The following is a 45879-nucleotide window of genomic DNA, read 5'->3' as shown; positions in this document are numbered from 1 at the left end:
TTCGATCTCCTCGGGCGTCTTATTATTCCCATGGAAGTGGATTCGCTGGGCCGGGAATCCAGCCTGCAAGGCTGTATACAATTCCCCTTCCGATACAACATCTAGCGACAGCCCCTCTTGGTCGACTAACCGGCACATTGCCGTTGTACAGAATGCTTTGCTTGCATATGCAACTTGAAAGGTTAACCCAGACTCGCGAAATGCTTCCATGTATTGTCCACAGCGTTCTCTGACTAATGCTTCGTCAAAAATATAAAGCGGAGTACCAAATTGCTGCTTCAATTCGGTTACATCGCAACCGCCAATTTCTAAATGTCCATCCCCATTAATCTTGCTCGTTCCGTGTAAGTACATCGTCATTTCTCCCCACTCCCACTCGATCTTCTATGTCTATCCCCTCATGTTGTTCCAATTGTTAGTGAAAATATTACATCGAGTATATCAGCTTATTCGATCTTGAAAGAATGGATTTTTCCGTCCATCATTTGCATTATAGAGGTTGTCAAGGGACAAACACATTGCCTTCCAAACGTTGAAGCTATCGCTTCGTTCTTGGCGGCATCTTTGTATTATCTCGTGTCTGATTCAAGCTAGGGCGCGTCTTTATCAGCAAGAATGGCTGTCGCACGATGATATTGTACATCGCTTTGGCATTGAACGGAATGAACGGCCATAAGTATGATGCATTGTACGAGCGATGCAGGGTCAGCCAGAGCAGCCAAACGGTTGTACCAATGACGAGTCCGGGAACTCTGAATAGCGCAACCGAAACAAGCAGCACGAGCCTCACGATTCGATTGGCCAGCGCCAGCTCATAGCTCGGTGTCGCAAACATCCCTACGGCAGCTACAGCCATGTACAAAATAACCTCATTGACGAACACTCCTGTTTTGACCGCTATGTCACCTACGAGTATCGCAGCTAGCAAGCCCAATGCTATCGCAAGCGGCGACGGAGTATGAACAGCCGCCATTCGCATGAGATCCACGCCGAGCTCTGCGATGAGGAACTGGAAAATGAGCGGTATCTTCCCTGTCTCCTGCGGTCCAATAATTTGTAGGGCGGCAGGCTTTAATCCCGGCTCGATAACGAGCAGCAGCCACAATGGGAGAATGAAGAGCGATGCAAAAATACCGATGAAGCGCACACTCCGCAAATAGGTTCCCATAAATGCAGTTTGTCGATTCTCTTCTGCATGCTGACATAAGTCGAAAAACGTCGTCGGCAAAATGATGACAGATGGAGAAGTGTCGACAAATATGACAATGCTGCCATCCATCAAATGGGAAGCGACAACATCTGGACGTTCCGAGTATCGTACTAGCGGATAAGGGTTCCACGCCTTATTGATAATCGCCTCCTCTAGTTGCTTGTCGGCCAGTGGCAGACCATCCACATTCACCGCTTTTATTTTATTACGAACCGACTCCACTTGACGCTTGTCAGCAATATCATCTATATAGGCAATACACACATCGGTACGGGTACGCCGTCCCACCTGCACCATTTCATACATAAGCCCCGGATCACGCAAGCGGCGTCGGACAAGGGTAACGTTCGTAAGCAGTGTCTCGCCGAATCCGTCACGTGCACCCCGAACCACCCGCTCGAGCGACGGTTCTTCAAGACCCCGCACAGGGAAAGTCTTGCAGTCCACAATAATCGCACTTGATTCATGATCAATAAAGAAAGCGCTGCTGCCAGCGAGCACTTTATTAATGACGCTGCTTAACTTATTCTCCCGCTCTACTTGAACATGAGGGATATAGCGTTCGAACAAGGATTTGAGTGCGTTCGGCGACATTTCTTCCTTATCCAAGTATGACATTCGGGACAAGATTAACGTCATCACTTCGTCCTTAGCAAAACCATTCACATAGAACAGACCTACCCGCCGCTCGCCGAAGACCATCTCGCGCAGCACGATATCGAACGACTCCCCAAGTCCAACTACCTGTTGCAGCGTTCGTTTCGTCTCGTCCAGCTTCTTGGAGATTTCGTCCTTGTCCTGCCAATAGATGATGGACTCTTCTATCGTATCGGACTTCTCACGCTGCTTTTTTCTGTCATGCAAGCTGCCTTGCTCAGATGCATGCTGATGATTGCCCCCATCCTCAGACTGCTCTTTCGGTGATTTCGAATGAGGAGGGGAAAGTACGTCCTTTTGCGACGATTCTTGTTCAGTTTGCTGCTCTGTCATTGGGCAATATCCTCCTTCTTATTGAATCTCCATATCTTGGCATATCCTTCATTGCGAGATTCTCATCATTCACACAGAAATTTCAATGCGGGTATTTAAAACAGTCGAACCAAGATCCAAGAACCTTGCCAATTACCATTGCGGTCAGTAGATGAGGGAGCGCATGTGTCATACCAAGCCGTTTCGCCAATATCGGAAAAACATTCAATACCTCCGTCAGCGCTGCAGCCAAGAGTCCCACGAATACCCCATCCAGCAGTCCGATGAATGGAGAGAACCATCCCGCATAGAAGAATCGGATACTCCATAAATCTGTTACGGTAAAGAACAGCGTGCCCGCAATAATGGCGTACTCAAACCAATACGAACAGTGGAAGGAGCGAGTAAGCTGTGCTAGCCGTGGAAGCATGTCAAGCACGACAAATAATGCCACCATCGCGCCCCCAACCGTAATCCCGCCAGCGATTCCCGCGAACGATGCCAGCAGCTGTGCAAGACCATACAGCCAAGTCTCAGTCACGCTTCAAATCCTCCTTGCGCAATCGCTTGTATTCCTCGGTTATCATGTACTGGTTCAAGTTTTCCTGATATAGGAACATCTCAACTTCAAGCGGTGTCGGCTCTTCATTGAACTTCTTGCGGAAAAAGTGATTAAAAAATACGACCATCCCAAGACCGATGCCAATGGAATAACAGGCTTGGAACCAAAATGGATTCGCATCCTTCCGACCCGTAAGCATTTCTACAATTCGTTTATGTACAGGGAGCATGCTTACATCGGCGTGAAAGTTCATGATCGCGAGGCCTGAACCGAAGAACAGCAGCAGCCAGACAAGAACAATTAGGGCGATATTTGGCTTCTTCACCTGCGTCACAACCTCAACTAATGTATGCGGCTGGCCGAAGCATTCTATGGTCATTCTCGGACACAGTTCCTTAATTGCCCTCGTAATGTGCATCATGTCAATCAATATCATGTTGCCGTCGCTTGTCTTTGGTTCCTTCAGCACAAGCTCTCTTAATTTCGTGTACCATGCATCGTCTGCAATGACCTCAGCTACATCCTTAAGTCGAATCGGATGATCTGGCTTGACCGAAGATTGCTTGCGCAGCCGGATATAGCAGGTACTGCCGGAATCAGGCAACTCATCCAAAGTCGCCATGTTCATCCCCCTCCTTCCTCCATAGTGTTAGTATGGTTGAATAGACAGCAAAAAAACCGCAAGGACATCTCCCTGCGGTTTGCTCCTCATACCCTCTCTGGCTCACTGAGCGATCTGGGCTTTGATGGATTGCAATATTTTCTTCTCCAGCCGTGACACTTGCACCTGCGATATTCCGAGGCGACTGGCAACCTCAGATTGCGTCTGATCCCGATAGTACCGCAAATAGACAATAAGCTGCTCCCGTTCACTCAAGCCTTCTATCGCTTCATTCAGCGCAAGCTTATCAAACCATTTGTCCTGCGTATCATCGGCAATTTGATCCATTAACGTAATTGGATCACCATCATTTTCGAATACCGTCTCATGAATGGATGTCGGTGGTTTATTCGCTTCTTGTGCGAACACAACATCCTCCGGTGATACCCCAAGCTCCGCTGCAACTTCCTTAATCGTTGGAAGCCGATTGAGCCGCTTGGACAACTCATCCTTCGTCTTGCGAACTTTGTTCGCCATCTCCTTCAGTGATCGACTCACCTTCAGCGTTCCATCATCACGCAGAAAACGCTGAATTTCACCGATGATCATCGGCACTGCGTAAGTCGAGAACTTCACGTCATATGATAAATCGAATTTATCAACAGATTTCAGCAATCCGATGCAACCAATCTGGAACAAATCATCTGGATCATATCCTCGATTCATAAAGCGCTGAACGACGGACCAGACAAGGCGTATGTTGCAATTGACAAGTGTTTCTCTCGCTAACGAGTCACCTGTCTGACTGAGTGCAATCAGACGCTTCACTTCCGCGTCATCCAAATAATTGGGCGACGACTGCTTCAAATCAGCTTCCATGGCTTCAACCCCTAATTATAGAGCGCTTTTTTCGATTCAATCCGCTTCTTCATGCGGATGCTCGTACCCACGCCCAGTTCGGTAGTTACTTCGCATTCATCCATGAAGTTCTCCATGATCGTGAAGCCCATGCCAGAGCGTTCCATGTCCGGCTTCGACGTATACAGCGGCTGTCTTGCAAGCTCAAGATCCTCAATGCCTCGTCCATTGTCTGATACGGTCAGCATAATCTCCTCACCGGAAATAACCGCTGAAATCGTAACCATCCCAGTAGGATCATTATCATATCCGTGGATGATACAATTCGTCACTGCCTCAGAGATTACGGTCTTCATATCTGTCAGCTCGTCCATTGTCGGATCCAGCTGCGATACAAAGGCTGCAACAGCCACACGGGCAAATGCTTCATTCTCGGAACGACTGGAAAATTGCAGCGTCATTACGTTCGTGTCTGATTGTACACTCATGATACGACCTCCAACCCATTAAGCGCTTTGCGCTCATTATCGTAAACATGCACAATTTTAAACAAGCCAGACAATTCGAACAGACGTCGTACCGCGGGATTCATATCGCATACCGCCATTTTTCCGCCTCGTCCCTTGATCTGCTTGTATCTTCCTAGAATGACCCCCAAACCCGAACTGTCCATAAACGTCAAATCACGAAGGCTTAGCACGACATGGTTCACTTGCTTGCGTTGAATCGCTTCGTCGAGCTGAATTCGTACGTACTCAGACGTATGATGATCCAGTTCCCCTCTCAGACGGGTAATCAATACGTTGCGCTGGTGTTCCAATTCCACCTGCAGATTCATGGCGCTTCACTCTCCTCCCCATGATGCCGATACAGTTCGTCAATGGGATAACCAATTCCTGCCTGACGACAAAACTAGAAGCTGCACGCCGTTAATTGACAAAAAACAACTTGCCGCACGTACGTTTAAAGAGTGTCCACCAGCCAGCTTTCGCAATTTCCTCGGTGGATTCGACAGGATATTCACGAACCTTTTTATCTCCCTGATAAACGACAAGTTTCCCAAGCGACTGACCCGCCGCTACTGGAGCCTTCACAGATTTCGGACCTTCCAGTTCGAAGCGAAGATTGTCAGTGCCCTCGCCTTTTTTGAGTAAAACATGATATGGACGCTGAGCCTTTAGCTCAATATTCTCGACCATCCCTTTCTCCACACGAATATCGCCAATCTTATCTCCGCTTTTCAGCAGCGGAACATTCGTATACTGAGCGAAGGCATAATCGAACATTTGCGTGACTTCTGCATTGCGTGTCTTCGTATTCGGCTCGCCAAGCACAACAGCTACCACACGCATATTATCCCGTTTCGCTGTCGCAGACAGGCAATAACGAGCTTCTGAAGTAAAGCCTGTTTTCAACCCATCTGCACCTTGGTAGAACCGTACAAGCTTATTCGTATTGACAAGCCAAAATTTCTTGCTGGTGTTCTGTCGCAAATAATCCTCATATGCACCTGTAAATTTCGTTACATACGGATATTTCAACAACGCTTGCGACATCAAGGCAATATCATGTGCTGACGTATAATGATTCTCAGCAGGGAGGCCATTGCAATTTACAAAATGTGTATCCTTCATGCCAAGCTCTGCAGCCTTATCGTTCATCATTTGTACGAACGCCTTCTCGGAGCCGCCGATCTTCTCAGCCATCGCAACCGATGCATCATTGCCTGAGGCCATTGCGATTCCCTTCATCATTTCCTCAACCGTCATCTCTTCGCCCGGTTCCAGAAAGATTTGCGATCCGCCCATAGACGCGGCATACTCGCTTGTTGCCACCTTGTCCGTCATCTTCAGCTTTCCTTTGTCAATGGCTTCCATGACAAGCAGCATCGTCATAATTTTCGTAATACTCGCTGGCGGAAGCCGATCGTGGCTATTTTTCTCGAAAATCACCGTTCCCGTGTCCGCATCCATAAGCACCGCTGAGCGCGCGTTATCCGCCAGTTGGGCATCCGGCGCAGCAGAGGATGTTGCTTGGCTTGGCGTTTCTGAATTTGTCCAAGGCGGCAAGTCTGCCCGTGCATAAGATGCGTTCGCCGAAGAAGGCAATATACAAGCGGCAGCAAATAAAAAGCTAAGGCTAGCACACAGCCATTTGTTCACAGATTGTCCCCTCCTATCTAAATAGCGTACATTCTGAGCGCATTACATGCGCAGGATGCACTTTCTATCCAGTGTTACCTTTCAGAAGCAAAATATTCCACTCTTATCGAAAGATAGAGCAGATCTTGGAAGGTTTATCATGTCATGATGTCGAAAAAATTTGGGAAATAAATTTATGCCTATGAAAATGAAATGCAGTACACAACGAGAGAGGATGACATCATGCTTCAGTCGCAATTTGAACACAAATTATGATCTCGCGGGGGTTGAATTTCCCGAATTTTGATTTTACTAAGGATAACCTTGATCGCATCTGTATCGGGCTGCATCTGGGCTATTCAGAGGAACAGCTAATGAAGGAGCTCTCTATTTCGCAAGCACAGTGGAAGAAGAGCATCGATCTGCTCTATGGTGAAGGTCTCGCCAAAAAAGTAGAGGGGCGATATGTTCCGACATTTCCGGTCATCTCACATGAGGCGGGGCAACAGTTCTACCAGCTTAGCATCGCAATCGGAAATGACATCGTATCTCTAATCAATCACAACGCGAATCGAATCCAGCAAGAGACTTTCAAGATCCCGGCATTGCACAATTTTGAATTTGCTGATCTCTCCCTATTTATAATGAGCGATGTATTATTAGATTTCGTGCAAATCGACTATGTGGAACAGTTATTCCTCAAGTCCGACAGACCGTCTCGCAATGGAAAGAACTATTACTATGGTTTGTTGGAAAAACATGCTGATCAGCAGCTAGAGCCGTTCGGAATTTACGGAAACCACTGTGTTCCTATCGGTTCGGCGTACTATTGCGCGTATGGGAATAACAGATACAATCAGCCTCTTCTTCCCCTGTTCAGCAAGGAACAGGTATGTACTTTATTTGGCCCTGCATTATCGGAAAATAAGGCTGCAATTCCAACGATAATCGATCACATTATTCAAAGCTCATCTGGCAACGGTTCGATTGACAGTGAGATACGAAAGGGTTTGAAGCAGTTACATTTGTGGAAGAACGGCAAGCTGATGATCCCTGTACTAAACAACGAGGAATATCAAGCACTGCATCGCATTGCCAATCTTATTACGGCGGATTTGATCAGACTGTTCGAGGATTATCGTTCTATGCTAGTTCAAGCGTATCACGCCTCTCCTTTCGCTGAAGAAACTTCCTTCGAGGAGTATTTTATTTGGTACTATCATTTTTTATATACTTATGTGACTAACCAGCTCATCGAATTGAACGTTATACAATTGCCTTCTTCGAATGGACTCGCTCATTTTATATTGCTGGAACCATAAGATAAGGCCGCTGCTGCTGCCCGATCAACGGACAGCCATGCAGCGGCCTTTTTTCACATGTGAATTTGTTTCTTACATCACAGGGATAATTCCAATAACAAGCTTGAGGAATTGGTCGCGAACGAGCTCTGCCGTCTCCATGACCTCATCGTGCGACAATGGCTGATCCAGAATGCCCGCCGCCATGTTGCTGATGCAGGAAATACCGAGCACTTCCATGCCTGCATGCTGCGCGACAATTACTTCGGATACCGTCGACATCCCTACAGCGTCGCCACCTAGCACACGAAGCATGCGGATTTCCGCAGGCGTCTCGTAGTTCGGGCCAAGAAAGCCGACATATACACCTTCCTGCAGTTCAACACCCTGCGAAGCTGCAACGTCCTTCGCCTTCTGGCGAAGCTGCGGGCTGTACGCCTGAGACATATCCGGGAAGCGTACCCCAAGACGGCTGTCGTTCGCACCAATCAGCGGATTGCGCCCAGTCATGTTCAAATGATCGGAAATGATCATCAGATCCCCAGGCTTATAGGAAGTGTTGATCCCGCCTGCCGCATTCGTTACGAGCAACTTGGATACGCCAATCGCCTTCATAACGCGAACCGGGAATGCGGTCAGCTCTGGTCCATATCCTTCGTACATATGGAAGCGGCCCTTCATCATCGCTACCGTACGGCCTGCGATCTTGCCGATCAGAAGCTCGCCCGCATGGCCTTCTACAGTCGATACAGGGAAATGCGGAATGTCCCCATATGCAATCGTTACAGGCTGTTCCACCAATTCTGCCAGCACACCTAGTCCAGATCCCAAAATCAATCCTACATCAGGCGTCTCACTAATCTTAGATTGAATATAAGCCGCTGCCTCTTGAATATGATCGTGTGTAATTGTGTTGCTCATCTTATTTCCCCCATTCATCATTGTCCGATCAGAATCGATCGGTTGTAACATCATCTTCATCAAACTTTTCAAAATGTGTTGTTCCATTGTTGTCCAAACTCTTTACAGTTCTTGCAAAAAGCTTGTGCCTACTTGAGGTTGCCCTGCTCGGAAATTATCTGCGATCGTAGCACCCAAATCCGCATATGTGGTACGAACCCCAAGTGATTGCCCCGCATGCAGGGAAGGGCTGTACAGCAGAAGTGGAACATACTCCCTCGTATGATCGGTACCCGTATGTGTCGGATCATTGCCATGATCTGCCGTAATGACTAATAAATCATCCGGCCCGATTCTATCCATCATCTTAGGTAGGGCGGCGTCGAACTCCTCCAATGCCTTCGCATACCCTGCCGGATCACGGCGATGTCCGTACAATGAATCGAAATCCACTAAGTTGACGAACAGCAGCCCTTCAAATGATTGATCTAGCAACTCGATCGTCGTGTCGATGCCATGTGCATTGCTCTTGGTCGGATAAGAAGCACTTATCCCTTCTCCTGAGAAAATGTCATTGATTTTCCCCACCGAAATAACATCCTTGCCTGCCTGCTGCAGCAGATTGAGCACGGTATTTGCCGGAGGCTTGATTGCGTAATCATGGCGATTCGGCGTTCTCGTGAATGCACCTGGCTTGCCAACATAAGGCCGTGCGATAACACGGCCGACAGTGTGCGGTTCACACAATGTCAGCTTCCGGGCGATCTCACAAGCACGATATAGCTCATCAAGTGGAATAATATCTTCATGCGCAGCAATTTGGAACACGCTGTCCGCAGATGTGTATACGATCCACGATCCAGTCGCCATCTGTTCCTCACCATACTCGTCAAGGATTTCGGTGCCTGATGCTGGCTTGTTGGCCAACACTTTGCGGCCCGTTTCTTGCTCGAATGCTTCAATCAGCTCTTGTGGGAATCCATTTGGATACGTATTGAAAGGTGAAGTAATGCGAAGACCCATTAGTTCCCAGTGACCAGTCATCGTGTCTTTGCCGACTGAAATCTCCGCCATCTTGCCATATACGCCTTCTGGGCACTCGGCAGCCTTCAAGCTGCCGAGATCAGCGATATTGCCTAAGCCAAGGCGCTGTAAATTCGAAATTTTAATACTCGGTTTATGCTCTATGATATGTCCCAAGGTATGTGTACCCGCATCGCCAAATTGCGAAGCATCCGGCAGTTCCCCAATGCCAACACTGTCCAGAACAATAACTGCAATGCGTCCAAATTGCTTGCTCTCTCTATCCACGGTTACCACTCCTTCTCTTTCTTCGTCTTAGATTATGTTAAGGAGATTTGAACCATACTCCCGCTATTTCTTCTTCGCTCTTGGATGGGCGGAGGTATATACGTCCTTCATACTTGACTTTCTCATATGCTCCACATATCGCTGTGTGGTCGCAAGCTCTGCATGCCCGAGCATTTCTTGCACTGCCCGCACATCCGCACCATTCGATAACATATGAACAGCGAACGAGTGCCGCAGCGTATGGGGCGTAATGGGAAAGGATAACTCCAACTCTTCTGCATATTTTTTGATCATTTTCCAGAAGCCTTGCCGTGACATCCTTTGTCCGCGCACATTGACAAAGAGCGCATTATGCTCAGTAGTCTCCAATCCATCAGCCTGTGATGAGGAGGATAATAATTGAGGGCGTGCATCGTTCAAGTATCGTTCCAACGCTTCAGCCGCAACCTGTCCGAGAGGCACAACACGCTCCTTGCCGCTCATGCAGCGCAGAAACCCCAGCTTAGGCTGAACATCCTCCATATTAAGCGACATAAGCTCCGACACTCGAACCCCTGTCGCATATAAAGTCTCCAGCATCGCCCGATCACGAATCCCTAACGGATTGCTCTCGTCAGGTAATGCCAGCAACCGCTCTGTATCTTGCAATGACAAGATCTCTGGCGCTTTGGAAGATGCCTTCGGGCGCTCTACTTCATAGGATGGATCCAGCTTCAAATTTCCTTCACGGATACAGAAATGGAAAAAGGATCGCAGTGAGGCCGCAATGCGCGCAATACTCGAGGCTGCACGTCCATCCCGCTTCAATTGATACATATAATGATTCACATGATACGCACGAATGTCGTCCACCATGCTCACATTGTCGGCGACTGATGCGATGAACATCTGTATATCACGCATATAGGCTTCTCGCGTATTCGAGGACACTCGCCGTTCATGTATTAAATAATCTCGGTATGCTTCCACCTGTTGTTCGATTAAGCCTGCCATCGTACTATACTCCTTACCTTGCGACTTTCACATCTGCAAATCTAAGCAACTGCTCTACAATAATTCAACAACACGAGAGTAAATCCCTTCCCTTGTCCGAACAGTTCGCTACTCGCCCAACCAATAGTACAACCGCAATCGTTCTGTGAACGTCATATGCTCTCTATCCAAGCCATCCTCCCAGCGAAAGACCTTAACTGCCTTGCCATGTGGCTCGCGGTACTTGTCCACTGGATAAATCCAGTCACTGACGGCCCCCATAATATAAGCAACCGCATAGGTCATCATGAGAAATAACGCCATAAACTTGATTCGTCTTAATAGAGCTCGCAAAGGCACTATCACACTGCTCATCCCCTTCCGCTGGGCAAGTTCGACTCTCCTGTAACATATGATGCCAAGCCTTCGGATATGCGGTTCGCTCCGTATTCCCTTTTGAAATTCGCTGCTAAAACATTTCACCGTTCTATATTTGTCTCATACGATACAACAAGGCATTCCATTCCACTTGTCTAAGAAGTTGCACAAATTCGTTTCGAACTGGAGGGCTAGCAAGCATGCGCACCTTATCACGCATGTTGAAGGCGGCTGTAAGCAGCCGTCCTCATCGTAAAGCTGTACGTAAAATGATCATTTTAAAAGACGAAAAAAGCTACAATGCATGCATACTCGAACTCAAAAAATTTGGCATTACCCCAGTAAAACAAGTAGGTTCAGCTAACATGCTGTGTTGTCATATGGACGGCAACCATCATGCCTTGCAGCGATTAAGGAAGCACCCCAGCGTCCGCAGAATTGAAACGGATGCGAGAGTAAGGGCACATATTTATCCCTTATCGTACTATCCTGCTAGTCAGATCCTGAATTCTGTTACAGCAGAACCTATTTCCAGCAAGCAAATTCCGTGGGGCGTCAAGCGCATACAAGCTCCAGAAGTATGGAAATCATCCCAGGGGAAGAGCATAAAGGTAGCCGTAGTCGACACAGGGATATCGGCTCATCCTGATCTCAATATTGCGGGTGGTGTGAACACGATTCGCAAGGGAGGTTCCTATAGAGACGATAATGGTCATGGAACACATGTAGCCGGGATTGTTGCTGCACTTGGAAAAAGTGGTATGCAGTATGGCGTTGCCCCAGAGGTCATTCTGTATGCTGTAAAGGTACTGGATCAGTCTGGTGACGGATATGTGTCAGATATTGTGGAAGGGTTGGAATGGTGCATACGCAATAACATGGATGTCATCAATATGAGCTTAGGACTGAATGGCGCCAGTGCATCGCTGCGCTCTATGGTCAAACGTGCTCATCGCAAGGGCATCGTGATCGTGTCCTCAGCTGGAAATGAAGGAAGAAACAGCGGTAAAATCGATCAGCCTGCCAGCTACCCGGAAGTCATCGCAGTAGCCGCCACTGACAAAAACAATCGCATTGCATCATTTAGCAGCCGCGGACGCGGAATTGATGTTGCTGCGCCCGGCAGCGATATTGTATCCACAAGCAATAAACAAGGATTCATCACAAATTCAGGAACATCTATGGCTGCCCCACATGTATCAGGTACAGCTGCATTGCTGCTTGCTCACAACCGCAAGGTAAAACCTTCCCTTATTCGCAAGCTCCTCATGGATACTGCGAGGCCTCTGAACGGCTACTCTCGCCATTCACAAGGATCTGGCCTTATTCAAGCAGACCGCGCCTTCTCTTCACTCTCTATTGCCGCTCAGCAAGAAGCAGAAGCCAGCGAGGGTCTCGAATCAGCGCATTCGACTCCAGCCATCCCTATTCAGGCTGCAGCCGCTTCCCGACACAAACACAGGTCAAAGGTGCTGGTAATTCGTCGCCGCAATCGTCAACGTGCCGTCCGTCATTCTCAAGCTGTTGTCCCGCGGCATTCCTCCATCGGCGCCAAAAGCACCTCTGCCGCTCATCGCAAACGGCAAGTGCAGCGAAGAAGAAGGGTATCTACGAATCCTTCAATTATGTAATTGCTCAAGCAATAAAGCCTCGGCAGTCCTGCCGAGGCTTCCTCATCATATCCATCTTCATTCGCTGCTATCGACCTGCTGTCATAGCGTAGCGCCATTTCAATTCCCTGTTGAATGCTTGCGGTTATTCCGCCTGCTCTTCTGCTTGCTTCTCCCGGCAATTCTTACAAATACCTTGGAAATCCAAACGATGATCTACGACAGAAAATTGAAATTCTCGCTCCAAGCGCTCTTCCAATGGCCCAAGCCAATCCTCACGGATTTCTTGCATAGTGCCGCATTGGACACATATCAAATGGTGATGATGGTGCTTATTCGTATCACCGCGCAAATCATATCGTGCAACGCCGTCGCCGAAGTTCATCTTCTCCACGACATGCAGCTCACTTAACAGTTCCAATGTACGATATACGGTGGCAAGACCGATTTCAGGCGCTTTCTCTTTCACGAGCATGAATACGTCCTCAGCACTAAGATGATCTTCTTCATTCTCGAGCAGGACGCGCACGGTTGCCTCGCGCTGTGGTGTCAGCTTGTACCCTTGGGATTGAAGTTGCTGCTTAATCTTCTCAATCCGCGCTTCCAATGGTCTCCCCCCTTGCCTGCCATCCACGTTTCATTTGTATCACTTCTATATATTATAGGGGGAGAACGCAAGCAGTGTCAAATGAATTGCACAAAGTCAATATTCTTGGTGTTGTCTATTCCTGATCACGTTGTCAATATTGGCACAACCCATCTCATTAGAAGAGGTGACACCCAAGTTGCAACAGCTGCAACTCCTGCCATTCCTACTAAGGATACAGATTGCAGTGTCATGAAGCGCTGCAGAGGCTCACGCAAGGATTGCATCCTAGGAACGAACAATCGATTTTTCAGAATATGCATGGCAAATACCATAGACGCAACGCTTGCAATCATCAGAAAAGGAATCGCAATAATATTATGCGGGGCGACTGATACTAATGCGAATAATACGCCTTTCCATGCATACTGACTGATGAGTGTCCCCACCGAGAATCCGATAAACACACCCTTCGCAAATACAAGTGCAAGCACAAGCGGAAATCCGATTATAGATATGCCAAGCAATGCAATTAATGCAATCCATTTGACGTAGAACATCGTCGAGTTCAAAAACGTCTCTCCACTATTCCCCACCTGATTAGAAGCAGCAGACTCTTGTCCCATTGTGGACACAAACTGACTCACATGGTTCCCGATATCCTGCTGTTGTTCCAATGTCAGTGCATTCACGAGCAAGGAACCAAACACAACGCCGACGAGGAAGAGAACGGACACGAAAATATATAAATGGAGCTGAGAGCGAAAAGAGTGAGCAATAGGCTTCATGGATGATGCCCCTTTCGAATAAGTTGAAGCGACGAATATCTCGTCCATCCAGCTTATGCTCATGCTCGTCCCTTTATGATTCGAACTATTCTCCTGTAATTACTTTGCCGTATGTGCCTCCGCCGCCGCTTTGTAGAGACAGCTGTCCGCTCCTAGCGAGCACAATAAGTTCTGCTGTAGCTTGTCCAACCACTTGCTTGAGTTCCTCCTCCGTTGCATGGTGCAGTACGTTCATCTCCGTTCCGAAATGCTCCAGCAGCTTGGCAAGCGTTCGCTTCCCTACTCCAGGGATGAATTCAAGCGGAATCTGCATGCAATATGGCGGGCGATGAGCTGGAATCTCCGATTGTTCGCGATCTGCGATAGAACGTATCCGCTCGGATACACCACGGATGAACTTCGTTGAACCACATTCTGGACATCTTGGCTGTACCTGATTCGCGAGGGTATCTGTGATTTCTACGGAAACAGTACTGTCTACAACGTGGCCACATTTCGCACAAGAAGTGCGATGATATTTACCAAGCCGCGGATTAAGACCATAATTGGCTGTAACCCCGCGTCCAGCTTCCCTACGCAAGGCCATTGCCCACTCCTTGAATGTTGGTGAAGCCATGACAAGTGCATTGTATTCCCTTGCAATTTTACTTAGTGAATGTGCATCTGAATTCGTCAGCAATGTAAATCGATCCAACTCAGAGATACATCCCGCCATTTCCGTATCAGCACTTAAGCCCAACTCCACAGCATCTATAATCTCCAGATCGAGCACATCTGCCATTCTGTCAGCACAGTTCCCATATATGCTCTTAAAAGGTGTGAACACATGCGCAGGCACGAACAATCCGCCATATGCCGCAGTTTCTTCCTGCAGTGCTCGCCCTGGCAAGTACACACGCTGGGACGATAAACTCATGTTGGTGACATGAGGGGATAGCCAATTCGAGAATCGTTCCATTGCATGGATATTCGGCAAATAACACAGCACATGTGCAATGCCATATCCTTCTTCACGAATTTCGAGCTCGGTTCCTAGAAATATCGTGGTGTTCTTATACCGGATACCGCCATCCTGAAGTTCCTCCATCTCGCCTTTATCAAGAAGCGTTGCGATATCCCGCAGTACACCCGGCGCATGCGCATCAATGATGCCAATCAGATGAACCCCTTTGTGTTCGGAAGCTTCATGTGCTATTGCCTCGAAGGTCAAGTTGCGGCTCGCGCTGATTTTCACAGGCTGTCCTTCCGAGGTACTGCCTATATGAATATGGAAGTCACCATACATGGTATGCAACTCTTCATGCTGTCCACTTCTTGCTGCATTCTCCATTCGGTTATACCGGCCACTTTCCTGTTAGTTTGTAAATTTGCCATGCATACATCGCATTGATAGTCTTCGCATCGCTAATTCGCCCTGCGCGCATCGCAGCAAATGCTTCCTCTAGCGTCATCGCATCTACTTCCAAAAATTCATCTTCGTCCGTATGTGCTTCGCCGGCTATCAATTGATCTGCAACGTAAAAATGAATGATTTCATCCGCAAAACCAGGCGATGTAAAGAAGGAGCCTAATGAAATGAGATGATCCGCACGATACCCAGTCTCCTCCGCAAGCTCACGCTTTGCAGCTACGATTGGATCTTCTCCCGGATCAAGCTTGCCTGCTGGAATCTCAACCTGATTGCGCCCAAGAGGCTTGCGATACTGTTCAACAACAAGCATTTTATCCTCTTTGATCGCTAATACCGCAACAGCCCCTGGATGACGGACAATCTCCCTTGTTGCAGTCGAACCGTTAGGGAGCGTAACCGTATCTACCTGAAGCTTAATGATCTTCCCATCAAAAATAGGCTTCGTCTCTATTGTAACTTCTTCTAAGGGATTGCTTGCCCGTTCAGAACCTCGTTGCTCATTCATATATTCGTGCTCCTTTATGTACATATTTCCGTTCCGCTGAACATACCCATTATATCATTACGGCTTGTCCGATTCGATCCGGGAGTGATGAATGGATGCAACGCATATATCAAGCACAGGAAATGCTGTTAGTAGGCAAGAAGCAAGAAGTAATCGTCGAACTACGTCGTCTCATGATGCGCCATGGTGGAAACACTCCACTGTCTCAGATATTGGACAACCAACCCGCCACCCGCAAATTATCGAGCAAATAGCTTACCTCTTGGCGGCTTCCGCTGTTCTGTCCTTACCATGCTTAATCCCCCTGCATCTTATGCACAATCGAACCGTTTCAAAACAATTAAGCCCTTGTTCATGAAAGGTATCGAACAAGGGCTTATCCTATGCAGCACAACTGCTGAGTATGATAATCATTTCATTCATTTCCTGCAATAATCATTCAGAAGCAAGCTACATGTTTATTGCGTGCATTATGCTTGTGCAGCTTGTTGAATAATCGCGACTACCAATTCACTCGTCTTCACCAGGTCGGATACGTGAATACGCTCCTTCGTCGTATGGATGTCCAAGTATCCTACTGCCAAGTTAACGGTAGGTACACCCATGCCGTTGAAGATATTTGCATCACTGCCGCCGCCTGAATGGAACAAGCGCGTCGTTGCGCCAATACTCTCAATAGCACGCTTAGCGAGCTGCACAACTTCATCTTTCTCTGTGAATTGGAATGCAGGGTACACGATGTCACTGTGGAACTCGGCTCTTGCTCCACATTCCTCTGCAGCACTCTCGAGCGCTTCCTTCATTGCCTTCACTTGATCTTCAACCTTATGCTGTACGATACTGCGCGCTTCCGCATGCAGCTTCACATAGTCGCATACAATGTTCGTCGCTCCACCGCCTTCGAATTTGCCGATGTTCGCAGTCGTTTCGTGGTCAACACGTCCAAGCGGCATACGGGAGATCGCTTTGCTGGCAACTTGAATTGCACTGATGCCATCTTCCGGATTCACGCCTGCATGCGCGGACTTACCAAACACTTCCATTGTAATTTTCGCTTGCGTAGGAGCCGCAACTGCAATTGCTCCAATCTCACCATTTGAGTCCAGCGCATAACCGAAGTCAGCCTGCAAGTGGCTGCTGTCCATTGCACGAGCACCTACAAGGCCGGATTCCTCACCTACTGTAATGATAAACTGGATCGAACCGTGTGGTGTATTCGATTCTTGAATGAGTCGGATCGCTTCGAACATAGCAGCAAGGCCTGCCTTGTCGTCTGATCCAAGAATCGTCGTACCGTCACTGCGGATATATCCATCTTCGCCAAGCTGCGGCTTAATGCCATTGCCCGGTGTAACAGTATCCATATGGGAGGTGAAGAACAAACGCTTTGCGTTCTCTTGACCTTCTGTTGCTGGCCAGTTCACAATCAGGTTTCCTGCTCCATGTCCCGTTGCAGACGTTGTATCATCTTCCGTTACTTGGAGGCCAAGTGCCTCGAACTGCTGTTTCAACGCATCACAGATCGCACGTTCGTTTTTCGTCTCACTATCGATTTGAACCAATTCCATAAAGTGCTTTACAAGTCTTTCCTGTTGAACCATATCTCTTTCCTCCAAACGTTTATTTAAGGTACAATAGAGAATAACTCATGATCTTATTGATGAAAGGAGTTCTCTGTTCTTATGCAATCCAAACGATGGTTTAAAATCATTATATATGTCATGCTCGCCGCGATGCTCGCATCCACCGTGCTTGTGATTGTCGAGCCATTTATATATGGCTAGTGCTTCAAGCTGATCCATGCTAGGGGTACCTAGCTGCATCTCATCTTGCAACCACATAAGCAGAGCAGCTACGGGACAAGCCATGCGAGCAATCGCATGGCTTGAACTTATTGCAGCCCCTACACCAACAACGAAGTGTCAAGCTTGGCCGCTTCGAATCCGAAAACATGAATAAGATGAGGCAGCAGCAATTGGCCTACTTGCTCCACTGTGAAGGTTTGACCTGTGCAATCCTCCAGTGATGTTACCCCATACTCGCTAATTCCACACGGAATAATGCCTGAGAACCCTTCATGCTGGATGCCGCTCTTCACATTGAGTGCAAAGCCATGGCTGGTTACGAAGCCACGACGGCGTCTGCATTTATTGAATTTCACACCTATCGCAGCTATCTTAACATTGCCAACCCACACACCGGTATACTCTGGCTTGCGGCTTCCGATTACACCGAATGTCGCAAGAAATTGAATAATCGCTTCTTCCAATGATCGCAAATACCCGTGAAGATCAAGCTGTGGCCCATCCAATAGCACTAACGGATAACCGACCAGCTGTCCTGGACCGTGATATGTAATATCCCCGCCACGATCAATCTCGTACAGTGCAATTCCTTGTCGCTCCAGTTCTTCCTTGCTTAGCAGCAAATGCTCCGGGTGGCGCTGTGAACCGATTGTATACGTAGGAGGGTGCTCCAATAGCAGCAGCGTATCTTCTCTCGTACCACCATCAATGGCATGAACGAGTTCCTTCTGCATATCCCATGCTGCGCCATAATCGACACGCCCCATATGGGTTACACGAAGAGCCTTATCCGCTTTGTTCCATTCATTATTCATTGTCATCACGCTTTCTTCCGTCGATTCGTGCTGATTCTATTTTAATACACTTTCGTGTCCAATGAGAAGCTTTCGAGATTTTCTTTCACGCGTTGTAAAAATCTACCGCAAATTACGCCATCTAATATCCGGTGATCCAACGACAGACACATATTCGCCATCGAGCGGACGGCAATCATGTCATTAATCACAACAGGCTTCTTCACGATCGATTCAAAGGTAAGAATGGCAGCCTGCGGATAATTAATGATCGGATAAGACAGAATGGAGCCGAACGACCCCGTATTATTCACGGTAAATGTCCCACCCTGCATATCATTTGGAGACAAAGTTCCCTCTCTTGTCTTCCGTGCCAGCTCATCGATCTCTCGTGCCAACCCCGCAATGTTCTTCTGATCAGCCTTCTTAATGACAGGCGTTAATACAGAATCTTCTGTACCTACAGCCAAAGACAAGTTTATGTCGCGCTTCACGATAATCTTATCGACAGCCCACACCGAGTTCATAATCGGATAATCCTTGATCGCATTGACGATCGCCTTCAGCACGAATGCCAAATAAGTCAGGTTAATGCCTTCCTTGCGCTTGAATTCATCCTTAATCTTGTTGCGAAGCTGTACAAGATTCGTAACGTCGACTTCAATTGTCGTCCAAGCATGCGGAATTTCAGAGACGCTCTGGCGCATACGCGTTGCGATTGTATGCCGAATCGGTGTGACGTCAATGAAGGTCTCTCCATTGCCAGCTTGTGTTCTTCCTTCTACTTCAATCGAAGGAATGCGCGGCGTTTCTGTAAGATGAAGTCCGGTGTTGCGCACATGCCCGCTTGCATGCTGCACCGCACTTGGTTGCGGGGCTGCACTTGCTCCACCAGCTATTTCTATACCAGTCGATGAGGCTGGTGCATTGCCAGCTGTAGCAGCACTTGATGGTGTTACTACGGTTTCTCCACCAGCTTCAATTGCAGCCATTACATCTTTGCGTGTAATGCGGCCGCCCAATCCAGAACCAGCCACTCGCTGCAAATCAATTCCGTGCTCCTGCGCAAGTCGCTGCACGGCGGGTGAATACCGATTGCGCATATCCTGCCCCGTTTGATTTACTGAAGCATCCGCTGAATGGCCCTGATTCTGCTCAGAGGCACCTGCAGCTGACGATGGCACAGATGCAGCAGCTTGTGACTGAACACGGCAGATCACCGCGCCTACCGCAACGGTTTCGCCTTCATGCGCCACAATTTCTTGCATAATGCCTGCTTCTGTTGCTGGCAATTCAGCTACGACCTTATCTGTAATCACTTCACAAATCGGTTCATACGCATCAAAGGTCTCCCCTGGACGTTTCAGCCATTTGCCGATAGTCGCCTGTACAAGGGATTCTGCCAACTGCGGCATCAATACTTCTGTTCCCTGATTTGAAGACATCTTTTTCACACTCCCGTTCTGTACGGTCGAAGGAGAAGTTCCGTCATAAGCTGTGCCATGTCTCTCTCCTCCTTCATACCGTCTGCCATTCGATTAGAAGATCGCCAATTGGCGCATCGCTTCCTTCACTTTGTCCTTATTCAGCATGAAGAATTTCTCCATCGGAGGACTATAAGGCATTGCAGGCACATCCGGTCCGCACAGACGTTGAATCGGCGCATCGAGATCATAGAGCAGCTCTTCTGCAATGATTGCCGCTACCTCTGCCCCGACGCCGCCAGTCTTGTTGTCCTCATGAATAATCAGCACTTTGCCGGTCTTCGAGACAGCTTCAAGTATCGCTGTTCGATCAAGCGGTTGAATCGTACGCAAGTCCAGTACATGTGCGCTGATGCCTTCCTTCGCCAATTCTTCCGCAGCTTGCAATGCATAATGGACTGGCAAACTGTAAGCAATAACTGTTATATCCGTTCCTTCACGAACTACATTCGCTTCACCAATCGGTACTACGTAGTCCTCAACTGGAACCTCTCCCGAGATCATTCGGTAGCACTTCTTATTCTCGAAGAAGATAACCGGATCAGGATCACGAACTGCCGCCTTCAGCAGACCCTTGGCATCGTATGCCGTTGCAGGAGCAACTATCTTTAGACCTGGTGTCCCGAAGAATACAGATTCCGGGCATTGTGAATGGTACAACCCTCCTGCAACACCACCGCCAATTGGGGCGCGTATCACAAGTGGACAGGTCCAGTCATTGTTTGAACGATATCTAATCTTAGCGGCCTCACTAATGATTTGGTTCGTTGCTGGGAACATGAAGTCCGAATACTGCATCTCAGCAATTGGCTTCATTCCTACCATTGCGGCTCCAATTGCAACGCCGGCAATGGCCGACTCTGCAAGCGGGGTATCTAACGATCTAGCTTCGCCAAATTGTTCATACAGCCCCTTGGTTGTTGTGAAGACGCCACCTTTGACCCCGACATCTTCACCGAGCACGAATACATTGCTGTCTCGTTCCATCTCTTCCTTCATTGCAAGTCGAATTGCGTCAATATACTCCATTACTGCCATGTTCCCTGACCCTCCTCCGCGTAGACATGCTTCAGTGCTTCTTCCCCTTGCGGGAACGGCGCCTGTTCACCATATGCGGTTGCGTCATCGAGCACAGCTTTCAGTTCAGCACGCAGAGCAGCATCTTCATCTTCAGACCAGATGCCGCATTCAATCAGGTAGGCCTTGAATCGAGGAAGACCATCCTTATTCCGGTGCTCCTCCACTTCTTCCTTCGTACGATATACCATGTCATTATCCGCAGTTGAATGGGGAGACAAGCGATACATGACTGCTTCTACCAACGTAGGCCCCTCACCTCGGACAGCACGTTCACGCGCTTCCTTCATAACCCGATACACTTCTAACACATCACAGCCATCAACCTGAACCCCTGGGAAGCCATAACCCAAAGCCCGATCACATACGCGACCTGCAATTTGCTTCGCAATCGGAACAGAGATGGCATATTGATTGTTCTCTACCATAATGATGGTTGGCAGCTTATGAACTCCTGCGAAGTTGCAGCCCTCATGGAAATCTCCCTGGTTGCTGGAACCTTCTCCAAGCGTCACAAATGATACAGAATCTTCATTGCGCATCTTCGCTGCCAGAGCTATGCCTACCGCATGTGGAACCTGTGTCGTTACCGGACTAGAGCCGGTTACGATACGCAGCCGCTTGCAGCCGAAATGACCTGGCATTTGGCGCCCACCGCTGTTCGGATCGCCCGCTTTGCCGAACAAGGCGAGCATTAGTTCACGTACAGTCATACCAACCGACATGACAAATCCATAATCTCGGTAATAAGGCAGGAAGTAATCTTTCTGATGATCGAGCGCATAAGCCGCGCCAATTTGCGCTGCTTCTTGGCCTATGCCTGATACGTGAAAGTTGATTTTACCGGCACGCTGCAGCAGCAGCGCACGTTCATCGTACATGCGTGCAAGAAGCATCATGCGGTACATTTCCTGTGCCTGCTTATGGGTTAGGCCAAGCTCTTCATGTCTCGTCTGCTGACGAGTCGTCATATCTGGTGTCATGGAGTCATCCTCCTTTATTATCGCAAAAATCCGTTCTTCGACCCTTGTACAGAGCAGCTTCATAGCTATCCTGCACACAAGTCAATGAACAGTGGTCAGTAATCTAATACCAGGTACTAAGACTAGAGTCTAAAAACTATTATACTCTGAACATCCCCAAAAGAAAACGTCAGACTATTTCTCATCCCCTTATAGATTCAACGCATGACCATCAACAGCAAGCATTGCCTCGCCCATAATCTCGCTTAATGAAGGATGCGGATGAATAACTTCGCCTACTTCCCATGGTGTTGCATCAAGCCATTGTGCAACTGCTGCCTCGCCTATCAGTTCCGTAGCATGAGGCCCGACAATGTGAACCCCAAGTAAATCATTGGTATCCGCATTTGCAATTATTTTCACGAATCCTGTCGTATCACCCTGTACAATTGCCTTGCCTATTGCTTGAAACGGAACTTTGCTCGTCTTAATCGAATATCCCGCTTCAACTGCTTCCTTCTCCGTCCAACCGATGGATGCCGTTTCTGGTGCTGTATAGATGCAGCGAGGTATACGATGGGAATCGATCCCCGAATCTGCCTCGCCACATATGTGGCGAACTGCAAGTATTCCTTCTGCAGATGCTGCATGAGCAAGCTGTAATCCCCCAACAACATCGCCAATCGCATATATATGAGACTCATTTGTTTGCATAAATTCGTTAACGATAATTCGACCATTGCCGAATTCAATGCCCGCATTTTCCAGCCCAATGTTCTCGATATTGGCCTGCCTTCCAATACATACGAGCAGCTTGTCTGCATTTATGTCCATCGCTTGTCCGTTCGAGACAATCTCGAGCTTCACTTCTCCTGTGTCCGGATCTATCTGAACCTTCTCCGGTTCAACAATTGCTTGTGTATGTATTCGCGCACCACGCTTCGCCAATTGACGCTGAAGTTCGGTTGAGACGTCCTTATCTTCCTGTGGAACAAGATGAGCAGCAGACTCAATGACATTCACTTCAACACCGAAGTCTGTCAGCATGGAAGCCCATTCTACCCCAATGACTCCGCCCCCTAGAATCGCCACTCGCTTCGGCAGCTCTGTCCATTCCAGCGCCTCATCAGTCGTAACAACAGATGGGTGATCTACTGGAAGTCCCGGCAAAATGCGCGGACGTGATCCTGTTGCAATGATGACATGGCTCGGCACGATTGTGATCGCTTCTCCCTCTTCACATTCTACCGCGACTGAGCCACTTCTCGGTGAAAAGATGGAAGGACCCATAATCCGTCCCACTCCATGAATGACTTCAATTTTGTGCTTCTTCATCAGAAATTGCACACCTTTATAAAGCTGGTCTACAACCTTCTTCTTCCGAGCCTGAACCCGATCAAAGCGCAGCTTCCGTCCCTCAATCTCGATGCCGAAGGATGCGGCTTCTCCTGTCTGACGGTATATTTCAGCACTCCGAAGCAGAGCCTTGCTTGGGATGCAACCTCGATGCAAGCATGTTCCCCCCAGCTTCTCACGCTCAATGACAACGACTGACTTGCCAGCCTGGGCTGCTGCAATTGCAGCGATATAACCTCCAGTTCCTCCACCCAGAATCGCAACATCTACTTGTTTCGTCATACAAGCAACTCTCCTTTCGCGTTCATTTCCGATGGTTCTATTGTACTCTCTTTTCTTTGCGCAGCAAACATGACAACTGTCATCCTATTGGTTCTAAAGGAGAGGAAACATTAGACAAGTATGCGCAATCAAGGTAATATGAAGCTAACTTACATGACGTGAGCAGGTGAAGATCATAATGAAGCAAACACATGTTATCACTCGATTTATTGCGGTTCTGCTTCTGGTTATTCCAGGCGTAACCGCGACAAGCGGATTTCTGCTTATGAAAAATGCTGTGTTCGATTATGTGGTCGACCACGGCAATGATAAGCTGTCTGCTCCTGCATTCCAATGGCTGCCCTTCACCGCTGGTCTACTGCTGTTCATTATTGGCGTGGGCTTCATAGGGGGATGGATATTTTATCGTGACCGGAAGCGCAACTATGTAGCGGCACGTTTCCGTGCAAAAAAAAGCCCCAAGCCACAATCCTTCCGTCCTAGTGCGGATGGCTCAGTAGAAGGCAAAGAGTAAGCCTAGATAAGAACTGTTGCTGGCTCATTAGGAGTAACCTTCTGGTCAAACAACGAATGATATTGCTCTATACTTCATTAATTACCAATTTACGCTCGCATCTCGCTTTAAATGAACGAAATTCCAAGAAGAAGGGCCTCTATGATCACAATGTTGTGATGATTAGAGGCCCTTATTATTTGTTTTTATTCTTCTTCTTTCTTCGCCAGCTTCTCCTTCAGACGAGCCAGCTCTTGATCAACCAAGTCGCGAGCATTATTCGAACGTGCTGCCCCTGTTGACTGCGGAGCCTGCATAACCTGATTTTCAGGTGTATCATCTGAATGCACTTCATGTCTGGATGGTACTGAGGTTGTCACGTCATCAACAACCAGCTCTTTGTTCAGGATGTCATCGTAGTTTGGTTTAGATGTGATTTCAGGCTCATTACCAACTGATTCATCCTGCGCAGAAGGAGCATAATGTTCATCTGCCATCTCTCGCCTCATTCGTTCTGGGATTGTAATCACATTACGAGTTCGGCTTATTTTTTCGTAAAATAGACGCTTATCTTTCCTGAACAGATGAAGCATGAGGTGCAGGAAGAGTAAACCGTTGAAACCAAGCCACGCAATCACTACCAATATCATAACCAGCGAATCCATAGCCTCGTTGAACTTCAATACATATCCAAGTACGTAATTGATGCCACCCACACCGAAATACAATATACCGTATCGCTTCAGCAAACCGACAAATGTAATTCTGCAAAGGGAACCCTCTGTATCGTCCTGAACCAGGTGGATACGTGTTACCCATTTGCCGAAGGTTTTCCCATCCGTAAACGTTGGTATGAGAATAAAATAAACGAAAATACCTGCTGCCAAATATAAGATATTGAATTCACTCAACTGGAAATTGCTATAGTTGTCTCCATATGCAATCGTGCGGTATACAATGTATATGCAACCCATGATAATCGATAGCAATGTCATATCCAGCCACACCGCGATTCCTCTGCGAATGAATCCAACAGGCTTCTTGCTCAGATCGACATGATCGTCCAACTGGTGTGAACGCGGCAGGAAGTATGTAAATACTGGTGCCAGTAAAAATCCGATACAGCCCCCTGAAGTATTTAAAATCAAGTCATCCACATCGAACAGCCGATATGGACAATCGTAGAACCCATACAAGCCTGTTCGTTGCGTAATCTCAAAAAATAAAGAGACAAGAAATGCAATAACCGTCGTCTGCAAGAACGATCGTTGGAAATAGTAGCGCATATATACGCCAAGCGGCAGCGTCAAGACCACATTGAATGCGGCTTGGAAAAAGGCTCTTTCCTTCAGCAGCTGTACATAGGTCGTTGGATGCGACCATTCAACACTAGACTCCTTCATAATATCGCGAGCGAATTGGAAAGGGCGCAGTTGCTCAAATACTGCACCTGCCCGATCCACACAATTGTGCACATTTTGCGGCAGCGGCAATATCACCAAATAATAAGCAGAAATGAAATAGAGCAGCATGGAATAAAGCACCAAAGCGCGAACCTTATTGACATACCCGTATTTGCGATATTGCACGATTAAAAAAGGAAGCGTCAAGAGTAATGCTGCTATCGGGAACGTAAGAAAAGCAAATTTAATTGGAAATAGATACGCGTTCATCTGTAACCCTCTTTATCACTGTAGTCGCATTCGTAACTTTATCGATTAGACGATCAAAAGTCAACGAAATACACTGTATTTGCCACATTACATTTTTGTAAGCCAGTATTTTGGATGATTTACTGCCAGATTAGGCCGGACTGTTGGAACCTTTCCCCCTCATCCTGATTACAATAATCATGATAAAATACCGTGTTACCAAGGAGAATGAGCATGGCCGATGAAGATGAAAATAAACGACTGATACTTCTCATTGTGGTCATAGTTCTGTTCGTTGCCTATGCGTTTGGGATCATTCAAGGAACGGGGGCAGCTCCAGCAGAGACAATTGGAGAGTAATCTGATAAGAGGGTGAGTGGCTGTGTCCTTTTCAAAAAATAATAATAAAAAATCAAGTGGAAATGGAAACGGAAACTCTAAAAATAATAATAAGAAAAAAGCCAACTGCCCTAAACTAAGCATTGACCAAATTGCAGTTATTGCTGCATTATTAACCAATTCTCTGCAGGTTCAATCTGTTCTTGTCGATCGCGATCAAGCCGTTGAGGTATTGCTGGTCGGCTCTCTTCGCAAGAAAACCCAAATGGATAACCTGCTTAATCAAATAAGCGAGCTGTCTGTTGGTGATTTCCTAGAAAGTTTAAAACGATTTGGTGAATAGGGTTGTATTTGGCATTCGTAAACGTGGACAAGTTCGGGGGTTAAAAATGGATGTTGCCTTTACTCGATCTGTAACAATAAGAAAAGAGGGTTAGAGAAAATAATTCTCTAACCCTCTTCTATCATAGTAGTTAATCTCTGGTCAAAATTAACTTCTTATCACTCTACCCAGGAACCGCTTCACCGGCCCATATGGCGTATCAAACATTTCATAGAAGCTGACCGTGACAGGATAACTCAAGCCAAGCATATCAATGTTCTCAAAAATGATGTTCTGTTCTCCTTCCCTCAAGAGTGGCTCCTCAACAAGTGAGAACAGCTTGGATCCAAGCATCCGTCCGCTATGATCGGTTAGCTCCAGTTTGATTTTCGATAAGTTCGGCTCACTCATTACCTGCTTCGCCCGAATAATATTCAGTTTCAGTCTTAAGGCATACGAGGACGATTGAACCATGTCAGCTCCGCCCCGCAACCAGCTTCCTCCCCAATCATTAATTTTCAATTGGAATGGATACATATCAAACAGCAAGCCTCCAGTATTATCGTAACTCGTCTTGAAACGGAACGTATCCACAATGAAAGGATAGGTTTGTTCTTCTCGGTTGTCGACAACATGCAGCAGTAACTCCGGTTCCTTCGAGCCATCAGGGATCACGAACATGTGAGATTCAACTACAGCAGCGCTTGGAAGCAGTGATTTCTTATCCGTCTTGGCACCAAGTCGTTCCCCTCCAAATCGAGATCCATCCTTATCTTCCAGTTCAAATTGATAGGATGGGATCGTGATTGAGGAACTGCTCTTATTCTCGAATTTGAAACGGAGAAGAAGTGCTCTGAATCCTGCTTCCTTGTTCTCTAACAGCGTCTCTTCTTCCATTGAGACATTCAAGCCCTCTGGAAATAAATCCGTACTATCGCTGAAATTCAGCTTATCCCGCAGCTTATAATCGATCGGTACAACCTGACTCGTTCCTCGATTCGGAATGTTAATATATAATCGCCCTACTTGATAGGTTGCAGCCTTGGTCGAATCGGCCGCCCCAGGAGGCAGGAACGATTCCGAGGTTAATAGCTTCAATCCTGTCAGCACCGTATTCGCACCTGTCTCTACAGCGTATCGCAGCGTTGCGCCCTCACCCGGCATGAGCGATTCAGGAGCCTTGCCCAGTTTTGTAGACTGATACAGATCGTTGTTCGACCATGCCGTCAATTTGATGTCTGGGACATTCTCGCGTATATTGTTCCTGTTTACGACACGGAAAGTGACCACATGAACCGTCTCCAGCTTTTGTTTGAACCGCTCGGCCACTTGCGCTGGCTTGCCTGAACTCTTCATGATGCTTACAGGCGTATACGTAAGCATTGATGAATCCGACAATGCTTGCAGTTGGAAGGATTGCCCCCATTCCTTAATCAAGGCGGGATCGGTAATTGGAGTATAGTCATTTTCCCATGCAGGCTGCACGACATCCATCACCGCAACGACTGTTTCCTTTTTCGGATATACCTCCCGATTAACTTCCTTCCAAATAAATCGTACAGGAGCCGCCATGTCATCTTCGACGACATGACTCATTAACCTCCACTCCACCACTTCGCCCTGAGACAGAACACGAGCACTGTTCTCGCTAGATATCATCGCATATTCCTTTTTGTTATCCATCAGTACATATAATTCATAATCAGGAAGACGGAGCTTTTTGCTAGAATTATTTTTGATTTTCATGGTGGCAGCAACTTGTTTCCCTTTGTCCGTTACGCTATTAATCACATTGGTTAGGTCAATCTGTAATCCAAACCTATTCTTCCAGTACTCCTGAGCCTTCGGTATCTGCTTCTGAACTGGCTTCGCTTTCGCTGCGCTGGCAGGATGCGTAGTTTGATTAGCAGTATTAGCTGACTTGCTCCCATCTGTGGCAACAGCAAGCGCTTCTGTCGGAAGAGTCCCAATGATTATTCCGCACAGAGCGGCAAAAGCAACGACCTGAATTGTTTTCTGTTTCAAATCTTGTCAACTCCTCTACTTCGCAAGCCGCACCTGTTGTTTGTCCTTCAGTTGGTGCTGGCCTGAGATAATAATGGATTCTCCATCCTGCAATCCTTCAATTACCGGATATATCGCATCCTCCAATGTGCCAAGTGTGACAGAGCGCTTAGTCGCCGTACCATTTTGATAGATGAACACAAATGCAGAGCCTTGTTCACGTACAACAGCAGTTGCTGGTACGACAGGAACCTTGCGTTCATTCTCCCCAGCAAGAATGACCTGAACCTTCATCCCCGCCTTTAATTCAAGCTTGGCATTATCCACTAACAGCTCCACAGCATACGTACGTGTGTCCATATCCATAACTGCGGATAAATAGGTAATAGAGCCCTCATACTTTTTTTCTGGCTTGCCAGACACATAGAAAGGCAACTTCTTCTTACCATGAAGCAGAGAAAGCATGTCTTCGGTCACTTTCCCCTGTACGCGAACGGTGTGGACATTGGCAACGCGTCCGATCTTCGTGCCTGGAGCCACATTCATTCCAGCAAGCACAGTCCATTCTGTCAAGACGCCATCGGTAGGAGCCTTGATTTCGGCTTCTGCAATCGCAAATTGCGCCTCTTTCAATTGAAACTCTGCTGCCGAGATTTGATCCTCGGCACCTACATCCTCTGCAAGTCTTTCCGCTGTATCCAGCTTCATTTTCAACACTTGCAAATCAAACTTTGTATTTTTAAGTTGCAGCTCAGACTGTTCTACAGAAGCTTTTTCTACAGTGCCTTCATCATAGCCGTTTTTCAGCTTATTCAACGCCTTTGTTTGCTCTTCGATTTGCTCTTCCATCTTCGTTATGGACATTCGCGTTTCCGAATTGTTCACACGTTTCGTCTCATGTGAAGTTTCTAGCAGTTTATTGGCATTCTGCAACGCCTGCTCTGCTCGCTGCTTTTGAGAAAGAATACGCGACACATCCGTCCGAGCGATCACTTCTCCGCGCTTCACACGATCTCCGCGCTTCTTCTCCACTGCCACAATTTCTCCGCTACCCTTAGCTACGATGTCTATCGTCACTGACGGCGCAATATCAGCGACGATCTCAGGTGCGGCCCCCATGATCTGTTTGGTCACAACGGTCGTCTTAACCTCTGCAACTGTAGATTGCGAATGTTGTTCGCTTGTCGCTTCGGGACCATTCGCTTGATCCGACGCAGAGCACCCAGCCACTCCCACAGCCGCTCCCGCAAGCATCAACATAAGCAGTATTTTCATGCTTCGTAAATGGGATTGATTCATGATGAGGTCTCCTTCCCTTCTGTTAGCGGCGCTGCTCCATTCCCTTGTTGATCAAGAAACTGGTTCTTGTTTCTTTTACGCCGAGCTATCATATCATACATAATTGGAACAACCACAAGCGTTAATAATGTGGATACCGTCAAGCCGCCAATTACAACAACCGCCAATCCGCGGGATATAAGCGTACCGTGGCCGAATCCAAATGCAAGTGGAAGCAGCGCCATAATGGTTGCTCCTGCCGTCATGATGATAGGCCGCAAACGGGATATACCCGCTTCTATCAACGCACTCCTCACATCCTGTCCGGCTTCTCGCAGCTGCTGCGCCTTATCGATATACACAATGGCATTCGTCACTACAATGCCGATCAACATCATGAAACCGATTAAGGAGGTAATATTAATCGATTCATTCGTAACAATCAAACCAAGCACACCGCCTATAGCTGCAAACGGCAGGGAAAACATAATCGCAAATGGAGCAGTCGCATTGCCGAACGTAAGTACCATAATCAAGTACACGACAAACACTGCCGCAGCCATTGCTATGAATAACTGTCCAAAGCTGTCTCCAATATCTGCACTTATGCCCGACACGGATCGTCCAACCCCGTCTGGCAGCTGGATCAGATCTAAGGAGGCTGCTACTTGTGCACTAATGCCGCCTTTGTTCTGTCCATTTAATTTCGCCGTAACATTGATGACCTGTTTCTGATTGTCTCGCTTAATGGAAGCTGGGGACTTCACTCGTTTAATCGTAGCGATATCCGCAACTGAAATGGTTTCCTGAGTCGGTGTTCTCAGTTGAATCTGCCCAACCGCGCTCAGATCACCACTCAACCCCTTCTCCGTCTCTACTACCGTGGACAACAGACCTTCTTGGTACCGATACTCGCCAATCTTATCTTGGAACAGCCACGTCTGCAGTGTGCCCTGGACGATAGCCGGTGTTAGTCCGAATTGTCTCGCTTTCCGCGGATCAACATCGATCACCACTTCAGAGGAAGCTTCGCTTAACGAATCTTTGATCTCGGACAACTCAGGGAATTTGATCATTTCTTGCTTGATAATTGCCGCTGCCTCTCTTAGCTGAACTGCATCTTCACCTGACAACACATATACAAAATCCGGCGCTGCACTGGTGTCCCCTGTCAATGTCCGTGTATCCAGCTCCGATCCAGCGGGAATATATGCTTCCAGCTTGGCTTTATATTCACGTCTTACTTGCTCCACATTAGCCTCTTCATTTACTTCCGTATAGATTTGGGCCATGTATGGCATCGCATTCGGATCGCCTGCGTACCCGACCAGCGTCTCAATGAACGTGAACAGCGGTTTATTCTGTGCGTCTTTAGCAGCGCGAAGCTCCGCTTCCATCTCCTTCATCACATTATCTGTCGCCTTCAAGGAATTCTCATAAGGAAGCTTAATGGTGAAGAAGAACTGACGCGGCGGTGTCCCTTCTGGCATTAACGTAAAGGCAAGCTGTGGGACAAGCGCAACCATTGTGACGATAAACAACAGAATTGAGATGAACAATGTCTTGATCCGATGATTGAGGGACCACACTAAGAGCTTGCGATAGCCGGTCGTAATTCTGGATGGCTTGTGCTCTCCAGCATCATGTCCCTTCACATTAGCCTGCTTCAGTACGAGCAGCTTCGCCAGCATCGGGATAACAGTCAGGGCCACGAGCAGTGATGCCATCAAAGCACAGGCCAATGTAATTGCGAAAGGACGGAACAGCTGCCCTGCTGCTCCACTGATCATGCCGATCGGTGCAAATACGCCCACTGTTGTTAACGTAGATGACGTAATTGCATTGGCTACTTCCTTCGTCGCCAGCGCGATAACGGATTCATTCCGTTGCTCAGCCCGATACAGCTTGGCATATATATTCTCAATGACGACAATACTGTCGTCGACCACACGGCCTATCGCAATAAACATGCCGCCGAGCGTCATAATATTAAGGGAGATATCCATCCATTTCATCAGCAATAGGGCAATAAGCACGGAGAGGGGGATGGATATGAGCACGATTAAGGTCATTCGCATATTTCTCAGAAAAACCAGAATCATGAGAGAGGCAAGCAGTGCACCAACTAATCCCTCCCGGACAAGCCCGCCAATGGATTGCTTCACTTCGTCAGCATAATTGTAGACCTTCTTGAAGGTTACACCTGTAAGTTCTGATTCCCACTTGCTCATCAAACGATCGGCACCTGTAGAGAATTCAACCGCGTTAGCTCCGTTCGCCTTATATAGCAAAATACCGATAGCCGGCTGATCATCCAGCCTCGCGATGAACTTGGATTCCGAGATCCCAGTGATCTTCCCGAGCTCCGTCAATCGGATCGTATCCCCCTGAGGGGATTGCACAGTAATTTCCTCTAGTTGCTTGACACTAGTTAATCCGTTGTTCATGCGGGCAAGCAGCGTATTCCCCTCCAATTCCACTGTTCCTGCCGGACCTGATGCCAAAGCGTTGCGGACGGCTTCTGAAACCTGAGCAGGCGTTAACCCATAGGAACGAAGCCTATCTGGAAGGAGTCCTATGCTCAGATGTGTACTTCGATCACCGATCACGTCCATATGATCCAAGCCTCGTAATGCTTGAAATCCCGGCTTAATCGTCTTGGTGAAATGCTCCTCTAATTGAGATTGCGTTACCCCCTCTTTTCCATATACCGCTAAATAGTAGGAAGGGATGGAGGCTACCCCAAATGTGGATACACGCGGTCGTTCTACACCCGATGGGAATGCTATTTCTTGGATCAAGCTTTCTATATCCGCCTTCTTCCGATCAGTATCCACCCCTTCTTCAAACCTGATAAGAATGGACGCTGTTTGGTCACTGGATGTGGAAGATATCGACTTGATTCTTTCCATGCCGGAGAGCTTCTTCTCAATCGGTTTCGTAACCTGTTCCACTACGTCCTGAGGGGGTGCTGCATATTGTGCAGTCACCATTACATACGGGATGGAAACGTCTGGCATGTTGTCTATTTTCAAGCCCGTCGACGCATAGATACCTCCCCCGAACAGCATTGCTACGATAATGAACACCGCAGCCACATTCTTCATTGAAAATCGAATCAACGAATTCATAATGTGTGTCTCTTCCTCCTCCTTAACGTCTCCGCGTCCCCTTGCGATAGCTTGAGATATACGCTAACAAGGAAATATGAACGGAGTATGAACTCAGGAACATTTTTACAATAATATTCTGCAAATTTGTGGATACAAAAAAACCATAACCGCGGTTCTCCTTTGGCTATGGTTCCATTCGTTCTCTTATATATAAATTTCATGATTGCAATTCCTTACATCGCATTAGGCGATCGCAGTCTAATCGTCACCGTCGTTCCTTCCCCAGTACGGCTCGCAATTGTGACTGTCCCTTGATGAAGCGCTATGACTTTATTGACAATTGCCAGTCCCAAACCACTTCCATTTCCATCTCTACGCCTTGACCGATCAACTTTATAAAACCGCTCAAATACCCGAGTTAGCTCTTGATCAGGGATACCTATCCCGGTATCGGTAATCGTCACTTGCGTCCACCCTGTCGGCTGGTTCGTTAACGAAATGGTAATTGTCCCATTGTTCGGCGTAAACTTCATGCTGTTGCCGATTATATTCATCCAAACATGGCTAAGCAGATCTTCGTCCGCGACAATCATTATAGGAGTCAACTGCAAATCCATATGCAGCGTCTTGTCTTTCCATTGCGGCTCGCAGGCCACTACAATTCTCCGAAGCTGCTCATCGAGCGCGTAAGCTCTCATGTTCATCGGATGATGATCCGACTCCAGAGAGGCCAGCTGGAGCAGGTTATCGCTTACCCGAGATAATCGCTCACTTTCCGTTAAAATAATGTGCAGATATCTCTCCCGCTGCTGTTCCGGAATGACATTCGATTTTAGAGCTTTAGTGAATCCTATGATTGAGGTTAGAGGGGACTGGATCTCATGCGATACATTGGAGACGAAATCCTGCCTCATCTGCTCAAGCTGGTTCAGCTCTTTAGCCATTTGATTGAAGCTATTCGCCAGCTCGCCAATCTCATCTCTTCTCCTCATGCGCAGCTCTGCCGAGAAATCCCCTTTTGCCATCTTCCTCGTTGCTGCAGTCATTCGCTTAACCGGCAATACAACAAATCGGGCAGCGATAAGGAAACATAAGCTGCCAACAACAAGCACGATGACGAGAACCATTGTAATAAATCGGCCGATTACATCCAACCCGCCAATCGACATTTGCAAAAATAAAGCCTGACGCTCGTTACCGATCTGTATAGGGATCCCGATAATCGGCTCTTGTTCATCATTATCCGCAATTGCACGAATCCGCTCCCCTTCCAGCACCTTCTTCAGCTGTTCTGCCTTAATGGGGTAACCTGCCCGTTCTTTCGCATTGTGGTGAATAACAGTGTCTCCATCACTATTCAATATCCGAACCTCATACATCGTAAGTGCCTTCAACGACATCACATAATCCTTAAATTGAGAGGCTGACATCGAAGTACGCAGACGAGCCAAGTCATCACCAAGATTCATCAATTGACGGTACGACACTTCCTCCATTTCCTTCTGAAACAACAACCCCGACACAGAAAAGGCGGCAATAATGCCGATAATAATTGCTAATATGAACGTAAGCACCACTTGAACGTACAGGGTCTTAATCATGACATACCTCAATTCGATATCCGAGGCTGCGAGCAGTCACAATATTAAAGATCTCCGAGTAGTTGGAAAATCGTTCACGGAGCCGCTTAATATGTACGTCAACGGTTCGGTCGTCCCCTGTATAGTCCATCCCCCATATATCCTGTATGAGCTGTTCCCTCGTTAAGATCTGCCCAGGGCAACTCGCAAGCTTAAACAAGAGTTCAAATTCCTTCAGTGGCAGTGTAATGACAGAGTCGTCATCCTCCATCATTACTTTATAACTGCTTCGATCCAGGCGCAGCGGGCCAAGCTGCACAACCTGCGAGAATGCAATTCGGTAACGCCGAAGCAGTGCTTTGACGCGCATTACCAGCTCCACTGGATCGAATGGCTTCGTTATATAATCGTCCGTTCCCAATTGGAATCCTCTTACCTTCTGCCCGGGTTCCCCTTTGGCTGTAGCCATAAGGATAGGCAAATCAGGATGTGAACGGCGCAGCTCCTCGCACAGCTCCCACCCATCCATATTCGGCATCATTATATCTAAAATGACAAGATCGACTCGCTCCGCATCCATGTACCGTAGCGCCTCCACCCCATCCCGTGCTTCAATAACGTGAAATCCTTCTGCTCGGAGATATAATCCTATCAGTTCCACTATATTTTCATCGTCGTCTGCGACCAATATCGTTCTCATGTGCAGGGTTTCTCCTTTGGTTTGGAACATTTTTCTATAAACCTATTGTAATACACGTTAACTCCGAATAACATCCTGGATTATTCCCATTCCATGAAAAAAGCACTGACCTCGTTGCGATCAATGCTCATCTACTCTCGACTTTTGTATCTGACTGAGTATTACTTCATCGAAGACGCTTAGCTTCTTAATTGATGAGCTGGTATACTTTGTTCACCCCTGATTTGATGCCTATATGCAAAATTTCCCAGTACTCATCGTATCGCCATGTACAATATTTCAATATTCTTCATTAGAAGATTCATTTAGATAGAACTGGTGCTCCAGCCGTTGAGATACACGACCGAGGCAACAAATTATATAGAATTTAGATAGTGGAACAAATATGTGAGGACTTAATGAATATATCTCTTTGGGTTTCACTTTATTGGTTAAAACCAAGAAGTTTATTGTTCTCTAACGAAGAATCATATTATCGTATATGACCTGTTACACAAAATATGATGAAGGAGAGATTGGATGGGAAAGTTAATCGAGGAGTACAAACAAGACTGTATGCTGCTGCGAGAAGCCGTCGAAGGTCTGTCTGAGGAAGAGCTACGTTTCCACCCTGCGCCGGACAAATGGAGCATCCTTCAAATAGTGATTCATGTGACGGATGATGAAATACTATCGACACATCGGTTGAGAAAAGTCTTAGCTGAGGAGGATCCACTTCTTCTATCATTTGATCAAAACGCCTGATCGGATAACCTGGGATATGAACTGTTGGATCGCGAACAACACCTGCTCCTGTTCCAGAGGGCCAGCATGCTACCGCTTCTGGAAAATCTGACTCCCGAACAGCTTGAACGGGTTGGGAAATATCCCGATGGAGAACAGTATACGTTCAAAGAGCTGCTGAAACTCTGCGTCAAGTTTCCGTACGCTAAGGAATTAAGGAATGCATCACAAAGTCAATTATGTTGCGTTTGGCTAATCAAAAAAGGGGATTTTGCCCTGTGATTGTTCGTTTCATAAAAGCCGTATTATCTAGGAACACAGTCCCACTTATATTCACAAACCCAACTACAATTGCTTCCATCAGGGTTACATTTCTTTATTAGCGTATAACAAGGTGGGCATGGTTGAGGTTGGTTAGTATAATAGGTCACTGGGTTTAATGAAAAGTATGGACTTACAGGATAGTATGGACTTACAGGATAGTATGGACTTACAGGATATTTATGCCGACTACATGTCGCTCTACATTCATCTGGAAACCCCCCTCCATTTATGCACCTTCTCATACATTCTCCATAGCTCTGAGGTTGAAATTGAGATTGATGATAATACAAAGACAATCACTCCTTATCTTAATATTAGTATGCAAACGCCAGGAAAACCCTGCAATCCATTGTTTTTGTCGTTGCAAATGGTTAAAGTCTCCATACAATACCTTCATTACCGAGGCCGGTCATATACCATAATGCTGCCATGGGCATGCATCCTTAAAATAATTTTCCCAATATTATATTGGGCCGCATATGTTTTGGGTGATTGTCTATGCATAATTAGGCGATTTACATATTCTATCCCATTTTTCTTAATTTCGCCGGAAAGTCGTCGATGCTTATCCTATAGGAAAAATCGTTTTAATACTGGATAATGCCCGTATTCATAATGCAAAATTACTGAAACCGTTTCTGAACGAAATGAAAGGAAGACTCAAACTGGTCTTTACGGTGGCTGATCGGCTTTGTATTAGTTATTCTAGTCGCCATCATTAGTTCAACTTATATATTATAAATAGTCGAATTTATTTCCGAGGATAATAACGTTGATCGATCGTTTGATTCATCGTATAACAAGAACAAACGTTCCTGTAATGTAAACTGACCGATAATATTACGAGGTGATTAACGATGCCTCCTACGATGGCAACTGGCGATGGACTCGAACTAATAAAATCCTACATTTTGCTCCCGATGATATTGTCCGCATACGAACGCGATAAACAGATTATCGAGGATTCCGTAAGAAATCCGGAAATATATACGGATATGATTTCGGCCGCAATGGATCGCGTAACGAAGTTGTTGACGGAGATTAGACGAGAGCTCAGAAATCGTGGAATTAAAGTATACGAAATAACTCGCGATACGGAAGGAATACGTGCGGATTTTATGTGCCGCGAATATACGAGTAACATGCGGATGTTGTGGTCGCTCATAACCGCTCAAGCTAACGAAAGGTTGCGCGTGTACATGAACGGGAGCTGCTGACGGATCTGAGCGTTGGCGGACGGAAATTTCCCACTAACTATCGAAGGTAATCACGAGGATTAGTCGAATAATGATTCAGGACATTACGAGATTATCAATCGTCATATGGCTAATCGGATAGGAATTGACGAAACCACTCTCAGAAAAAGAAGACGAGCCATTAAAAGGACGATTTTGAAAGCAGCGCAGTCGAGTTAGTACTGTGTACTTACCTCTTTCTTGAACATAGGAGATGTATTGACGGATATGACCTTTTTTCACACCCGCCAATTTATCAACCCCATGCTCTCTATTCAAGTACACAATAAAAAGATCCCGCAAAGCCTCACCGCTCTAGGCGTTAGCTCACCTTATGCTCAATTCTCAGCTTATCAGCGACCATCGCGATAAATTCAGAGTTCGTAGGCTTCGACTTACTGATGTTGATTGTGTAGCCAAATAGACGGCTGATGCTGTCGATGTTGCCACGCGTCCATGCTACTTCGATCGCATGACGGATTGCACGCTCAACGCGGCTTGGTGTCGTTTTGTACTTCTCCGCGATCGCTGGATACAGCGTTTTCGTGATGGAGCCCAAAATTTCGATATTGTTGTACACCATCGTGATTGCTTCGCGCAAGTACTGATATCCTTTAATATGCGCAGGAACCCCGATTTCATGTATGATGGACGTGATATTCGCGTCTAAGTTTTTGGATTTGCCAAGCGGTACAACATTCGACTTCGATACAGATGATGTCATTAAGTTACTAGCAGATCCTCCAGTTACCGAAGCATTGGATGCAACACCTGCCAGCTGTCTAATACGATTCGCCAAAATGTCCATATCGAAAGGCTTCAATATGTAATAGGATGCGCCAAGTTGAACCGCACGTTGCGTAATGCTCTCTTGGCCGAAGGCTGTGAGCATAATGATCTTCGGTTGCGGGGACAAGTCCATATTGCGCAAGCGCTCAAGTACACCCAAACCATCCAAATGAGGCATAATAATATCGAGAATGAGCACGTCAGGCACCGCTCTCGTCTGCTCAAGGAATTGGAGCACCTCTTCGCCATTATAGGCAACACCAGTAACGACCATGTCGTCTTGTTCGGATAAGAAATCAGCCAACAAATTTGTAAATTCTCTGTTGTCGTCCGCTAACAATATTTCGATCTTTTGCAACTTGGGATCCTCCCTTGTCAAAGTTTCGCACACGATAGTAACCGGTTTGGTGTTTATCGCTTCCAGATCATGTTATTCGACATCAAAGATGAAATTCCTTCTGTCGAAAACTTTTTTTCTTTATTTTTTAAAATTTTTCTATTATAATTAATGATTTGTCCAACGATCCAACAGATTTCGTATTCATTCGTATCGATTCGACATATCCTGAAGATTGATGCGATCGTCGTGATGTAAAGAAAAAGAAGGATCACGTTGAACGTGAACCTTCCCTTGTTCATTCATTGACTGAGGCGAAGCCAGGACAACACCAGCATCCTGCAGCATCCATTCGATAAAGCATCCATAGCCTGAGCTTGGATCATTGACGAACACATGCGTAACTGCACCAATCAATTTGCCATCTTGAATAATCGGACTGCCGCTCATCCCTTGCACAATGCCTCCGGTTTTTTGCAGCAGCCGCGGATCTGTTATGCGGATAACCATCCCTTTGGTTGCAGGTGCTGATTGCTTCGTAACATGGACGACTTCAATCTTGTATCGTTCCACTTGTTGACCATTCACCACGGTCAGCATTTCGGCAGGTCCCACCTTAACCTCTTCGCGGAATGCAACAGGAATCGGTTCTTTATATACACTATGTTCTGGATTCGATACCATCTTACCAAAAATGCCAAATGGCGTATTGCGTTCGATATTGCCTAAAACACGGCTTTCCTTCACAAATTGAGCACGTTTTTCACCTGGTTCTCCATTTTGACTTTTCGAAATGGAAGTTACATGGGACTGGACAATTTCACCTTGCCCCACCACGATCGGAGTCTGCGTGTCCATATCCGTAATGATATGTCCAAGCGCCCCATACACTCCTTGGTCTGGAGCATAGAACGTCAAAGTTCCGACTCCGGCTGCTGAATCTCGGATGTACAAGCCTAGCCGCCACGTTTTGTCCTCCTGATCGTACGCGGGGGTCAACTGAGCTTTCACTTCTGTATCGCCGCGCCGAATTACAAGATCAAGTGGACGTTTGTTCTCGCCAGCCTGCTTCACGATATCCGCAACCTTGCTTACATCATTCAATCGATTTCCGTTCATACTCGTAATGAGATCACCAAGGCGAACACCTGCCTCTTCACCTGGAGATACTTTGCGTTCTCCCTCAACCTTCACAAGATGATGGCCGACAACAAGGATGCCTGCTGATTTGACTTTGACGCCAATCGTTTGGCCTCCGGGAATGACACGCAAATTCGGAACTACATTCACTTTCAATGTCTTGAGTGGAATGCCTCCGAACAGCTTCAATTTCAGCTCTGCTTGACCAGATTGGGCTGACTGTAATGAAATTGGACGATTCGGTGATAATTGGAATGTAGGTCGATTCTCGCCGTTCACACGCAAAATATCCGGTCGATCTACCGTCGCTGAAGCCTGAACAGGCATCACGAGATCAAGCTTCGTTTGCTGTCCTTCAAATAACCTCAGTTGATTCGGCAGCGCCGCATACGTGCGAAAGGTTGCTGTTGTAGTGCTTAAGCATACAAGAATGACGAGCATTAGGCCAAGCAGTCGTTTGACGTTGGGGTTCAAAGGTGGTCACACTCCTTTGTTAGACGGAAGCTTGACGAAAAGAGACGTGCCCATTTCGTAACTTTAAGGTATCCCCGGCCCCTACGTTTTATAAGTGAAAATGATTCCTAAATCCCTTAGAATTACGCACCTTTTTGACGTTCAGCCAATTCAAGCATTTCTTGTGCGTGATGCATAGTCGCTTCCGTTACTTCCACACCGCCCAGCATGCGAGCAAGCTCGATAATACGACCTTCATCCTCCAATTCATGTACCTGAGTAGAAGTTCGTTCATCTCGAACCTGCTTCTCGATGTAGTATTGGTGGTCAGCCATGCAAGCAACCTGTGGAAGATGAGTAATAGCGAATACTTGTCCACTCCGAGACACTTCAGCAAGCTTCTCAGCAATGGCTTGAGCGGCCCGGCCACTTACGCCAGTATCCACTTCGTCAAATACGAGCACTGGGATTCGATCAACTTCGGCGAAGATTGTCTTCATGGCAAGCATGATACGTGACAACTCACCGCCAGATGCGATCTTATGGAGCGGACGCAATGGCTCTCCAGGGTTCGGTGAAATAAGGAACTCTGCATCATCCCATCCGTTCTTCGTGAAGCGAACAGATACACCGTCGACCTCATGCCCGCCTTGTCCATCCTGCAATCGATCCAAACGGACATCAAGCCGAGTACGTTCCATATGAAGATGCTGCAGTTCCGCTTCAATTCGCTTCGTCAATTCCAGTGATAACTCTCGGCGAGCATCACTCAGGGCTTGCGCTCGCTTAGCGAGCTTACCCAGACGTTCTTGTGTCTCTGCTTCGAGCTTCAATATGCGTTCATCCTTATGTTCCAGCTTGTCAGCTTCATCTTCAATCTTGGCTAAATATTCAAGCATCTCCTCAACAGTTGAGCCATACTTGCGCTTCAATGAAGTCAGCTGATCCAGTCGATCCTCAATTTGTTCAAGGCGTTCCGGATTGAACTCGATATTCTCACGGTAATCGCGGAGCTGGTAAGCCGCATCTTCCAGTTGATAATACGCATTTTGCATTTGCTCAATTATAGGCTGAAACTTAACTGTGTCGTACATGAGCACATCTTCAAGTTTGGAAATTGCGACACTAACGGAATCCATTGCACCTTGGCCATACAAGCGTTCATAAGATACATTTACATGATCCATAAGCTGCTCCGCATTGGCTAGTTTGCGCTTTTCTTCCGTTAATGATTCATCCTCGCCAATTTTTAACTGTGCATTGCGCAGCTCCTCAATCTGGAACCGGTACAGATCAAGCATCTGGTAGGCTTGCTGACTCGTTTCCTTCAATTGATTCAATTCATGCTGCAGCGCCATGAAGCATCCGTAATCATCACGATATTTCCGCTTAAGTACTGCAACCTCTTCCCCGCCATAAGCATCGAGCCAGTCCAAGTGACGCTCAACCTTGAGCAGGGATTGGTGCTCATGCTGCCCATGAATATTTATGAGCAGCTCACCGATTTCGCGCAGCATCGTCAACGTAACCATTTGACCATTGATCCGGCACATGCTCTTGCCCTGCGCGGTCAATTCCCTGCGAATAATGAGGAGCTCTTCACTGCTTCCCTGAATCCCTAAGCGGGAAAGCGCCTCCCATACCGGATGATCAATGGCAAGATCGAACGAAGCCTCGACTTCCGCGCGATCACACCCATATCGAACAAAATCTGCTGATCCCCTTGCTCCTCCGATAAGACCTAACGCATCAATAATGATCGACTTGCCCGCGCCCGTTTCCCCCGTTAAGACATGAAATCCACGGTGAAACCGCAGCTGTACCGATTCAATAACCGCCAAATTGCGGATAGATATAGCTACTAGCAAGAAGAACCCCTCCCGGAAGAACACTTATGAAATGTAACTCATCACTTGATCAACAACACTCTGACTCAATTCTTTGGTACGGCAAATGATCAAGATTGTATCATCACCGCATACCGTGCCCATAATTTCAGGCCATTCAATCGAGTCCATCAATACAGCGATCGCATTTGCTGTACCTGGTAGACACTTCATGACTACTAAGTTTTCAGCGCTGTCTACACTGACGAAGTTATCAAGAAGTGACCGCTTTAACTTCTGTGCAGGATTGAAGCGCTGATCGATTGGGAGTGAATATTTATATCGGCCATTGTCCATTGGCACCTTAATGAGATGCAATTCTTTCATATCCCGAGATACAGTTGCTTGAGTAACATGGAACCCTGCATTGCGCAATGAATCCACCAGCTCGTCTTGCGTCTCAATATCGTTATTCATTACGATTTCTCGGATTTTAATATGTCGTTGTCCTTTCATGCATGCCCTCCATACTGTCTACACCATAATTCCATGACTTATTATTTGCTTATTGCGATAACTTTCATATTGCATTGTTCGCTTGCCATTCTTTCATACCTACGCCTAATCTTGCAAGGGTCAAGCTTCTGCTTCCCCAAACTCCATATGAAGCATGCGAATTCGCCGCTCTGCCATATCAACGACAAGCAGCCCATCACATTCAGGATATGCCGCGAAGTAAGCTCCCCAATGTCTGCGAATCGCACTAGCGCTCCAATCGAGCTGCATCCGTTCGCGTACGATACGAACAATATACCATTGTTCGCCCCGTTTGACGACCATATCAATCCACAATTTCGTGGACTCTAGCTCTTCTCCGTTCATCTGAATCTGAATTGGCACAAAATACTTGCCGCCAATGATCTCGTAACCCGCTGACTCAAGCAATGCGACAATTTCATCATCCTGCGGATATCTCTCGGATAAGCACACATTCTCCATCGCTTCAGGTGTTCGCATATAATGTCGTATTGCATATCCAATCCATACAGCCAAACCAATTCCGATCAATCCCATGATCCAACGATCACCCATCGAAATTCACCCCTGGTTCGCAGCCTATGCGCATATAGATTTGATTAGATACGTGCTATGGTGCAAAAGAAACTCATCCGACGGATGCTTGTCCCGGATGAGTTTCTTCTACAGCATGTTCCATTGCCAGCTAGGATCGGAACGTAGTATGTGCCTCCCTCACGATGTCAGCGATCAGATCGCGTGATACATGCGGCACTTCTTCTTCCGTAAGTTCAGGCACATTCCAGTACGCTAGAAATTCAATATTGCCCTCTCCGCCCGTTATTGGAGAGTACGTTAACCCTTCCAATTGGAAACCGATCGAGGCAGCAAAATCAAGAATCTCTCTCAACACCTGCTCATGTGTGCTTGCTTCACGAACAATTCCCGATTTGCCAACCTTCTCACGCCCTGCTTCGAATTGAGGCTTAATCAGTGCAACTACCCGTCCAGGCTTAGCCAGCAATCGCGCAAGTGGTGGTAGGATCAGTTTCAAGGAAATAAAAGAAACATCAATAGAAGCTGTATCCGGTACCGGTCCTACTAAATCCCCTGGTTCCGTATATCGGAAATTCGTTCTCTCCATGACGATTACCCGATCATCATTGCGCAAAGACCAATCAAGCTGGTTGTAGCCGACATCTACCGCATACACCTTCTGTGCACCATTTTGCAATGCGCAATCGGTAAATCCCCCAGTAGATGCTCCAATATCAAGCATTACAGCGTCCTGCATGTCCAATCCGAATTGCTGGATCGCCTTCTCCAGCTTAAGTCCGCCGCGGCTCACATAAGGATGAACCGCTCCCTTCACGGTAATTGCAGCATCACGCGGTACTTTCATGCCAGCCTTTTCAATTCGTTCCGCATTTGCAAGCACAAGGCCTGCCATGATGGCAGCCTTGGCCTTCTCTCTACTCGTATAATACCCCTGCTCGACGAGCAGGACATCAATTCGTTCCTTCGGTATAGACATTCTGTACTCCCGTCTCATTCCATTCATTCATCAATGCGAACATAATTAAGCCCGAGTCAACCGATTATTGCCGCCTGTTGCGAATAACATCGAATGAACCTCTTTCACAACCCGTTCAGGTGTTAAGCCAACTTCATTCCGCTGTTCCTTAATGCTACCATGTTCGACGAAGCAATCAGGAACCCCAATTGGCTTCACTCTCATATCGTAAACGCCATAGTTAGCATACCATTCCAGTACAGCACTACCTAAACCTCCGATTGCCGAGCTTTCTTCCAACACGATTACCGGAATGCGATCCTTCCCTAGCTGATGCAGCATCTCGTTATCAAGCGGCTTAACAAATCTCGCATTAATCACTCGAATACGAATGCCTTCTTTTCGCAACAACTCTGCTGCTTCCTCTGCAACCTGCACCATCGGACCGATAGCCAGAACAGCCGCTGAATCTCCATTCCGAACGGTTTCCCACGTTCCTATTGGAATCGGGCTCAATTCGGTGTCCATTGGCACCCCTACAACCGCATTACGCGGATAGCGAACGGCAATCGGGCCTGCGTCATAATCAACAGCCGTCTTCATCATATGACGAAGCTCATTCTCGTCCTTCGGCATCATAATGACCATATTCGGGATATGACGCAAGAATGGTATATCATATACCCCTTGATGCGTCTCCCCATCTGGGCCTACGAAGCCCGCTCGGTCAATTGCAAAGATGACATTAGCTTGTTGACGGCAAATATCATGTACAACCTGATCGTACGCTCGCTGCAGGAAGGTTGAATATACCGCAAAAACAGGCTTCATTCCTTCCATAGCCATAGCAGCGCACATCGTTGCTGCATGCTGCTCTGCGATACCTACATCAATCATCCGGTTGGGATACAGCTTCTCGAACTTCAAGAGTCCTGATCCACCTGGCATTGCAGGTGTTACTGCCACGATTCGCTCGTCTTGCTCAGCAAGCTCAATGAGCACATCGCTGAAGATATCGGTGTAATTCGGTGTGCCCACTGATTTAAGGGGCTGGCCGGATTCAATCTTATAAGGTGTTGCCCCATGCCATTTATGGGAATCGGCTTCAGCTGGTGAATATCCTTTCCCTTTGCGGGTTACAACATGGACGAGAACCGGTCCATCGATACGGTCTGCCTGCTGGAAAATGTCCAGAAGCTTATCAATATCATGACCGTCTACAGGGCCAAAATATTTCAAGCCGAATTCTTCGAACAGCATGCCGGAGACGACTAGGTATTTCAGTCCGTCCTTCACGCGTTCTGCCGTTTTAGCCAGCTTACCGCCAATAGCCGGAATTTTTTTGAGCAACTGTTCAACTTCTTCTTTGGCTTTTTTATAGTTGCGGTCAGAGCGAATTTTACACAAATAATTATGTAATGCTCCTACATTTGGCGCAATGGACATTTCGTTGTCATTCAGCACAACCATCAACTTGCGCTTTTCATGCCCGATATGGTTCAATGCTTCCAGCGCCATACCGCCTGTGAGCGCACCGTCTCCTATGATTGCGACTACCCGATTATCCTGACCTTGCAGGTCACGGGACAATGCCATCCCCATTGCGGCGGACAAAGACGTACTGCTGTGTCCGGCTTCCCATACATCGTGTTCGCTCTCTGCACGCTTCACAAAGCCGC

41 protein-coding genes and 4 pseudogenes (1 of these 45 cut by a window edge) are annotated in these 45879 nt (G+C 47.1%); 10 read left to right on the top strand and 35 right to left on the bottom strand.

Annotated features, from left to right (window positions below; all coding sequences use genetic code 11):
- The 8 genes and pseudogenes from ABN764_RS01485 to ABN764_RS01450 all read right to left on the bottom strand — a co-directional run.
- Window positions 1-354 (bottom strand): annotated as a pseudogene (locus ABN764_RS01485) (diaminopimelate decarboxylase); the annotation flags it as partial.
- 184 nt (window positions 355-538) lie between these two features.
- Window positions 539-2200 (bottom strand): spore germination protein, encoded by a 1662-nt coding sequence (locus tag ABN764_RS01480; RefSeq protein WP_072727920.1) that lies wholly within the window; start codon window positions 2198-2200, stop codon window positions 539-541.
- A gap of 82 nt (window positions 2201-2282) precedes the next feature.
- Window positions 2283-2720, bottom strand: a complete 438-nt coding sequence (locus tag ABN764_RS01475; protein ID WP_021252938.1) for a stage V sporulation protein AB — start codon at window positions 2718-2720, stop codon at window positions 2283-2285.
- The gene (locus ABN764_RS01470) at window positions 2713-3363 is read right to left on the bottom strand and encodes a stage V sporulation protein AA (RefSeq protein WP_065290824.1); all 651 of its coding nucleotides are present in this window, start codon (window positions 3361-3363) and stop codon (window positions 2713-2715) included. The genes ABN764_RS01475 and ABN764_RS01470 overlap by 8 nt, the downstream gene beginning before the upstream one ends.
- Before the next feature lie 102 nt (window positions 3364-3465).
- Window positions 3466-4221, bottom strand: a complete 756-nt coding sequence (gene sigF, locus ABN764_RS01465; protein ID WP_021252940.1) for an RNA polymerase sporulation sigma factor SigF — start codon at window positions 4219-4221, stop codon at window positions 3466-3468.
- Between the two features lie 11 nt (window positions 4222-4232).
- Window positions 4233-4688: an anti-sigma F factor gene (gene spoIIAB / locus ABN764_RS01460; protein WP_021252941.1), complete on the bottom strand. Its 456-nt coding sequence runs from the start codon at window positions 4686-4688 to the stop codon at window positions 4233-4235.
- Window positions 4685-5038: an anti-sigma F factor antagonist gene (spoIIAA, locus tag ABN764_RS01455; protein ID WP_021252942.1), complete on the bottom strand. Its 354-nt coding sequence runs from the start codon at window positions 5036-5038 to the stop codon at window positions 4685-4687. The genes spoIIAB and spoIIAA overlap by 4 nt, the downstream gene beginning before the upstream one ends.
- A 91-nt stretch (window positions 5039-5129) precedes the next feature.
- Window positions 5130-6362: a D-alanyl-D-alanine carboxypeptidase family protein gene (locus ABN764_RS01450; protein WP_446670723.1), complete on the bottom strand. Its 1233-nt coding sequence runs from the start codon at window positions 6360-6362 to the stop codon at window positions 5130-5132.
- Between the two features lie 266 nt (window positions 6363-6628).
- Here ABN764_RS01450 and ABN764_RS01445 point away from each other — a divergent pair, with 266 nt between their 5' ends.
- The gene (locus tag ABN764_RS01445) at window positions 6629-7663 is read left to right on the top strand and encodes a hypothetical protein (RefSeq protein ID WP_446670722.1); all 1035 of its coding nucleotides are present in this window, start codon (window positions 6629-6631) and stop codon (window positions 7661-7663) included.
- 72 nt (window positions 7664-7735) lie between these two features.
- Here ABN764_RS01445 and ABN764_RS01440 read toward each other — a convergent pair whose 3' ends face one another.
- From ABN764_RS01440 to ABN764_RS01425, 4 genes are all read right to left on the bottom strand, one after another.
- Window positions 7736-8563 carry a purine-nucleoside phosphorylase gene (locus ABN764_RS01440; RefSeq protein ID WP_174810508.1) on the bottom strand — a complete coding sequence of 276 codons (828 nt, stop codon included), beginning with the start codon at window positions 8561-8563 and terminating at the stop codon, window positions 7736-7738.
- Window positions 8564-8665: 102 nt separating this feature from the next.
- On the bottom strand, window positions 8666-9853 hold the full coding sequence (locus tag ABN764_RS01435; protein ID WP_446670721.1) for a phosphopentomutase: 1188 nt from the start codon (window positions 9851-9853) through the stop codon (window positions 8666-8668).
- Between the two features lie 63 nt (window positions 9854-9916).
- On the bottom strand, window positions 9917-10846 hold the full coding sequence (locus tag ABN764_RS01430; protein ID WP_174810510.1) for a tyrosine recombinase: 930 nt from the start codon (window positions 10844-10846) through the stop codon (window positions 9917-9919).
- A gap of 108 nt (window positions 10847-10954) precedes the next feature.
- Complete coding sequence (locus ABN764_RS01425; RefSeq protein WP_227774397.1) at window positions 10955-11200, bottom strand: DUF4227 family protein; 246 nt, start codon at window positions 11198-11200, stop codon at window positions 10955-10957.
- Window positions 11201-11403: 203 nt separating this feature from the next.
- On the opposite strand from ABN764_RS01425, the gene ABN764_RS01420 reads away from it, so the two are divergent.
- Window positions 11404-12834 (top strand): S8 family peptidase, encoded by a 1431-nt coding sequence (locus ABN764_RS01420; protein ID WP_446670720.1) that lies wholly within the window; start codon window positions 11404-11406, stop codon window positions 12832-12834.
- A gap of 124 nt (window positions 12835-12958) precedes the next feature.
- On the opposite strand, the gene fur is transcribed toward ABN764_RS01420, so the two are convergent.
- The 4 genes from fur to ABN764_RS01400 form a co-directional block, all read right to left on the bottom strand.
- On the bottom strand, window positions 12959-13420 hold the full coding sequence (fur, locus tag ABN764_RS01415) for a ferric iron uptake transcriptional regulator (RefSeq protein ID WP_446670719.1): 462 nt from the start codon (window positions 13418-13420) through the stop codon (window positions 12959-12961).
- Between the two features lie 125 nt (window positions 13421-13545).
- Window positions 13546-14187 (bottom strand): stage II sporulation protein M, encoded by a 642-nt coding sequence (gene spoIIM / locus ABN764_RS01410; protein WP_072728491.1) that lies wholly within the window; start codon window positions 14185-14187, stop codon window positions 13546-13548.
- 85 nt (window positions 14188-14272) lie between these two features.
- Window positions 14273-15517 (bottom strand): endonuclease Q family protein, encoded by a 1245-nt coding sequence (locus ABN764_RS01405; RefSeq protein WP_268623298.1) that lies wholly within the window; start codon window positions 15515-15517, stop codon window positions 14273-14275.
- A gap of 4 nt (window positions 15518-15521) precedes the next feature.
- Window positions 15522-16103, bottom strand: coding sequence for an NUDIX domain-containing protein (locus ABN764_RS01400; protein WP_446670718.1), 582 nt, complete (start codon window positions 16101-16103; stop codon window positions 15522-15524).
- Window positions 16104-16198: 95 nt separating this feature from the next.
- Between ABN764_RS01400 and ABN764_RS01395 the strand changes: the two genes are divergently transcribed.
- Complete coding sequence (locus ABN764_RS01395) at window positions 16199-16357, top strand: hypothetical protein (protein WP_174810645.1); 159 nt, start codon at window positions 16199-16201, stop codon at window positions 16355-16357.
- A 216-nt stretch (window positions 16358-16573) separates the two neighbouring features.
- On the opposite strand, the gene ABN764_RS01390 is transcribed toward ABN764_RS01395, so the two are convergent.
- Window positions 16574-17704, bottom strand: coding sequence for a M20/M25/M40 family metallo-hydrolase (locus ABN764_RS01390; protein WP_446670717.1), 1131 nt, complete (start codon window positions 17702-17704; stop codon window positions 16574-16576).
- Between the two features lie 81 nt (window positions 17705-17785).
- Between ABN764_RS01390 and prli42 the strand changes: the two genes are divergently transcribed.
- On the top strand, window positions 17786-17887 hold the full coding sequence (prli42, locus tag ABN764_RS01385) for a stressosome-associated protein Prli42 (protein WP_005546772.1): 102 nt from the start codon (window positions 17786-17788) through the stop codon (window positions 17885-17887).
- A 119-nt stretch (window positions 17888-18006) separates the two neighbouring features.
- Here prli42 and lipB read toward each other — a convergent pair whose 3' ends face one another.
- From lipB to lpdA, 5 genes are all read right to left on the bottom strand, one after another.
- The gene (gene lipB / locus ABN764_RS01380; RefSeq protein WP_036590568.1) at window positions 18007-18723 is read right to left on the bottom strand and encodes a lipoyl(octanoyl) transferase LipB; all 717 of its coding nucleotides are present in this window, start codon (window positions 18721-18723) and stop codon (window positions 18007-18009) included.
- A gap of 41 nt (window positions 18724-18764) precedes the next feature.
- Complete coding sequence (locus ABN764_RS01375; RefSeq protein ID WP_021252955.1) at window positions 18765-20147, bottom strand: dihydrolipoamide acetyltransferase family protein; 1383 nt, start codon at window positions 20145-20147, stop codon at window positions 18765-18767.
- Between the two features lie 93 nt (window positions 20148-20240).
- Window positions 20241-21224 carry an alpha-ketoacid dehydrogenase subunit beta gene (locus ABN764_RS01370; RefSeq protein WP_174810647.1) on the bottom strand — a complete coding sequence of 328 codons (984 nt, stop codon included), beginning with the start codon at window positions 21222-21224 and terminating at the stop codon, window positions 20241-20243.
- Complete coding sequence (locus tag ABN764_RS01365; protein ID WP_446670716.1) at window positions 21215-22246, bottom strand: thiamine pyrophosphate-dependent dehydrogenase E1 component subunit alpha; 1032 nt, start codon at window positions 22244-22246, stop codon at window positions 21215-21217. Before ABN764_RS01365 ends, ABN764_RS01370 begins: the two co-directional genes overlap by 10 nt.
- Window positions 22247-22435: 189 nt before the next feature.
- Entirely contained in the window at window positions 22436-23863 is a 1428-nt protein-coding gene (gene lpdA / locus ABN764_RS01360; RefSeq protein WP_446670715.1) for a dihydrolipoyl dehydrogenase, read from the bottom strand.
- 178 nt (window positions 23864-24041) lie between these two features.
- Between lpdA and ABN764_RS01355 the strand changes: the two genes are divergently transcribed.
- Window positions 24042-24377: a DUF2627 domain-containing protein gene (locus tag ABN764_RS01355; RefSeq protein WP_072727907.1), complete on the top strand. Its 336-nt coding sequence runs from the start codon at window positions 24042-24044 to the stop codon at window positions 24375-24377.
- 497 nt (window positions 24378-24874) lie between these two features.
- On the opposite strand, the pseudogene ABN764_RS01350 reads toward ABN764_RS01355, so the two are convergent.
- Window positions 24875-26029, bottom strand: a pseudogene (locus ABN764_RS01350) (VanZ family protein); the annotation flags it as partial.
- A 213-nt stretch (window positions 26030-26242) separates the two neighbouring features.
- On the opposite strand from ABN764_RS01350, the gene ABN764_RS01345 reads away from it, so the two are divergent.
- Window positions 26243-26368 carry a hypothetical protein gene (locus ABN764_RS01345; RefSeq protein WP_265332074.1) on the top strand — a complete coding sequence of 42 codons (126 nt, stop codon included), beginning with the start codon at window positions 26243-26245 and terminating at the stop codon, window positions 26366-26368.
- Window positions 26369-26390: 22 nt separating this feature from the next.
- Window positions 26391-26690: a hypothetical protein gene (locus ABN764_RS01340; protein ID WP_021252961.1), complete on the top strand. Its 300-nt coding sequence runs from the start codon at window positions 26391-26393 to the stop codon at window positions 26688-26690.
- Between the two features lie 147 nt (window positions 26691-26837).
- Here the strand turns inward: ABN764_RS01340 and ABN764_RS01335 are convergent, their stop codons facing one another.
- The 5 genes from ABN764_RS01335 to ABN764_RS01315 all read right to left on the bottom strand — a co-directional run bounded on the left by ABN764_RS01335 (window position 26838) and on the right by ABN764_RS01315 (window position 35344).
- Window positions 26838-28694, bottom strand: coding sequence for a DUF4352 domain-containing protein (locus tag ABN764_RS01335; RefSeq protein ID WP_174809697.1), 1857 nt, complete (start codon window positions 28692-28694; stop codon window positions 26838-26840).
- A gap of 15 nt (window positions 28695-28709) precedes the next feature.
- A complete protein-coding gene (locus ABN764_RS01330; protein ID WP_446670714.1) occupies window positions 28710-29972 on the bottom strand; it encodes an efflux RND transporter periplasmic adaptor subunit in 1263 nt (420 codons plus the stop codon).
- Window positions 29969-33082, bottom strand: a complete 3114-nt coding sequence (locus ABN764_RS01325; RefSeq protein WP_446670713.1) for an efflux RND transporter permease subunit — start codon at window positions 33080-33082, stop codon at window positions 29969-29971. Before ABN764_RS01325 ends, ABN764_RS01330 begins: the two co-directional genes overlap by 4 nt.
- A 215-nt stretch (window positions 33083-33297) precedes the next feature.
- Entirely contained in the window at window positions 33298-34665 is a 1368-nt protein-coding gene (locus tag ABN764_RS01320) for a sensor histidine kinase (protein ID WP_268623291.1), read from the bottom strand.
- A complete protein-coding gene (locus ABN764_RS01315; protein WP_083544929.1) occupies window positions 34658-35344 on the bottom strand; it encodes a response regulator transcription factor in 687 nt (228 codons plus the stop codon). Before ABN764_RS01315 ends, ABN764_RS01320 begins: the two co-directional genes overlap by 8 nt.
- 519 nt (window positions 35345-35863) lie before the next feature.
- On the opposite strand from ABN764_RS01315, the pseudogene ABN764_RS01310 reads away from it, so the two are divergent.
- The 3 genes and pseudogenes from ABN764_RS01310 to ABN764_RS01300 form a co-directional block, all read left to right on the top strand.
- A pseudogene (locus ABN764_RS01310) lies at window positions 35864-36262 on the top strand (DinB family protein); the annotation flags it as partial.
- Between the two features lie 689 nt (window positions 36263-36951).
- Window positions 36952-37065 (top strand): annotated as a pseudogene (locus ABN764_RS01305) (IS630 family transposase); the annotation flags it as partial.
- A gap of 183 nt (window positions 37066-37248) precedes the next feature.
- The gene (locus tag ABN764_RS01300; protein WP_446670712.1) at window positions 37249-37608 is read left to right on the top strand and encodes a YhjD family protein; all 360 of its coding nucleotides are present in this window, start codon (window positions 37249-37251) and stop codon (window positions 37606-37608) included.
- A 340-nt stretch (window positions 37609-37948) separates the two neighbouring features.
- Here ABN764_RS01300 and spo0A read toward each other — a convergent pair whose 3' ends face one another.
- The 7 genes from spo0A to dxs all read right to left on the bottom strand — a co-directional run.
- Window positions 37949-38773, bottom strand: a complete 825-nt coding sequence (gene spo0A / locus ABN764_RS01295; RefSeq protein WP_021252968.1) for a sporulation transcription factor Spo0A — start codon at window positions 38771-38773, stop codon at window positions 37949-37951.
- 183 nt (window positions 38774-38956) lie between these two features.
- The gene (spoIVB, locus tag ABN764_RS01290; protein WP_446670711.1) at window positions 38957-40366 is read right to left on the bottom strand and encodes a SpoIVB peptidase; all 1410 of its coding nucleotides are present in this window, start codon (window positions 40364-40366) and stop codon (window positions 38957-38959) included.
- 122 nt (window positions 40367-40488) lie between these two features.
- Window positions 40489-42213: a DNA repair protein RecN gene (recN, locus tag ABN764_RS01285; protein WP_065293214.1), complete on the bottom strand. Its 1725-nt coding sequence runs from the start codon at window positions 42211-42213 to the stop codon at window positions 40489-40491.
- A 24-nt stretch (window positions 42214-42237) separates the two neighbouring features.
- On the bottom strand, window positions 42238-42687 hold the full coding sequence (gene ahrC / locus ABN764_RS01280; RefSeq protein WP_005546729.1) for a transcriptional regulator AhrC/ArgR: 450 nt from the start codon (window positions 42685-42687) through the stop codon (window positions 42238-42240).
- A 120-nt stretch (window positions 42688-42807) separates the two neighbouring features.
- Window positions 42808-43263, bottom strand: a complete 456-nt coding sequence (locus ABN764_RS01275; RefSeq protein ID WP_021252971.1) for a hypothetical protein — start codon at window positions 43261-43263, stop codon at window positions 42808-42810.
- A gap of 130 nt (window positions 43264-43393) precedes the next feature.
- Entirely contained in the window at window positions 43394-44221 is an 828-nt protein-coding gene (locus ABN764_RS01270; protein WP_446670710.1) for a TlyA family RNA methyltransferase, read from the bottom strand.
- 45 nt (window positions 44222-44266) lie between these two features.
- Window positions 44267-45879, bottom strand: the 3' portion of a protein-coding gene (gene dxs, locus ABN764_RS01265; RefSeq protein WP_446670709.1) for a 1-deoxy-D-xylulose-5-phosphate synthase. The gene runs 289 nt beyond the window's last position; 1613 of the gene's 1902 nt are visible here — the last part of the coding sequence; the start codon falls outside the window, past its right edge; its stop codon occupies window positions 44267-44269.

It is taken from the genome of Paenibacillus wuxiensis, assembly GCF_040195695.1.
GTDB classification, from domain to species: domain Bacteria; phylum Bacillota; class Bacilli; order Paenibacillales; family Paenibacillaceae; genus Paenibacillus_B; species Paenibacillus_B suaedae.
The sequence above is the reverse complement of the archived record's forward strand: the minus strand, read 5'-3'. Positions and strand labels throughout refer to the sequence as shown.

What these genes read in the sequence shown, in the direction of transcription:
- ABN764_RS01480 (WP_072727920.1), bottom strand. Translation starts at nt 2,200, where the DNA reads ATGACAGAGCAGCAAACTGAACAAGAATCGTCGCAAAAGGACGTACTT.
- ABN764_RS01470 (WP_065290824.1), bottom strand. Translation starts at nt 3,363, where the DNA reads ATGGCGACTTTGGATGAGTTGCCTGATTCCGGCAGTACCTGCTATATC.
- sigF (WP_021252940.1), bottom strand. Translation starts at nt 4,221, where the DNA reads ATGGAAGCTGATTTGAAGCAGTCGTCGCCCAATTATTTGGATGACGCG.
- spoIIAB (WP_021252941.1), bottom strand. Translation starts at nt 4,688, where the DNA reads ATGAGTGTACAATCAGACACGAACGTAATGACGCTGCAATTTTCCAGT.
- spoIIAA (WP_021252942.1), bottom strand. Translation starts at nt 5,038, where the DNA reads ATGAATCTGCAGGTGGAATTGGAACACCAGCGCAACGTATTGATTACC.
- ABN764_RS01440 (WP_174810508.1), bottom strand. Translation starts at nt 8,563, where the DNA reads ATGAGCAACACAATTACACACGATCATATTCAAGAGGCAGCGGCTTAT.
- ABN764_RS01430 (WP_174810510.1), bottom strand. Translation starts at nt 10,846, where the DNA reads ATGGCAGGCTTAATCGAACAACAGGTGGAAGCATACCGAGATTATTTA.
- ABN764_RS01425 (WP_227774397.1), bottom strand. Translation starts at nt 11,200, where the DNA reads ATGAGCAGTGTGATAGTGCCTTTGCGAGCTCTATTAAGACGAATCAAG.
- ABN764_RS01420 (WP_446670720.1), top strand. Translation starts at nt 11,404, where the DNA reads ATGCGCACCTTATCACGCATGTTGAAGGCGGCTGTAAGCAGCCGTCCT.
- spoIIM (WP_072728491.1), bottom strand. Translation starts at nt 14,187, where the DNA reads ATGAAGCCTATTGCTCACTCTTTTCGCTCTCAGCTCCATTTATATATT.
- ABN764_RS01405 (WP_268623298.1), bottom strand. Translation starts at nt 15,517, where the DNA reads ATGGAGAATGCAGCAAGAAGTGGACAGCATGAAGAGTTGCATACCATG.
- ABN764_RS01400 (WP_446670718.1), bottom strand. Translation starts at nt 16,103, where the DNA reads ATGAATGAGCAACGAGGTTCTGAACGGGCAAGCAATCCCTTAGAAGAA.
- ABN764_RS01395 (WP_174810645.1), top strand. Translation starts at nt 16,199, where the DNA reads ATGCAACGCATATATCAAGCACAGGAAATGCTGTTAGTAGGCAAGAAG.
- ABN764_RS01390 (WP_446670717.1), bottom strand. Translation starts at nt 17,704, where the DNA reads ATGGTTCAACAGGAAAGACTTGTAAAGCACTTTATGGAATTGGTTCAA.
- prli42 (WP_005546772.1), top strand. Translation starts at nt 17,786, where the DNA reads ATGCAATCCAAACGATGGTTTAAAATCATTATATATGTCATGCTCGCC.
- lipB (WP_036590568.1), bottom strand. Translation starts at nt 18,723, where the DNA reads ATGAATAATGAATGGAACAAAGCGGATAAGGCTCTTCGTGTAACCCAT.
- ABN764_RS01375 (WP_021252955.1), bottom strand. Translation starts at nt 20,147, where the DNA reads ATGTCTTCAAATCAGGGAACAGAAGTATTGATGCCGCAGTTGGCAGAA.
- ABN764_RS01370 (WP_174810647.1), bottom strand. Translation starts at nt 21,224, where the DNA reads ATGGCAGTAATGGAGTATATTGACGCAATTCGACTTGCAATGAAGGAA.
- ABN764_RS01365 (WP_446670716.1), bottom strand. Translation starts at nt 22,246, where the DNA reads ATGACACCAGATATGACGACTCGTCAGCAGACGAGACATGAAGAGCTT.
- lpdA (WP_446670715.1), bottom strand. Translation starts at nt 23,863, where the DNA reads ATGACGAAACAAGTAGATGTTGCGATTCTGGGTGGAGGAACTGGAGGT.
- ABN764_RS01355 (WP_072727907.1), top strand. Translation starts at nt 24,042, where the DNA reads ATGAAGCAAACACATGTTATCACTCGATTTATTGCGGTTCTGCTTCTG.
- ABN764_RS01345 (WP_265332074.1), top strand. Translation starts at nt 26,243, where the DNA reads ATGGCCGATGAAGATGAAAATAAACGACTGATACTTCTCATTGTGGTC.
- ABN764_RS01330 (WP_446670714.1), bottom strand. Translation starts at nt 29,972, where the DNA reads ATGAATCAATCCCATTTACGAAGCATGAAAATACTGCTTATGTTGATG.
- ABN764_RS01325 (WP_446670713.1), bottom strand. Translation starts at nt 33,082, where the DNA reads ATGAATTCGTTGATTCGATTTTCAATGAAGAATGTGGCTGCGGTGTTC.
- ABN764_RS01320 (WP_268623291.1), bottom strand. Translation starts at nt 34,665, where the DNA reads ATGATTAAGACCCTGTACGTTCAAGTGGTGCTTACGTTCATATTAGCA.
- ABN764_RS01315 (WP_083544929.1), bottom strand. Translation starts at nt 35,344, where the DNA reads ATGAGAACGATATTGGTCGCAGACGACGATGAAAATATAGTGGAACTG.
- ABN764_RS01300 (WP_446670712.1), top strand. Translation starts at nt 37,249, where the DNA reads ATGCCTCCTACGATGGCAACTGGCGATGGACTCGAACTAATAAAATCC.
- ahrC (WP_005546729.1), bottom strand. Translation starts at nt 42,687, where the DNA reads ATGAAAGGACAACGACATATTAAAATCCGAGAAATCGTAATGAATAAC.
- ABN764_RS01275 (WP_021252971.1), bottom strand. Translation starts at nt 43,263, where the DNA reads ATGGGTGATCGTTGGATCATGGGATTGATCGGAATTGGTTTGGCTGTA.
- ABN764_RS01270 (WP_446670710.1), bottom strand. Translation starts at nt 44,221, where the DNA reads ATGTCTATACCGAAGGAACGAATTGATGTCCTGCTCGTCGAGCAGGGG.